General features: G+C 62.2%; 57 protein-coding genes, 3 tRNA genes and 1 pseudogene (1 of these 61 cut by a window edge). 32 read left to right on the plus strand and 29 right to left on the minus strand.

All coding sequences use genetic code 11. The annotated features are described in order from the left end of the window. Nucleotides 1-77 (minus strand): annotated as a pseudogene (locus AC0L2P_RS21950) (GTP-binding protein); the annotation flags it as partial. Nucleotides 78-348: 271 nt separating this feature from the next. Between AC0L2P_RS21950 and AC0L2P_RS21955 the strand changes: the two are divergent. Both AC0L2P_RS21955 and AC0L2P_RS21960 read left to right on the plus strand, forming a co-directional pair. Next, a complete protein-coding gene (locus AC0L2P_RS21955; RefSeq protein ID WP_473503946.1) occupies nt 349-1,236 on the plus strand; it encodes a DMT family transporter in 888 nt (295 codons plus the stop codon). Between the two features lie 44 nt (nt 1,237-1,280). Continuing rightward, on the plus strand, nt 1,281-1,727 hold the full coding sequence (locus tag AC0L2P_RS21960) for a GFA family protein (protein ID WP_473503948.1): 447 nt from the start codon (nt 1,281-1,283) through the stop codon (nt 1,725-1,727). Nucleotides 1,728-1,867: 140 nt separating this feature from the next. Here the strand turns inward: AC0L2P_RS21960 and AC0L2P_RS21965 are convergent. Both AC0L2P_RS21965 and AC0L2P_RS21970 read right to left on the minus strand, forming a co-directional pair. Next, nucleotides 1,868-1,941: transfer RNA gene (locus AC0L2P_RS21965), tRNA-Gly, on the minus strand. 67 nt (nt 1,942-2,008) lie between these two features. Then, a tRNA-Tyr gene (locus tag AC0L2P_RS21970) sits at nt 2,009-2,093 on the minus strand. Between the two features lie 202 nt (nt 2,094-2,295). Here AC0L2P_RS21970 and AC0L2P_RS21975 point away from each other — a divergent pair. Further along, a complete protein-coding gene (locus AC0L2P_RS21975; protein ID WP_473503950.1) occupies nt 2,296-3,144 on the plus strand; it encodes a TrmH family RNA methyltransferase in 849 nt (282 codons plus the stop codon). A 95-nt stretch (nt 3,145-3,239) separates the two neighbouring features. On the opposite strand, the gene AC0L2P_RS21980 is transcribed toward AC0L2P_RS21975, so the two are convergent. From AC0L2P_RS21980 to gcl, 3 genes are all read right to left on the minus strand, one after another. Further along, nucleotides 3,240-4,127, minus strand: a complete 888-nt coding sequence (locus AC0L2P_RS21980) for a 2-hydroxy-3-oxopropionate reductase (protein ID WP_473503952.1) — start codon at nt 4,125-4,127, stop codon at nt 3,240-3,242. Between the two features lie 224 nt (nt 4,128-4,351). Beyond that, nucleotides 4,352-5,143, minus strand: a complete 792-nt coding sequence (gene hyi / locus AC0L2P_RS21985) for a hydroxypyruvate isomerase (protein ID WP_473503954.1) — start codon at nt 5,141-5,143, stop codon at nt 4,352-4,354. A 23-nt stretch (nt 5,144-5,166) separates the two neighbouring features. Beyond that, the gene (gene gcl / locus AC0L2P_RS21990; RefSeq protein ID WP_473503955.1) at nt 5,167-6,948 is read right to left on the minus strand and encodes a glyoxylate carboligase; all 1,782 of its coding nucleotides are present in this window, start codon (nt 6,946-6,948) and stop codon (nt 5,167-5,169) included. Nucleotides 6,949-7,152: 204 nt separating this feature from the next. Here gcl and bhcR point away from each other — a divergent pair, with 204 nt between their 5' ends. Then, on the plus strand, nt 7,153-8,010 hold the full coding sequence (gene bhcR, locus AC0L2P_RS21995; RefSeq protein ID WP_473503957.1) for an HTH-type transcriptional regulator BhcR: 858 nt from the start codon (nt 7,153-7,155) through the stop codon (nt 8,008-8,010). Nucleotides 8,011-8,050: 40 nt separating this feature from the next. Here the strand turns inward: bhcR and AC0L2P_RS22000 are convergent, their stop codons facing one another. The 3 genes from AC0L2P_RS22000 to AC0L2P_RS22010 form a co-directional block, all read right to left on the minus strand. Beyond that, nucleotides 8,051-8,407: a hypothetical protein gene (locus tag AC0L2P_RS22000; protein ID WP_473503959.1), complete on the minus strand. Its 357-nt coding sequence runs from the start codon at nt 8,405-8,407 to the stop codon at nt 8,051-8,053. Between the two features lie 323 nt (nt 8,408-8,730). Beyond that, entirely contained in the window at nt 8,731-9,024 is a 294-nt protein-coding gene (locus AC0L2P_RS22005) for a BA14K family protein (RefSeq protein ID WP_473503960.1), read from the minus strand. A gap of 185 nt (nt 9,025-9,209) precedes the next feature. Next, a complete protein-coding gene (locus AC0L2P_RS22010; protein ID WP_473503961.1) occupies nt 9,210-9,377 on the minus strand; it encodes a hypothetical protein in 168 nt (55 codons plus the stop codon). Between the two features lie 158 nt (nt 9,378-9,535). On the opposite strand from AC0L2P_RS22010, the gene AC0L2P_RS22015 reads away from it, so the two are divergent. The 4 genes from AC0L2P_RS22015 to AC0L2P_RS22030 all read left to right on the plus strand — a co-directional run bounded on the left by AC0L2P_RS22015 (nt 9,536) and on the right by AC0L2P_RS22030 (nt 11,160). Further along, nucleotides 9,536-9,611, plus strand: a tRNA-Thr gene (locus tag AC0L2P_RS22015). Between the two features lie 581 nt (nt 9,612-10,192). Next, complete coding sequence (locus tag AC0L2P_RS22020; protein ID WP_473503963.1) at nt 10,193-10,390, plus strand: hypothetical protein; 198 nt, start codon at nt 10,193-10,195, stop codon at nt 10,388-10,390. A gap of 132 nt (nt 10,391-10,522) precedes the next feature. After that, nucleotides 10,523-10,888, plus strand: a complete 366-nt coding sequence (locus tag AC0L2P_RS22025; RefSeq protein WP_473503965.1) for a cupin domain-containing protein — start codon at nt 10,523-10,525, stop codon at nt 10,886-10,888. A gap of 5 nt (nt 10,889-10,893) precedes the next feature. After that, the gene (locus AC0L2P_RS22030) at nt 10,894-11,160 is read left to right on the plus strand and encodes a hypothetical protein (RefSeq protein WP_473503967.1); all 267 of its coding nucleotides are present in this window, start codon (nt 10,894-10,896) and stop codon (nt 11,158-11,160) included. A gap of 64 nt (nt 11,161-11,224) precedes the next feature. On the opposite strand, the gene AC0L2P_RS22035 is transcribed toward AC0L2P_RS22030, so the two are convergent. After that, nucleotides 11,225-11,791, minus strand: coding sequence for a DUF2569 family protein (locus tag AC0L2P_RS22035; RefSeq protein WP_473503969.1), 567 nt, complete (start codon nt 11,789-11,791; stop codon nt 11,225-11,227). Between the two features lie 141 nt (nt 11,792-11,932). On the opposite strand from AC0L2P_RS22035, the gene AC0L2P_RS22040 reads away from it, so the two are divergent. Then, on the plus strand, nt 11,933-12,133 hold the full coding sequence (locus AC0L2P_RS22040) for a DUF2905 domain-containing protein (RefSeq protein ID WP_473503971.1): 201 nt from the start codon (nt 11,933-11,935) through the stop codon (nt 12,131-12,133). Nucleotides 12,134-12,188: 55 nt separating this feature from the next. Here the strand turns inward: AC0L2P_RS22040 and AC0L2P_RS22045 are convergent, their stop codons facing one another. After that, nucleotides 12,189-12,803 (minus strand): TetR/AcrR family transcriptional regulator, encoded by a 615-nt coding sequence (locus AC0L2P_RS22045; RefSeq protein WP_473503973.1) that lies wholly within the window; start codon nt 12,801-12,803, stop codon nt 12,189-12,191. Between the two features lie 91 nt (nt 12,804-12,894). Between AC0L2P_RS22045 and AC0L2P_RS22050 the strand changes: the two genes are divergently transcribed. From AC0L2P_RS22050 to AC0L2P_RS22070, 5 genes are read left to right on the plus strand one after another with little or no spacing between them, the layout of a single operon-like run. Then, nucleotides 12,895-14,001 carry a polyamine ABC transporter substrate-binding protein gene (locus AC0L2P_RS22050; RefSeq protein ID WP_473503975.1) on the plus strand — a complete coding sequence of 369 codons (1,107 nt, stop codon included), beginning with the start codon at nt 12,895-12,897 and terminating at the stop codon, nt 13,999-14,001. A 13-nt stretch (nt 14,002-14,014) separates the two neighbouring features. Continuing rightward, nucleotides 14,015-14,857, plus strand: a complete 843-nt coding sequence (locus AC0L2P_RS22055; protein WP_473503977.1) for an ABC transporter permease — start codon at nt 14,015-14,017, stop codon at nt 14,855-14,857. A gap of 1 nt (nt 14,858) precedes the next feature. After that, nucleotides 14,859-15,641 carry an ABC transporter permease gene (locus AC0L2P_RS22060; protein ID WP_473503979.1) on the plus strand — a complete coding sequence of 261 codons (783 nt, stop codon included), beginning with the start codon at nt 14,859-14,861 and terminating at the stop codon, nt 15,639-15,641. Then, nucleotides 15,638-16,702 carry an ABC transporter ATP-binding protein gene (locus AC0L2P_RS22065; protein WP_473503981.1) on the plus strand — a complete coding sequence of 355 codons (1,065 nt, stop codon included), beginning with the start codon at nt 15,638-15,640 and terminating at the stop codon, nt 16,700-16,702. The genes AC0L2P_RS22060 and AC0L2P_RS22065 overlap by 4 nt, the downstream gene beginning before the upstream one ends. A 2-nt stretch (nt 16,703-16,704) precedes the next feature. After that, nucleotides 16,705-17,463 (plus strand): MBL fold metallo-hydrolase, encoded by a 759-nt coding sequence (locus tag AC0L2P_RS22070; RefSeq protein ID WP_473503983.1) that lies wholly within the window; start codon nt 16,705-16,707, stop codon nt 17,461-17,463. 18 nt (nt 17,464-17,481) lie between these two features. Here AC0L2P_RS22070 and AC0L2P_RS22075 read toward each other — a convergent pair whose 3' ends face one another. Continuing rightward, nucleotides 17,482-17,646 carry a hypothetical protein gene (locus AC0L2P_RS22075; RefSeq protein WP_473503985.1) on the minus strand — a complete coding sequence of 55 codons (165 nt, stop codon included), beginning with the start codon at nt 17,644-17,646 and terminating at the stop codon, nt 17,482-17,484. Between the two features lie 268 nt (nt 17,647-17,914). On the opposite strand from AC0L2P_RS22075, the gene AC0L2P_RS22080 reads away from it, so the two are divergent. Further along, nucleotides 17,915-18,688, plus strand: a complete 774-nt coding sequence (locus AC0L2P_RS22080) for an NAD kinase (protein ID WP_473503987.1) — start codon at nt 17,915-17,917, stop codon at nt 18,686-18,688. A gap of 189 nt (nt 18,689-18,877) precedes the next feature. Beyond that, entirely contained in the window at nt 18,878-20,455 is a 1,578-nt protein-coding gene (locus tag AC0L2P_RS22085) for a DEAD/DEAH box helicase (RefSeq protein WP_473503989.1), read from the plus strand. Between the two features lie 41 nt (nt 20,456-20,496). Here the strand turns inward: AC0L2P_RS22085 and AC0L2P_RS22090 are convergent, their stop codons facing one another. Then, nucleotides 20,497-22,509, minus strand: coding sequence for a BTAD domain-containing putative transcriptional regulator (locus AC0L2P_RS22090; protein ID WP_473503991.1), 2,013 nt, complete (start codon nt 22,507-22,509; stop codon nt 20,497-20,499). Between the two features lie 175 nt (nt 22,510-22,684). Here AC0L2P_RS22090 and AC0L2P_RS22095 point away from each other — a divergent pair, with 175 nt between their 5' ends. Continuing rightward, a complete protein-coding gene (locus tag AC0L2P_RS22095) occupies nt 22,685-22,927 on the plus strand; it encodes a YjiS-like domain-containing protein (protein ID WP_473503993.1) in 243 nt (80 codons plus the stop codon). 26 nt (nt 22,928-22,953) lie between these two features. On the opposite strand, the gene AC0L2P_RS22100 is transcribed toward AC0L2P_RS22095, so the two are convergent. After that, nucleotides 22,954-23,847 (minus strand): LysR family transcriptional regulator, encoded by an 894-nt coding sequence (locus AC0L2P_RS22100; protein WP_473503995.1) that lies wholly within the window; start codon nt 23,845-23,847, stop codon nt 22,954-22,956. Nucleotides 23,848-23,967: 120 nt separating this feature from the next. On the opposite strand from AC0L2P_RS22100, the gene AC0L2P_RS22105 reads away from it, so the two are divergent. Together AC0L2P_RS22105 and AC0L2P_RS22110 are read left to right on the plus strand one after the other, a co-directional pair. Beyond that, on the plus strand, nt 23,968-24,846 hold the full coding sequence (locus AC0L2P_RS22105; protein WP_473503997.1) for an NmrA family NAD(P)-binding protein: 879 nt from the start codon (nt 23,968-23,970) through the stop codon (nt 24,844-24,846). Between the two features lie 48 nt (nt 24,847-24,894). Continuing rightward, complete coding sequence (locus tag AC0L2P_RS22110) at nt 24,895-25,167, plus strand: DUF2798 domain-containing protein (protein ID WP_473503999.1); 273 nt, start codon at nt 24,895-24,897, stop codon at nt 25,165-25,167. A gap of 90 nt (nt 25,168-25,257) precedes the next feature. Here AC0L2P_RS22110 and AC0L2P_RS22115 read toward each other — a convergent pair whose 3' ends face one another. The 6 genes from AC0L2P_RS22115 to AC0L2P_RS22140 form a co-directional block, all read right to left on the minus strand. Further along, nucleotides 25,258-25,905, minus strand: coding sequence for a YiaD family glycine zipper/OmpA-like lipoprotein (locus tag AC0L2P_RS22115; RefSeq protein ID WP_023679922.1), 648 nt, complete (start codon nt 25,903-25,905; stop codon nt 25,258-25,260). A gap of 174 nt (nt 25,906-26,079) precedes the next feature. After that, on the minus strand, nt 26,080-26,448 hold the full coding sequence (locus tag AC0L2P_RS22120) for a GFA family protein (RefSeq protein ID WP_473504001.1): 369 nt from the start codon (nt 26,446-26,448) through the stop codon (nt 26,080-26,082). A gap of 195 nt (nt 26,449-26,643) precedes the next feature. Further along, nucleotides 26,644-27,030, minus strand: coding sequence for a hypothetical protein (locus AC0L2P_RS22125; protein ID WP_473504003.1), 387 nt, complete (start codon nt 27,028-27,030; stop codon nt 26,644-26,646). Between the two features lie 470 nt (nt 27,031-27,500). Further along, nucleotides 27,501-28,632, minus strand: a protein-coding gene (gene prfB, locus AC0L2P_RS22130) for a peptide chain release factor 2 (RefSeq protein ID WP_473504004.1) whose coding sequence is annotated in 2 segments (ribosomal slippage) — nt 27,501-28,565 and nt 28,567-28,632 — 1,131 coding nt in all. Because the reading frame shifts where the segments join, the coding sequence is not laid out codon by codon here. 166 nt (nt 28,633-28,798) lie between these two features. After that, nucleotides 28,799-31,255, minus strand: a complete 2,457-nt coding sequence (locus tag AC0L2P_RS22135; RefSeq protein ID WP_473504006.1) for a penicillin-binding protein 1A — start codon at nt 31,253-31,255, stop codon at nt 28,799-28,801. 214 nt (nt 31,256-31,469) lie between these two features. Next, complete coding sequence (locus AC0L2P_RS22140; RefSeq protein WP_473504008.1) at nt 31,470-32,732, minus strand: N-acetylmuramoyl-L-alanine amidase; 1,263 nt, start codon at nt 32,730-32,732, stop codon at nt 31,470-31,472. A gap of 668 nt (nt 32,733-33,400) precedes the next feature. On the opposite strand from AC0L2P_RS22140, the gene AC0L2P_RS22145 reads away from it, so the two are divergent. Continuing rightward, on the plus strand, nt 33,401-36,391 hold the full coding sequence (locus AC0L2P_RS22145; protein WP_473504009.1) for an Rne/Rng family ribonuclease: 2,991 nt from the start codon (nt 33,401-33,403) through the stop codon (nt 36,389-36,391). Between the two features lie 97 nt (nt 36,392-36,488). Here the strand turns inward: AC0L2P_RS22145 and AC0L2P_RS22150 are convergent, their stop codons facing one another. Both AC0L2P_RS22150 and AC0L2P_RS22155 read right to left on the minus strand, forming a co-directional pair. Then, complete coding sequence (locus AC0L2P_RS22150; protein ID WP_473504011.1) at nt 36,489-37,454, minus strand: glutaminase; 966 nt, start codon at nt 37,452-37,454, stop codon at nt 36,489-36,491. An 11-nt stretch (nt 37,455-37,465) separates the two neighbouring features. Next, nucleotides 37,466-38,614, minus strand: coding sequence for a pyridoxal phosphate-dependent aminotransferase (locus AC0L2P_RS22155; RefSeq protein WP_473504013.1), 1,149 nt, complete (start codon nt 38,612-38,614; stop codon nt 37,466-37,468). Nucleotides 38,615-38,759: 145 nt separating this feature from the next. Here AC0L2P_RS22155 and AC0L2P_RS22160 point away from each other — a divergent pair, with 145 nt between their 5' ends. The 6 genes from AC0L2P_RS22160 (at nt 38,760) to aat (ending at nt 44,106) form a co-directional block, all read left to right on the plus strand. Next, nucleotides 38,760-40,154 carry a M48 family metalloprotease gene (locus AC0L2P_RS22160; RefSeq protein WP_473504015.1) on the plus strand — a complete coding sequence of 465 codons (1,395 nt, stop codon included), beginning with the start codon at nt 38,760-38,762 and terminating at the stop codon, nt 40,152-40,154. A gap of 70 nt (nt 40,155-40,224) precedes the next feature. Next, on the plus strand, nt 40,225-41,028 hold the full coding sequence (locus tag AC0L2P_RS22165) for a DsbA family protein (protein ID WP_473504017.1): 804 nt from the start codon (nt 40,225-40,227) through the stop codon (nt 41,026-41,028). Nucleotides 41,029-41,190: 162 nt separating this feature from the next. Beyond that, the gene (gene aroQ / locus AC0L2P_RS22170) at nt 41,191-41,625 is read left to right on the plus strand and encodes a type II 3-dehydroquinate dehydratase (protein ID WP_031211260.1); all 435 of its coding nucleotides are present in this window, start codon (nt 41,191-41,193) and stop codon (nt 41,623-41,625) included. Nucleotides 41,626-41,651: 26 nt separating this feature from the next. After that, complete coding sequence (gene accB / locus AC0L2P_RS22175; RefSeq protein ID WP_473504019.1) at nt 41,652-42,110, plus strand: acetyl-CoA carboxylase biotin carboxyl carrier protein; 459 nt, start codon at nt 41,652-41,654, stop codon at nt 42,108-42,110. A gap of 19 nt (nt 42,111-42,129) precedes the next feature. Further along, nucleotides 42,130-43,473 (plus strand): acetyl-CoA carboxylase biotin carboxylase subunit, encoded by a 1,344-nt coding sequence (gene accC / locus AC0L2P_RS22180; RefSeq protein ID WP_473504021.1) that lies wholly within the window; start codon nt 42,130-42,132, stop codon nt 43,471-43,473. Between the two features lie 15 nt (nt 43,474-43,488). Continuing rightward, nucleotides 43,489-44,106 carry a leucyl/phenylalanyl-tRNA--protein transferase gene (aat, locus tag AC0L2P_RS22185; protein ID WP_292662502.1) on the plus strand — a complete coding sequence of 206 codons (618 nt, stop codon included), beginning with the start codon at nt 43,489-43,491 and terminating at the stop codon, nt 44,104-44,106. An 83-nt stretch (nt 44,107-44,189) separates the two neighbouring features. Here aat and AC0L2P_RS22190 read toward each other — a convergent pair whose 3' ends face one another. The 3 genes from AC0L2P_RS22190 to AC0L2P_RS22200 form a co-directional block, all read right to left on the minus strand. Next, nucleotides 44,190-44,558 carry a hypothetical protein gene (locus AC0L2P_RS22190; RefSeq protein ID WP_473504182.1) on the minus strand — a complete coding sequence of 123 codons (369 nt, stop codon included), beginning with the start codon at nt 44,556-44,558 and terminating at the stop codon, nt 44,190-44,192. Nucleotides 44,559-44,647: 89 nt separating this feature from the next. Continuing rightward, on the minus strand, nt 44,648-45,130 hold the full coding sequence (locus tag AC0L2P_RS22195; protein ID WP_473504023.1) for a DUF2155 domain-containing protein: 483 nt from the start codon (nt 45,128-45,130) through the stop codon (nt 44,648-44,650). Between the two features lie 153 nt (nt 45,131-45,283). After that, a complete protein-coding gene (locus AC0L2P_RS22200) occupies nt 45,284-45,682 on the minus strand; it encodes an NADH:ubiquinone oxidoreductase subunit NDUFA12 (RefSeq protein ID WP_023674818.1) in 399 nt (132 codons plus the stop codon). Between the two features lie 257 nt (nt 45,683-45,939). Between AC0L2P_RS22200 and AC0L2P_RS22205 the strand changes: the two genes are divergently transcribed. The 4 genes from AC0L2P_RS22205 to AC0L2P_RS22220 all read left to right on the plus strand — a co-directional run bounded on the left by AC0L2P_RS22205 (nt 45,940) and on the right by AC0L2P_RS22220 (nt 49,554). Next, the gene (locus tag AC0L2P_RS22205; protein WP_473504025.1) at nt 45,940-47,100 is read left to right on the plus strand and encodes a helix-turn-helix transcriptional regulator; all 1,161 of its coding nucleotides are present in this window, start codon (nt 45,940-45,942) and stop codon (nt 47,098-47,100) included. A 206-nt stretch (nt 47,101-47,306) separates the two neighbouring features. Beyond that, nucleotides 47,307-48,707 (plus strand): ArnT family glycosyltransferase, encoded by a 1,401-nt coding sequence (locus AC0L2P_RS22210; RefSeq protein ID WP_473504027.1) that lies wholly within the window; start codon nt 47,307-47,309, stop codon nt 48,705-48,707. A 94-nt stretch (nt 48,708-48,801) separates the two neighbouring features. After that, the gene (locus tag AC0L2P_RS22215; protein ID WP_473504029.1) at nt 48,802-49,101 is read left to right on the plus strand and encodes a hypothetical protein; all 300 of its coding nucleotides are present in this window, start codon (nt 48,802-48,804) and stop codon (nt 49,099-49,101) included. Nucleotides 49,102-49,380: 279 nt separating this feature from the next. Beyond that, a complete protein-coding gene (locus AC0L2P_RS22220; RefSeq protein ID WP_473504031.1) occupies nt 49,381-49,554 on the plus strand; it encodes a hypothetical protein in 174 nt (57 codons plus the stop codon). A gap of 16 nt (nt 49,555-49,570) precedes the next feature. Here AC0L2P_RS22220 and AC0L2P_RS22225 read toward each other — a convergent pair whose 3' ends face one another. From AC0L2P_RS22225 to AC0L2P_RS22240, 4 genes are all read right to left on the minus strand, one after another. Further along, a complete protein-coding gene (locus AC0L2P_RS22225) occupies nt 49,571-50,059 on the minus strand; it encodes a GNAT family N-acetyltransferase (RefSeq protein WP_473504033.1) in 489 nt (162 codons plus the stop codon). A 1-nt stretch (nt 50,060) separates the two neighbouring features. Then, nucleotides 50,061-51,560: an Asp-tRNA(Asn)/Glu-tRNA(Gln) amidotransferase subunit GatB gene (gene gatB, locus AC0L2P_RS22230; protein ID WP_473504035.1), complete on the minus strand. Its 1,500-nt coding sequence runs from the start codon at nt 51,558-51,560 to the stop codon at nt 50,061-50,063. Between the two features lie 191 nt (nt 51,561-51,751). Continuing rightward, nucleotides 51,752-52,183, minus strand: a complete 432-nt coding sequence (locus tag AC0L2P_RS22235) for a CBS domain-containing protein (RefSeq protein WP_023717464.1) — start codon at nt 52,181-52,183, stop codon at nt 51,752-51,754. 100 nt (nt 52,184-52,283) lie between these two features. Further along, nucleotides 52,284-53,066, minus strand: coding sequence for a rhomboid family intramembrane serine protease (locus tag AC0L2P_RS22240; RefSeq protein WP_473504037.1), 783 nt, complete (start codon nt 53,064-53,066; stop codon nt 52,284-52,286). Nucleotides 53,067-53,458: 392 nt separating this feature from the next. Between AC0L2P_RS22240 and AC0L2P_RS22245 the strand changes: the two genes are divergently transcribed. Both AC0L2P_RS22245 and AC0L2P_RS22250 read left to right on the plus strand, forming a co-directional pair. Further along, complete coding sequence (locus tag AC0L2P_RS22245) at nt 53,459-54,097, plus strand: PAS domain-containing protein (RefSeq protein WP_473504039.1); 639 nt, start codon at nt 53,459-53,461, stop codon at nt 54,095-54,097. Nucleotides 54,098-54,214: 117 nt separating this feature from the next. Next, nucleotides 54,215-54,475, plus strand: the 5' end (the start) of a protein-coding gene (locus tag AC0L2P_RS22250; RefSeq protein WP_473504041.1) for a PilZ domain-containing protein. It continues 357 nt past the right edge of the window; only the first 261 of its 618 coding nucleotides appear in the window; the start codon lies at nt 54,215-54,217; the stop codon falls past the right edge of the window.

Consider the following 54,475-nt stretch of genomic DNA (forward strand, 5'->3'; position numbering starts at 1 on the left):
GTCTTGCCATGGTCAACGTGACCAATCGTGCCAATGTTCACATGAGGCTTAGTGCGCTCGAATTTACCTTTTGCCATAGTCTCTTTCCTTGGACGGCCTGGGGACGGCCTGGACCTTCAGTTCAGTCGAATGCGGGGCGATTAGCGACTAAGGCCGAAAAACACAAGTGCCTTGTCGCCGAGCGCGCCCGCCCGCCCGAACGCGTGATCCGGTTTCGGAGAATGTGGCGCGGATATAGGAACGAACAAGGGCAAATGAAATGGCTACGGCAGCGGTTGACGGCTTTGACGGATTTACAGCCGGATCTGGCCCATTGCCGCTCTGGCGCCGGTCTGATTTCGTGGGCCGATGCATCTCGTCCCGACTGCCATACGAGGCCCGCTGTTCATGGTCATTTCGACCGGGTCCTACATCGTCAACGATACGATGATGAAGCTCGCAACCGCGGGACTGCCACCCTATGAGGTGCTGTTCCTGCGTGGTGCTGCCGCAACATTGTGGGGCATTCCGCTGCTGTTCATGCTGGGCTATGGCAAGCAGATCCCGCTGATCCTGGACGCCAAGGTTTTGCGCAGGAACATGCTCGAACTGGGTGCGATCCTTTGCTACGTCGTGGCGCTCGCCAACATGCAGATCGCCGATTCGACCGCGCTCGGCCAGATCACGCCCTTGCTGATGCTGGTCGGCTCCTCGATGCTGTTCGGCGAACGGATCGGCGGGGTGCGCCTGGCGCTGATCGGGCTCGGCTTTGTCGGCGCGGTGATGGTGGCACAACCGACAATGCAGGGGATTTCGGTCTACGCCCTGCTGGCGCTAGGCAATGCCGCTCTGTCCGCGGCGCGCGATCTGGCCGGACGCAAGGTCTCCGCCGACGTGCCGGGGATGGTTGTTGCCATTTCCGCAGTGATTGTGGTGCTCGCCGGCGCCGGCGTTGCGCATCTGGTTTTCGAGCAGTGGGTGGTGCCTGAAACCCGACACCTGCTGCTGATGGGCGGCGCCGGACTGTTCCTGATCTTCGGCCATTTCTTCATTTTCATGGCCTATCGCGTCGGGCCGACCAGCGTGGTGGCGCCGTTCTACTATTGCTTTACCGTCTGGGCGGTGATTTCAGGCCTGGTGGTATTCCGGCAGCTCCCGAATGCGCTGGCGATCTGCGGCATCCTGCTGGTGGTGGCCAGCGGGTTGACCATCGTCTCGCTCGACGAGCGCAAGCGCCGGTTGACCGTCGTCGCCTAGAGCGGAAGAACGGCCCAGGGACAAGCGACTGAGCGGAGAAGTGCATGGCAAGCCCGGACAACGAAAGCAACCAGCATACAAGCAACCGCACGCTCACCGGAAAGTGCCTGTGCGGCGCCGTTCAGTACGCGGTGGCGGACGCGTTCGTCTATGCCGCGAACTGCCACTGCTCGAACTGCCGGCGCACCACCGGCTCAGCTTTCAAGCCATTCGCCGGCATCGAGCGCGACAGGCTGAGCCTGGCAAGCGGCGAGGACAATCTCACGATCTTTGGCGACGAAACCGGCCATGACGCGCACTGCAAGACTTGCGGCTCGTTGCTCTATTCAGTGGTCCGCGACGGCGCCTTCGTGCATGTCGCCATGGGAACCCTCGTCGACGAACCGACCATCCGCCCGACGCAGCACATCTTCGTCGGCTCCAAGGCGAAGTGGTTCACGATCACCGACGATCTGCCGCAATATCAGGAGCATGTGATCGCAGAGGGCTGATGACCGGCCGCCCCGCCCCCGCGATCTCGGAAACAACCGCAAGGTTGCAGAGACGCCGGCCAACCTGAGGCAGTGACACGCTTCGTGACACGGCGCGTTTCCAAGAAAGCGATTTTTACCAATGATCCGGGGGTGATGCTTGGAGCGGGTAGCGGGAATCGAACCCGCATATTCAGCTTGGAAGGCTGCTGCTCTACCACTGAGCTATACCCGCGCCTTTCAGTCAAGCATCGGATCCGCTCCGACGCTCGCTCTGCGTTTCAGGGCTTCCGGGCCGGCAGTGGTGGAGAGGGTTGGATTTGAACCAACGTAGGCATAGCCAACGGATTTACAGTCCGTCCCCTTTAACCACTCGGGCACCTCTCCAGTCTGCCGCCGGAGCCATGCAACGAGGCATCGACGCGTCGCGGCCGCCAAAGCAGCCCTTCCGCGAAGCGCCTTATGGCGGCAGCGCCCAAAACTGTCAACCGCAACAGCCCGGCAAAAAGCGCTGAATTTCGCACCTCGCCTGACAAGCAGCTTGCGCAGCTGTATCCATGGCCGGACGACACGGCTATAGAAGCCGGCCATGAGCAACGAGAACAAATCCAAGACCCCGAAAGACACCCACTACGCCAAGCTGCGCCGCGCGCATCGCGACGAGAAGAGCGGCGGCGCGCCGGCGTTCAGGCCGCGCCAGCCGGTGCCGCCCGGCGAGAACCCGGCGGACGGGCTGGTGCGGCTCTACGGGCTGCACACGGTGCGGGCAGCACTCGATAATCCGCGCCGCAAGATCAATAAAATGCTGGTGACGCGCAACGCTGCCGAGCGGCTGGCAATCGCCGATCTCGGCGCTTTGCCGTTCAAGGCGGAACTGGTCGAACCCAGGGACATCGACAAGGTCACCGGCTCGGATGCCGTGCACCAGGGTGTGCTGATCGAGGCCGAGCCGCTCAAACCGAAGCGGCTCGATGCGCTTGGCGATGCCAGGCTGGTGCTGGTGCTCGACCAGATCACCGACCCGCACAATGTCGGCGCGATCCTGCGCTCGGCGGTGGCCTTCGGCGCCGGCGCACTGATCACCACGGCGCGTCACAGCCCGCAGGAATCAGGCGTGCTGGCGAAATCGGCCTCCGGCGCGCTGGAGCATATCGACCAGATCGAGGTGAAGAACCTCGCCGATGCGCTGGGCCAGTTGCACGAGGCCGGATTCCAGACGATAGGGCTGGATTCGGACGGCCCGGCGGAACTCGAAAGCAGCTTTGCCGGCGACAAGATCGCTCTGGTGCTCGGCGCCGAAGGCAAAGGCCTGCGCCAGAAGACACGCGAGACGGTGACGACGCTCGCCCGCCTCGACATGCCCGGCGCCATCCGCTCCCTCAATGTGTCGAACGCGGCGGCTGTGAGCCTCTATGCAGCGAGGAAGTTTTTGGGTTAGGGGAGTAGGGGAGTAGGGGAGTAGGGGAGTAGGGACGAACAAGTTATCGGATGCCGTGAACAATGCCTGCCCTACTGCCCTACTGCCCTACTGCCCTACTCCCCTATTCCATGTCCCGCCATCCGCTCCAGCGCTCGAACGAGCGCCGAGTGATCTTCCTTAGCCCCGCCGTTGGCGGCGCAGGAGTTGAACAGCTGCTGCGTCGTGGAGGTGTTGGGCAGGGCGACACCGAGGGCTTTCGCGCCTTCCAGCGCCAGATTGAGATCCTTCTGGTGCAGTTCGATGCGGAAACCGGGCGCGAAACTGCGCTTGATCATGCGCTCGCCGTGCACTTCGAGAATGCGCGAGGCGGCGAGCCCGCCCATCAGCGCTTGCCTGACCTTGGCCGGGTCGGCGCCGGCTTTTGAAGCAAAGACAAGCGCTTCGGCGACGGCCTCGATGGTCAGCGCGACGACGATCTGATTGGCGACCTTGGTGATCTGGCCGACACCGTTGGGGCCGACCAAAGTGATGTTCTTGCCCATCTTCTCGAAGATAGGCCTGGCACGTTCGAAGGCTGTTTCCTCGCCGCCGACCATGATGGTCAGCGATGCCGCCTTGGCGCCGACCTCGCCGCCCGACACCGGCGCATCGAGATAGTCGCAGCCGAGATCGGTGATCCTTCTAGCGAATTCCTTGGTCTCGATCGGCGAGATCGAGCTCATGTCGATGACCAGCTTGCCTGCTGTCAGGCCGGACGCGACGCCGTTCTCGCCGAACAGCACATCGGCCACCTGCGGCGTGTCGGGAACCATGGTGATGATAATGTCGGCCGTTTTCGCGACGGCGCTGTGGCCGGAGACGATCTTCAGACCCGTGTCGACGAGATCGGCCGGAGGTTTTGAGCGGTGGTCGCTGGCGAAGACCTGATAGCCGGCATCAAGCAGATGCCCCGCCATCGGCGCGCCCATGATGCCGAGGCCGATGAAGCCGATGGTTTCCATTTTGGCTCTCCGTTTCTTGTTAAGGCGGCGTTCCTCCGCGCCCCCCTCTGGCCTGCCGGCCATCTCCCCCACGAGTGGGAGATCGGATGTCGTCTCGGCTTTCGCCAACCTCCAACGTCGCAGGAAAAAGCGAGGCGCCGAAGCCGCCAATCTCCCCACTCGTGGGGGAGATGGCCGGCAGATCAGAGGGGGGCGCGAAGGAACGCGACTTGCGATACCAGCGTCTACGCCGCCGCCTGCCCGGCCACATCCCGAAACCACCCCAGCCCGGCTTCCGTTCCGCCCTTCGGCTTGTATTCCGCGCCGATCCAGCCGGAATAGCCGATGCGGTCGATGTAGTTGTACAAAAAGGGAAAATTGATCTCGCCCGTCCCCGGCTCATGACGGCCGGGATTGTCCGCAAGTTGGATATGCGCGATGCGGTTGAGGTTTGCCTCAATGGTACGGGCGAGATCCCCCTCCATGACCTGCATGTGATAGATATCGTATTGCAGGAACAGGTTCTTCGAGCCGACGCGGTCGATCAGCACCAGGGCCTGGTCGGAGTAATTCAGGAAAAAGCCCGGAATGTCGCGGGTGTTGATCGGTTCGATCAGCAGCCTGATGCCGGCCTGCTTCAGCTTTTCCGCCGCGAAAGCCAGGTTTTCGGCGAACACGTCTTCCAGCACCGAGCGATCGACGCCTTGCGGCGCGATGCCGGCGAGGCAGTTGACCTGCTCACAGCCCAGCGCGTGGGCATAGGTGACGACCTTGGCAATGCCTTGCCGGAACTCCGGGATGCGGTCCGGCAGGATGGCGATGCCGCGCTCGCCCTTGGCCCAGTCACCGGCAGGCAGGTTGAACAGGACCTGCGTCAACCCGTTCTTCTTCAACCTGGCCGCGACGAGATCCGGCGAATGGTCATAGGGGCCGATATACTCGACGCCCTTGAAGCCGGCGCGGGCAGCGGCGTCGAAGCGGTTGAGGAAGTCATGCTCGCCAAAGAGCATCGAAAGATTGGCTGAAAACCGTGGCATGGCAGTAGTTCCTCATAAACAGCTTAGTCGAGCATGACGATCGCGGTGGGGGCATCTTCGTGATGTTCGGCAAGCTCCTCGAATTCGGTGATCTTGTCGATTTCGGTACCCATCGAAACATTGGTGACGCGCTCGAGGATGAATTCGAGCACGACCGGAACCTGATGCTCGTTCATCAGCCGCTGCGCCTCTTCGAAGGCACCGGCGAATTCCTCCGGCCGGCGCACCCGGACCGCCTTGCAGCCCATCGCCTCGGCAACGGCGACGTGGTCGACGCCGTAGCCCGCCTCAGGCTCGTCCATTCGATTGACGTTCTCGAAGGCCAGGCTGACTTCGAAATCCATCGAAAAGCCGCGCTGCGCCTGGCGGATCAGGCCGAGATAGGCGTTGTTCACGACGACATGGATGTAGGGCAATCTGTGCTGCGCGCCGACTGCCAGTTCCTCGATCATGAACTGGAAATCATAGTCGCCAGACAGCGCCACGATGGTGCGGCCCGGATCGGCGGCGCGAACGCCGAGTGCTGCCGGCAATGTCCAGCCGAGCGGCCCGGCCTGGCCGCAATTGATCCAGTTGCGCGGCTTGTAGACATGCAGGAACTGCGCACCGGCGATCTGCGACAGACCGATCGTGGTGACGTAGGTGGTGTCCCGGCCGAACGCCTTGTTCATCTCTTCATAGACGCGCTGCGGCTTCAGCGGCACCTGGTCGAAATGGGTCTTGCGCCTCATCGTCTTCTTGCGCTGCTTGCATTCGCCGGCCCAGCCCGACCAGTCGCGCAATTTCCCGGCCGTCCTCCATTCGGTGGCTACGTCGAGCAGCATTTTAAGCGCCGCACCGGCGTCCGAGACGACGCCAAGGTCCGGCGCGAAGACGCGGCCGATCTGCGTCGGCTCAATGTCGACGTAGATGAATTTCTTGCCCTTGGTGTAAACGTCGACCGAACCGGTGTGGCGGTTGGCCCAGCGGTTGCCGATGCCGAAAACGAAATCGGCCTCGAGCATCGTCGCATTGCCGTAGCGGTGCGAGGTCTGCAGTCCGCACATGCCGGCCATCAGGCGGTGGTCGTCCGGGATCGCGCCCCAGCCCATCAGTGTCGGGATAACAGGCACGCCGGTGACCTCGGCGAATTCGATCAGCAGATCGGACGCGTCGGCATTGATGATGCCGCCGCCGGCGACGATGACAGGCTTGTCGGCCGCGTTGAGCATTTTCAGCGCCTTCTCCGCCTGAGCGCGCGACATTGCCGGTTTGAACGGCACCAGCGGCTCGTAGGCATCGATGTCGAACTCGATCTCCGCCAGTTGCACATCGACCGGCAAGTCGACCAGCACCGGCCCCGGCCGCGACGAGCGCATCAGATGGAACGCTTTCTGTAGCGCCATCGGCACCAGATAGGGTTCCATGACGGTAACAGCCCATTTGGCGACGGGTGCGGCGATGGCGGCGATGTCGACGGCCTGAAAATCCTCCTTGTTGAGACGTGCGCGCGGCGCCTGCCCGGTGATGCAGAGGATCGGAATTGAATCGGCAGCGGCCGAATAGAGGCCGGTGATCATGTCGGTACCGGCAGGACCCGAAGTGCCGATGCACAGACCGATATTGCCCGATCTGGCGCGGGTAAACCCTTCGGCCATATGCGAGGCCGCCTCGACGTGACGTGCAAGGATGTGGCGGATACTGCCCCTCGCCTTCAGCGCCGAATAGAGCGGATTGATCGCAGCACCTGGCACGCCGAAGGCACAGGAGATGCCTTCCTTTTCGAGAACGAGAACCGCTGCGTCGACTGCGCGCAACTTGGCCATGTCAGCCTCCTCGGAATTGTTGAGTAGCCGATGATGCCAGCGCACCAATGATTTTACAATTTTTTCAGAATATTTTTCCATTTCCAGAAAACGGCTCTTGTATATTGATTTAGCTGGCCTTTTCCTTTTTCAAGAATTCGCTTCGCAAACCGGTGAAAAACTTTTTCATTGCGTGTTTGGGCGAACAGAGCGAAAAATGGCGCGATGGAAACCACTGAAAAACGCCAGCGCGGCCGGCCGCGCGCTTTCAACGGGCCGGCCGAGGCCGCGTCGGTGCAGTCGCTGGACCGGGCACTGCGCATCCTCGCAATCGTCGCCGATGGCAGCGGCCTGTCGCTGAGCGAGATCGCCGTCAGTTCCGGCTTGCCGGCATCCACCGCCTACCGCATGCTGACGACGCTGGAGAACCATGGCATGGTCGAGTTCGACGGCACCGACCAGCTGTGGTCGATCGGCATCGAGACCTATCGCATGGGCGCGGCGTTCCTGCGTCGCCGCAAGCTGGTCGACCGCGCCCGTATCGTCATGCAGGAATTGATGGAGAAGACCGGCGAGACCGCCAATCTCGGCGTCGCCGAGGACGATTGCGTCGTCTTCGTCAGCCAGGTCGAGACGCACCAGGCGATCCGCGCCTTCTTCCGGCCGGGCACGCGCAGTTCCTTCCATGCCTCGGGCATCGGCAAAGCGGTGCTGGCGCATCTCGAGCCGGAACGCGTCGCCACCATACTGCGCCGGGCCGGGCTGGAGCGCTTCACCGAAAATACGCTGTCCGATATCTCGGCGCTCGCCCGCGACCTGGTGACGATCAAGCTGCGCGGCTGGTCGGTCGACGACGAGGAGCGGCATCCGGGCATGCGCTGTGTTGCCGCCGCCATCTTCAATGAATTCGGCGAACCGATCGGCGGCGTTTCGGTCTCCGGGCCGACGGTGCGGGTCACGCCGGAACGGCTGGCCGAGATCGGGCCGCTGGTGCATGAAGCCGCAGCCGACATCACCAGCATGATCGGCGGCTGCCCGACCCCTCGCGGCCTTGGTAGCGAACCGAGCGCATTGCGGCGCTGACCAGCGCCGATTGGTGCGACATCTGCCAGGATGGCCAGGGCTAGCCCCCAGGTACCGCGCTCTTTGTTGATAGATCGTAGAAATCAAGCAGCATCGCCAGCCCAACTCCGCAGGCGGTGAAGATGAGGCCGGCAATGAAGATACGGTTGGCGCGTTCATAAACGCGCCGTTGTAGAGACGTTGTGTCGAGCAGCAACCGCAGCGCTCGTATCTGCAGGGCAATGCCGATCAAAATCGGCACGACGGCGGCCAGGTGATAGATTTCCCAAGGCATCGGGTTGGCGGCCCAATGCGTGATGAAGCCCAGCGAGAACGCCAGCAGGATGCCGACGGTGGTGATTGTGCCGTTGCGGAAATCCGTCTCGATCGGCTCGTCGTTCGGATCGTGCTCGCCCAAGCGCCCTGTCCCTGTTGTCGGCTCGGCAGTAGATTAGGCTGTCGGGAAATCCCTGTACATCCGGCAAGAGTGTTGGCGAATGCTAAAGCGGCATCCGATCTCGCCTTAAGTGGGCGATGTTCGACAGGACGGAGGCTGACGGAGCGCGGGCTCGTTCCAGCTTGGGTTCCTCGCCCCACGAAAGTGGGGAGAGGAACCCAGGTCCTAAGAGGTCGGAGGAACAATCTTGGCCCTGCCGCTTGACACAGAAAAAGGGGCAGTGGGGCGCCCCTCCTTCCGGTTGCCTGAAACGGTCACCTCCTCTCAAGCCGGCATTGTGGCTCTCAAAGATGGCAGCGATGGCGATAACCGTCGTAGCCGACATAGGTGTCCGAGTACGGGTCGTAGCTCTGGTAGCGGTCGAGGCAGCGCCGGACGTGCCAGGAGCCGCCGTCTTCCTCGATATAGACGGTGCGCGGCTGGGCCAGCGCTCTGCCGAGCAGGAAGCCGCCGACACCTGCGGCGATGCCGATGCCGAGGTGCTTGTGATGGGCGGCCGAAGGCTGAACCGTGCCGACCAGCATGGCGGCGGCGACAGTGGTGGCGACGAGGCCGGAAACGATGGTGCGCTTGAACATGACGATCTCCTTGTTGTGGGAGGCGATCCAACCGCCTCTTGACCGTCAGTCGTCGCGACAAGGAAAAAGGTTCGAAGATCTTTGGATTTTTTCTCGAAGGGGGAAATCGCCCGGTCCGGTGCCGTCAGCCGCGCGACCACGAACGGTCGCGCCGTTCGATAGTTCACCGGAACAATCGGCAGGCCTCAGCCCATGCCGGTGATATGGCGAAGCCAGAAGGCGAGCGCGATGAAGCCGATGATGGTGGTAACGCCGGTCCAGTCGATATTGGCGCGCTTCAGGTCCTTGATGAGCTTCACCAGGAGAAGCCATGCCACGACGACGAGCGGGAGAATGATGACAAGCCTGATCATGCGACAGCCTCGCTGATGCGATTGCACCTTCGATCAATATAGGGAGCGAATTGGCCGTTTTCAGGACGCCCCGGCGGCAGAACCGGCGCGTTCGCCGGGAACCGAAAAACGGAGTTTTGTCTTTACTGGCGCAGCAAATATGCTAACCGGAGCGCCGTGCCCTTGTAGCTCAGCTGGTAGAGCAGCGGTTTTGTAAACCGAAGGTCGGCGGTTCGATCCCGTCCGGGGGCACCAATACGGGCTTCCTGAGACCTCCGGAGCGCTTGATATCTGCTCATCCCCGATATCCACAGGCCGGGGCCGTCAGGATCGGTGGCACATCAGCTTCAACGCATATATTCCCTGGCGGAAACCATAGTTCCCTAGCGGAAAAACCCCCGGGGGAAGCCATAGGAGTCTTCGTTGGAGCAGAGACGCACGACCGCCCCCTTCATCAGCGGCATGTTTGGTGGCGTTGTCGTCCTCGCCTTCGCGTTCGGCTTCCGTTTCGTGATAAGTCCCGATCCTGATCCAGCATCAAGAGCAACGACAAGCCTTTCCGTACTGGCCTTCGCCATTTGCTTCGGCGCCGCCTTTTTCCGAGAGCACCGGCGCCAGATTGCCGCCGCTAGAGCATATCTAAGCCGCCCAAGGACCTATTAGGCCCGCACGTTCCGTTTCATGTCTTGCCCTTACAGGCCATCATTTCGGCCTCTTTCCGGGCTCCGGGCCATTTAACAGCATTCGATTAAATTGCTCCTGTGTATATTAGCATTCGCTCAATTAAGCGCGCCGACAATGGCCATGCGGCGGGCCAAAAACCAAAGGGTGTTGTCATGCGAAGTGATTTCGCCGCGGCGCGCGAGCTTTTGGAGTGCGCACAAAACCGCCTCTGCGGCGTGGATGAAACGAGCCGACAGGTCAACGAGGCCCTCGACGCGCTGATTGAAGAAATAGCCATCGCGGAATTCCGCAAGGCGCCACTCACGGTCGTGCCGTTTCCGCGAGCGCGGCCGCCTAAACATGTCCGGTAGAGCGCCGGTCGCGCCCGTGTCAACGGAGCCGGCGCAGGAGTTTCACAATCGCCCGTTCGAGCGGTCGTTGAACCGCCAACCGTTTAACCGTAAGCTTACCGGCAGCGGTGCTCCGAAATTGCGAGCTGATCCATGTCACGCTGTGGAGATGTCTACGAGAACAAGGTGACCGGCGAATATGCTATCATCCTGCGTGGCACAGAAGACCGCGGCCAGGGACCTGGCATCGCCCATCTGACCGCTCGGCCGGGAGCCGCAGTGGTGGGCGAGCACTTCCACCCGAACCTGACAGAACGGTTTACCGTCCTCGGTGGCAGGCTCGATGCTTGCATCGCCGGGAAGACTTTGTCCCTGGGGCCCGGCCAATCCGCCACGGTCGAAGCGGCGTCGCACATGATTGGTGGAACAGCAGCAAAACTGAAGAAGCGCATGTTCTGGTCGAAGTCGACCGGGCGCCAGGTGCGGACGATATCGACCCGAACCGTTTCGAGCTGCTGATCGGCATGCTCTTCGGCCTGGCCAATGCCGGCAAGGTGGACAAGAAAGGCAGGCCTTCGCCGCTTCAGGCGGCGGTCATCGCCAAGGAATTTGCCGACGTGATCGTCTTCACGCACCCGCCACCTGCGATTCAACGAGTGGCGCTGGGGATCCTGGCGCCACTCGGCCATCTGCTCGGCTATCGAGCGATCGACCCCGGCTACTGCAAGCCGCACGGGCATGTCGCGCCGGCTCCTGAAATCCTCGCTCGAGCAGGCCTAGTGGCCGGGTGATCCGGGTCGATACTGGGCGCCCGGCATTTTTGTCGGCAGCCATACATAGGACTCGCCGCAAGTTCTATGAAGCACTCGCGATCTGACCGGATATCGCGGCCCTGTCGAACGTGTTTCTCACCCTGACCGACTTGTAGACGTAGGCGACCCAAATCCCGGTCAGGACAAAAGAAACTGCGGGCATTACCAGCGCATCCCCTGCAAGCACCAAGCTCACAGGAGCGCTCATAACCGCTGAGATCCACATCCCGTCCAGAATAAACACGATTGGTATTGCAAACCATTGATACAGGAATAGCTGCTTGAAGCGGGAACTCCGCCGAAGCATTGCAACGAACACAATCACCTGAAGCACTAGAAACGCCAGCAAGAGGGCAACCTCGCCGTAGACCGCCAAGGTGCCATTGGGGAGCGTCATGAGCTGTTGATAGCCCTCGCTCGAAGAGAACAGCTCAGCCAGCGTGCGGAAAGGTGCCAAGCACTGTCCAATCGCCAGCAGCATAAACCAGCCTCCGAAACCTACGAGAGCCGAAGTATCCTGTAATGGCTTTGCGGCTGACCGAACGGCAAAGAAAACAGGCACGCCGATCAGCAGCAGCAGTATAGCCCAATGCCAGATGGAAATCTGCATCCAATCCCTCCCTTGATGCCCTTTTAGGTTGTAACAGATTTAAACCTCAACTCAAGAGGCAAACATCAAGAGGAAGCGCTGCTTGCAAGACCCGTCAACACTATATTTCTGGCACGATGCTATTTCCGGCAGGATAATGCCATGTCGCGAACTCTGATCGTCGTTGGTCTCAGCATAGTTGCCATAGGCCTGCTGTGGCCTTGGTTGACCCGGACCGGCCTTGGCAGGTTGCCCGGCGATATCGTGATCGAGCGCGAGAACTTCAGGCTTTATGTCCCTATCACCACGGGGATACTGGTCAGCATCGTGCTCTCGGCCATTCTATGGCTGATCAACCGTTAGGCGATGCTCCGGCTGCGGCGATTTGTGTTGCAGGCCCTTCTCGCCCTTGATCTTCTTACACCCCTATCGCCGCCACCAATATCCGGTTCTGCCTCCGTATCGCCATGCGTAGTTCGGCAATCCTCGCCTCCTCGCGCTTCACGAACTCGATAAACATCATGTTCATGTTGTTGAAGATGAGTTCGCCGAGCGCCGGCCCGTCGATGTCGCGGCGCACCAGGCCGAGCGCCTGCAGGCGGGCGATCAGCGCGCGGATCTGTTCGGTCAGTGCGCGGTCGAGCGCGGTATAGGCCTGGCCGAACGGGCTGTCCGGCAGTTGCGTCGAGATCGCCATCGCCTGCCGCCACATCTCCTTGCTGAGATAATGCAGCGAGTGCTCGATATAGATGCCGAGCAGCGTATCGAGAGCGTCGCCGACATTGGCCGGCGGGTTGGTGACGACGCCGCGCCCGGCATTCAGCACCTCGTTGACCTCCATCGAAACGATGGCGCCAAGGATGTCGCCCTTGTTCTGGTAGTAGTTGTAGATCGTGCCGACCGAGACTTCGGCCTGCGCGGCGATGGTCTCGATCTTGGCGCCTTCATAACCGGCATCGCGGAAAAGCGCCGCCGCCGCCTCGATGATGCGGCGGTGCCGATCCGCCTTCTGTCTTGCCCGCAATCCGCTCATATCGGCTGTTTGGCACAAAAACAGAATTGACTCAATTTTAGAATTGGTTCAATTTTTTGTCACAAGCCAAAAAGGCAAGGGAGAACACTCGATGTCCGTCAATCCACAGACCCCCAATCCAACCGTCAGGAATCCGCTTTCCATTCTGAAGAGCCATCTCCAAGGCGCGTGTGCCGCGGCAGCACTGCTCCTGGCGACGGGCAGCCTCGCTCAGGCGCAGGACCTCAACGCGCTGATCTGGTGCGATCACGCCGATCCGGCGCTGCTGCAGCCGTTCGAGGAGGCGAACGGCATCAAGGTCAATGTCAAGGAGTTCGAAGGCACCGGCGCCGGCCTGGCGATCGTCGACCAATCACAGCCCGGCGATTGGGACGTGATGGTGATCGACAGCATCGACGTGCCGCGAGGTGTCGAAAAGGGCCTGTTCGAACCGCTGCCGGAAGACAAGCTGCCGCTGTCCGACCTCTTCCCGCTGGTGAAGATGGATAGTTCCACCGTGGTCGACGGCAAGCGCTACGGCATCACCGAAAAGTTCGGCTACAACACGATCGGCTACAACAAGACCAAGGTCGACCCGGCCGACATGCAGTCGATGGCCGCGCTGACCGGCGACAAATACAAGGGGAAGATCGCCATCTACGACTATTATTTGCCGGTCATCGGCATGGCCGCACTGGCGATCGGCAAGAAGACGGCGGAACTGACCGAAGCCGACCTTCCCGCCATCAAGGAGGAGCTGCTCAAAATGAAGGCCAACGCCAAGCTGGTCGGCGAAGTGACCGCCAGCCAGACGGCGCTGGCAACCGGCGAGGTCGACATACTGGTCGGCGGCGGCGAATGGGTGACGGCGGGGCTAGCCAAGGAAAACCCGGCGCTGGACTTCTCGATCCCGAAAGAAGGCGCCGTGCTGTGGTCGCAGTCGCTGGCAATGTTCAAGGATTCCAAGAACAAGGAGCTGGCGCTTAAATTCATCCAATACATTATGAGCCCCGAAGGCCAGGCGCGGCTCGCCACCTCATCCTGCTATTGGGGCATGCCGGCCAACAGCAAGGCGGCGTTGAGCGACGAGCAGAAGAAGATCCTGCGTTTCGACGAGCAGCCGGAGTTCCTCGCCCGCGCCCAGTCCTATCCGGCGCCGAACGCCGATCTCGACAAGAAGATGCAGGACGTCTGGACCGAAATGCTGCAGGCGCAATGACCGGCTGCCGGTCGTGAACGTCGTCAACAGCGGGCGTGCCCTGCCCTGGGCGCTGGTCACGCCGGGGCTCGGCTGGACGCTGCTGTTCTTCGTGCTGCCCTTCGTCTCCATGGCGGTATCCAGCCTGACGGCGCATGAAGGCGGCGGCTTCACTCTGTCCAACTACAGCCAGTTCTTTGCCAATCCATCTTACTGGCAGGCGTTGGTGAACTCGCTGCAGGTCACCGCCATCGTCACTGTGATTTCGGTGCTGCTCGCCTATCCCTTCGCGTGGATCCTGGCCGAGCAGGTGCCGGAGCGCTGGCAGCGGCTGGCGCTGATGCTGGCCGTGCTGCCGTTCTGGACCTCCTATGTCGTGCGCTCCTATTCGTGGCTGCTGGTGCTGGCGCAGAACGGCGTCGTCAACCGCGCACTGACAGGCTCCGGCCTGTTCAGCGAACCGCTGCAGCTCGCCAATACGCGGCTGGCGACCGTCACCGGCTTCGTGCATTTCTTCGTCATGCTGCTGACGCTGACGATCTTTGCCAATCTGAAGCAGCTCAGTCCCAGCTACCGCAAGGCCGCCGCCGATCTCGGCGCCGGGCCGGTTCGGACTTTCCTGCATGTCGTTCTGCCGCTGACGCTGCCCGGCATAATGGTCGGCGCGTTCCTCACCTTCGTGCTCTGCATCGGCGACTACATCACGCCGCAGATCCTCGGCGGCAACAACGAGCTGTTGATGCCGCAACTCGTCATGATGCAGATCGGCCGGCGCGGCGACTTTCCGCTCGCTTCGGCGCTGTCGATCATCCTGATGGCGGTGGTCACCATCGCCTATCTCGCCTGCGCCCGCTGGCTGAAGATCGAGCGGGCCTGAAATGCGCGCTCTCATCCGCCTCGTCTCCGGCCTTTACGCCATCGCCATCTACGGCTTCATCTTCTTACCGGTCGTCGTTCTGGTGCTGTTTTCGCTGCAGACAACGTCGTTTCCGATCCCGCCCTTCACCGGGCCGTCGCTGCGCTGGTACGAGGCCGTGCTCGCCGACACGCGGCTGACTTCGGCGCTGGTCAATTCGCTGCTGGTGGCGGTCGTCTCCTCGGCTGTCGCGGTCACGCTCGGCTTTCTCTCCGCCTGGGGTTTTGCGCGCTTCGCCTTGCCGGGCTCGGGCCTGATGCGCGGGCTGATCACCTTGCCCTTGACCGTTAGCTATCTCATCATCGGCATGGGGCTGCTGGTGCTGTTCAATTGGGCCGGCGTGCCGAAGTCGCTCACCGCCGCCGGCATCGGCCATGTCGTGATAAACCTGCCGCTCTGCTTTGCCATCGTCTACAGCCAGATGGGCGACCACCAGATCAATATCGAGCGCGCGGCGCGCGACCTCGGCGCGCCGGAATGGAAGGTGCTGCTTTTGATCACCGTGCCTGTCATGGCGCCGGCCATCTTCGCCGGTTTTTTCCTGTCGATGACCTTCTCCTGGGACGAATTCGTCATCTCGTTCCTGCTGACGCGCTTCGACACGACGCTGCCGGTCGAAATCTGGAACCTGCTGCGCTCCGGCCTCAATCCCAAGACCAACGCCGTCGGCTCACTGGTGTTCGCCGTCTCCATCGTGCTGGTGGTATTGTTCGAGCTGATGCTGTTGCGGAGGAAGCCGGCTTGAGTGCGCCACTGGTCGATATAAGCTCTGTCTCGCATCGCTTCGGCCAGAACACGGTGCTGAAGAACGTCTCGCTGACGATCGAGCCTGGCAGCTACACGATCCTGCTCGGGCCGTCCGGCTCCGGCAAGACGACGCTCCTGTCCATCCTCGGCGGCTTCGTCACGCCGAGCGAAGGCAAGGTGCTGATCCGCGGCGAGGACTGTACCACCGTGGCGCCGGCGAAGCGGCCGACGACGACCGTCTTCCAGGACTATGCGCTGTTCCCGCATATGAGCGTCGGCAGCAATGTCGGCTTCGGCCTGCGCATGCAGGGCGTCGATGGCGCAACACGGGCTGCAAGGGCACGCGAGGCGCTGACGCTGGTTGGGCTGGCCACCGCCTTCGACAAGAAGCCGCACCAGCTTTCCGGCGGTCAGCGGCAGCGCGTCGCACTGGCGCGCGCGCTGGTAGTCGAGCCGGCGGTGCTGTTGCTCGACGAGCCGCTCGGCGCGCTCGACCTGAAATTGCGCCGGCAGATGCAGGACGAGTTGAAGGCGATCCAGAAACGCGTCGGCACCGCTTTCATCCACGTCACCCACGACCAGGAAGAAGCGATGGCATTGGCCGATCATTGCGTGGTGATGAATGACGGCCGCATCGAGGACGAAGGCCCGCCCGAGCGCGTCTATGCACGGCCGGCGACGCGCTTTTCCGCGACTTTCATGGGCGAAAGCACGCTTTTGTCGGGAACGGTGACGGAGGCGAAGAGCGGCAAGATCAACGTCAGCACGAAGCTTGTGTCGCTCTCCCTGCCCGGCACATTGCCGGCTGGCGCAACCGTTGCGCTGGCCGTCCGGCCGGAGCATCTTGTCCTCGGCGCGGCCGGCGGCGCCGTGGCGCTTGGCAAGGTCGAGGTGAGCGACGTCGTCTTCCAGGGCAGCTTCAAGCGTGTGCTGGGGACCTCCACCGCCGACCCGGCGCTGCACTTTGTCGCCAAGGTCCCCGCCGCATCGACCGTCCAGCCGGGCGACGTGGTCGCCGTATCGTGCGATGCTGGCGACATCATCTTGCTGGCGGACTGAACATGAGCACGCCTCCAACCATCGACGCTCCTAACTGGTACGAAACCATCCGCATGGGCGATGGCGTGACGCTGATCCACGAGCCGTGGATCAAGCCGTTCTTCCGCTGCAACATCTGGCATGTGCGCGGCCGCGACCGCGATCTTCTGTTCGACACCGGACTCGGCCATTTCAGCCTGCGCCGCCACGTGCCGCTGGTGACGGAGCGCAAGCTCACCTGCGTGGCCAGCCACACGCATTTCGACCATATCGGCTGCCATCACGAATTTCCCGACCGCTGCGTGCACCCGGCCGAGGCCGAGATCCTCGCCGATCCGCGCAACGAATGGACCGTTGCCGACCGCTATGCCACCGACGAGATGTTCGACGGCATGCCGCAAGGCTGGGACACGGAGCGCTACCGGATCCTGCCGGCGCCGGCCGGCCGGCTGCTCGAGCAAGGCGATATCGTCGATCTCGGCGACCGTGCCTTCGAGGTGATCCACACGCCCGGCCATTCACCCGGCGGCATTGCGCTCTACGAAAACAGAACAGGCATCCTGTTTTCCGGCGACATCGTCTATGACGGACCGCTGATCGACGACGTCTATCACTCCGATATCGACGACTATGTCGAAACGCTTGTGCGCATGCGCGATCTCGATGTCTCGGTCGTCCATGGCGGCCACTTCCCGAGCTTCGGCAAAGTGCGTTACGGTCAACTCATCGACGAGTATCTCGCGCAAAAGCGCCAGGCCGGCTGCCACCTGCTCGCCCGATAAGGACTAGGCGTTATTGCGTCAAAGCGCCCTTTGCGGACAGGGTGTCCCCGCCGCGTCGCCGCAGCGTGAGGCGATGGGCTCGGGTCTGAAACTCTTTTCCTCCGACTGGCGCACCAGTTCCGCGAAAGCCAGGGCAAAACTTGCCAGCATCAGGAAGACGATAATCAAACGTGCCAGCGGCAATGGATCGGCCTCGACTGGTTAGCCCCCACGCCGCCCATTCACTGCCGGCTAACATGATCGATCCGGCTTTACGAGGGTTTAAGGCGGGCCTTAACCATGACATCATTTTGTCCCGCGACATGATGCGCGAGTCCGCCTTGGTTGGCCGCCATCGCAAGACACCTCCCTCCCTTTGCAGAAATGCCCACCCATGCTAACCCGGCGCCGGCGCGGCCCAGCAACCGGTCGCCGCCAATCGGTCGCTGCCAATCGGTTGTCGTTGAGAACCATGAGCAAAACCGCCAACCGTTTCGCCTTCGTCTCATCCGGTACAGCCGACGCCAATGCGGCGCTTGAAAGCCTCTCGGCACGTTACGGCCAGGCATCCGTCGAAGAGGCTGGGATCGTCGTGGCGCTCGGCGGCGACGGCTTTCTGCTGCAGACCCTGCGCGAGACGATGAGCACGGGAAAGAAGGTCTACGGCATGAACCGCGGCACCATCGGCTTCCTGATGAACGAATACCGCGCCAGCGGTTTGACAGGGCGCATTGCTGCGGCCGTTGCCGAAACGATCCGTCCGCTTGAGATGCAGGCGGTGACAGCGGAGGGCGAGACGATTTCGGCGCTCGCGATCAACGAGGTCGCGCTTTGGCGCCAGTCCTACCAGACCGCCAAGATCCGCATCACCGTGGATGGGCAAGAGCGGCTGGAGGAATTGCACTGCGATGGGGTGATGATTGCGACGCCGGCCGGCTCGACCGCGTATAATCTGTCGGCGCACGGGCCGATCCTGCCGCTCGACGCTCCGTTGCTGGCGCTGACCCCGGTCAGCCCGTTTCGTCCGCGCCGCTGGCGCGGCGCGCTGCTCTCCAACAACGCGGTCGTGCGTTTAGACATTCTGGAGCCGGAAAAGCGGCCGGTGAACGCCGCCGCCGACCACACCGAGGTCAAGGCGGTGACGACGGTCACGGTGAGGGAATCGCCAACGGCAACGGCGACGCTGCTGTTCGATCCCAACCATTCGTGGAACGAGCGCATTCTCGCCGAACAGTTCAGGTATTGAGCCGGCGCAGTAGCCACTGCGCAAATTAGCATCGCGATTAAGCTTACGACTTCACAATCGCGCCAATGCCGCCCGTTTGTGTTGACAAATCGTAGGCTTGCGCCTACCTGCAATACCAATCTTGCAGGCGCGCGGCGCTTGCCGCGACTGCTTATGTTGCGCCCCCGAACCAGCCAAAGACAGCCAAACTTGTCCTCAGACACCCAGATCGCTCAAGAAGCGTTGACCTTCGCAGACCTCGGCCTGTCGCCGAAGGTCCTTTCCGCAGTTACCGATGCCGGCTACACCGAGCCGACGCCGATCCAGGCTGGTGCCATCCCGCACGCCTTGCTCGGCAAGGACGTGCTGGGCATCGCCCAGACCGGCACCGGCAAGACGGCGTCGTTCGTCCTGCCGATGCTTACCCGGCTGGAAAAGGGCCGCGCCCGCGCCCGTATGCCGCGCACGCTGATCCTCGAGCCAACGCGCGAGCTCGCCGCGCAGGTCGAGGAAAACTTCGTCAAATACGGCAAGAACCACAAGCTCAACATTGCGCTGCTGATCGGCGGCGTGTCCTTCGACGAGCAGGACAAGAAGCTCGAGCGCGGTGCCGACGTGCTGATTGCGACCCCCGGCCGCCTGCTCGACCATCGCGAGCGCGGCAAGCTCCTGCTCAATGGCGTCGAGATCCTCGTCATCGACGAGGCCGACCGCATGCTGGACATGGGCTTCATCCCCGACATCGAGCGCATCTGCGAGATGATCCCGTTCACCAGGCAGACCCTGTTCTTCTCGGCGACGATGCCGCCGGAGATCACCAAGCTCACCGAGAAATTCCTGCACGCGCCGGTGCGCGTCGAAGTGTCGAAGGCAGCGTCGGCCGCCATCAACATCATCCAGCGGCTGGTGAAATCCGGCCCGAAACCCTGGGACAAGCGCGAGACGCTGCGCAATCTGATGAAGGCCGAGGATGCCGACCTTAAGAACGCCATCATCTTCTGCAACCGCAAGATCGAAGTATCGGAGCTGTTCCGCTCGCTGCTGAAATATGATTTCGACGCCGGCGCTCTGCACGGCGACATGGACCAGCGCGCGCGCATGCAGATGCTGGCCAATTTCCGAGACGGCAAGCTGCGCTACCTCGTTGCTTCGGACGTCGCGGCGCGCGGCCTCGACATTCCCGATGTCAGCCATGTCTTCAATTACGACGTGCCGATCCACGCCGAGGATTACGTCCACCGCATTGGCCGTACCGGCCGCGCTGGACGCTCGGGCAAATCCTTCACCATCGCGACCAAGTCGGACACCAAATACATCGACGCAATCGAACGGCTGATCGGCACCAAGATCGAGTGGCATGACGGCGACCTGTCGACGGTCGTCGCCAGCGAGGGCGGCGAGGATGAGGCCCCGCGCCGTGGCCGCGGTGCGCCACGCCGCGCCGGCCGCAAGGACGACGCCAAGGACAGGGGCGAGCGCAAACCGCGTGAACGCCACGCCAAGCGTGGCGAGGAAGCGACGCCGGAAGCGGTCAGCGAGGACCAGCCGGTCGTGGCCGAAGCCGCCGTCGCCGAGATCGGCGAGCGGCGTACCCGCAAGGAGGCGATCCGCTCCGAAAACAGCGAACGCAAAGCTTCGCCCGATCGCAACGAACGGCGCGCGCCGGAACGCGGCGACACCAGGCCGCAGCGCGAGCGCCCTGCCCGCCAGCGCCAGGAAGACAATGACGCGACCGTCGGCTTCGGCGACGACATGCCGGCCTTCATGCGGATCGTCGCCAAGGTCTGATACTGCACGCCCGCGCGTCCCACGCGAAGCATTGCCGCGAGTCAGTCCGGCAGGCCCGCCTTGCGAAGACCTTCGATATATCTGCTGCGATCGTCCGGTCGATAAAACGGCGGCAGCACCTCGGCGAGATTCGAAAGCCGCAGCGAGGGATCGACCTCGCAGACCCGGGCCATCATCTGCTGCGCTTCCGACAGGCGCCCCGCAAGGGCATGAGTCGCCGCCACTACACGCATCGCGCTCACGTAGTTTGGTTGGTACCGCAGCGACTTTCCCGCCCAAGCGACGGCGTCATCGTAGTGGCCGGCACAAAAATGAGCGAGCCCGGTGTTGAATTGCCAGGCGAACAGGCGTGGATCCAATGGGCTGAGGCGCATGGCAAGCGCGGCGTGCTCGACGGCCTTGCCCGGTTCACCAAAGCAAGCCCTGACCCAGCTGCTTAGGCCCCACGCGGCCGCTAAATTCGGGTTGAGAACGAGCGCGCGATCGATGCAAGCCGCACTGTCGTCAAGGTCGCCACCGACGTAGCCGAGCACGTATCCACCGAAGGAAAGCGCAATCGCATCGTCCCTTCCGAGTTCGACCGCCCTCCTGGCCAGTCGAGTAGCCTCGGCATTCTCTTTTGCGCGGTCGACCATCCAGCCGTTGCTTTTTCGGGTAGCGTAGCACCGCGCCGCCCGCGCATAGGCTGCAGCAAACTCCGGGTCACGGTCGATCGCCTTCCTGAAGAGGCGCAAGGCATCGTCAATGGCCGATCTACTAGTGATCGTCCGGTCAAAGGCCGCCAGCCCGCGGAGATAGTAGTCATAAGCGTCGAGGCTTTCTGTCGGCTTGCGTTTGGCACGCTCGATCTCAGCCTCCTCCATTTTCGGTGTGATTGCGCCGACAATGCTCGAGGCGACCTGATCCTGCAGATCGAACACTTCGGCGAGCGCTCCGTCAAAACGGTCGGCCCAGAGATAGGCCCCCGTCGAGGTGTCGATGAGCTGCCCGGCGATGCGCAGGCGGTCGCCCGCCCGGCGAACACTTCCCTCGACCACATAGCGCACGCCCAGCTCACGTCCGACCTGCTTTATGTCTACGGACCGTCCCCTGTAGGTGAAGCTCGAATTCCGTGCGACTACGAACAGGTGACGAAAGTGAGCCAAGGCGGTGACAATGTCTTCCACCATGCCGTCGGCAAAATATTCCTGCTCGACATCACCGCTTAGATTCTGAAACGGCAGCACCGCAATCGATGGCTGGTCGTCGCGCCTCGTCGGAACTGCCAGAACCTGCGCCAGGGATGCGGCGCCAGAGCTTGGCTCCGGCCGCTGATGTTCGGTTCGTTCCCGGGACTGCAGAGAAGCCGCCAATGAGCTTGTCTGCTCCTCAGGCTCGGCATTAAGATGTTTTTTTAAAGCTGCCCGGCACAGCTCGAACTGGCGCAAGGCCGCGTTTTCGTGGCCTCGATGAGCGTGGATCCGGATCAGCGCCCGATGGGCTGCCTCCGCCGTCGGATCCGAGGCGAGCATTCTCTCCGCGAGCCCTTCGCAGGCCGTCTCTTCCACTGAGCCGGGTGCGGGCAGCGCCAGGCTCAGTCGATCGACCAATTGCAGCGCCTTGCGCTGATACTTGCTCAGATACGGTCCAAACCACTCGTCCAGTTCGTCAGGGATGGCTTGCCCGGCAAGCAACTCACCGCGGTAGAGATCGGCGGCGAAGGCGAGATCGGCGGTTCGGCCCTGCTCCAATTTCCGGTCGAAGATCGAGATGTCCGCCTCATCCGGACCGGCAATAAGCGCGACCGTTTCCTGATCCCCATCGATGTAGACGGTTGCCTCCGGGCTGGCCGGGAACGAGCGCCTGATGTCGACCAGCGCCTGCCGCAGACTATTGCGGGCCTGCCCATTGCTTCGCCCCGGCCAAAAGGCTTCGGAAAGCTGCTCGCGACGATGGCCGCGGCGGCCTGCGAGAACCAGAGCAGCAAAAAGAAGCGAAGTCTTGCGCGTGGCGAACCGGACGGGCCGGTGCTCCGGGGAAGTAACCTCCAGGCCACCAAGCAACCGGATGCGCACAAATCGTCTCCAGACTTTGACCGTAGCGACAGAATAGCATCTCGGCGGATCGATTTAACACCGATTTAACGGCGGATCGCCGGACTGCTCCCAGTTGTTCACGCAAAGCCGAACAGCCCGAAAACGCCTGCGTGGCACGCTCCCATCCGCAAACTCGAAATGGGAGACCAGAACAATGGCTCACACGGAAACTCGCGCCGCCCGCAGCATGTCCAAACGCTTGCTTGGGTCTAGCCTGAAAGGTGCAGCAATGATGATCGCCGCCTTCACGGGATGGCGGCGGACCGTCGAGAGACGCAGGGCACTGGCAGATTTGACGACCGATCAGCTGAAGGACATTGGTCATTCGGAGGCCCATCAGCCTGCACTCGACGCCGCCGAGGCGGTTCTGATCACGAACTTGATGTCGATGAGGTAAGATCGGCGTTCAGTTTGGTCTAGGCCCTAAAGGTTCTTGAGTTCCAGGCGGGATGCCAGCAGGTCCAGAAAAGCGCGGACTTTGGCCGAGGATGATCTGCCTTCCGGCCACACGGCGTGTATCGGCACCGGCACTGGCTCGAATTCGGTTAGAACGAGTTCCAGGCGACCATCGTCCACCAGGTGTTTTACCTGCCAAAGCGGCGAGTAGCCCAAACCCAATCCGTGAACCGCGGCTGCATAGATCGATATCATCAAATTCGACCGGAAGGTGCCCGTAACCTTCACCGGTCTGGGCTTGCCTTCAATCTGAAACACCCATTTGCCTGGGCGGCCGTCAACGGTTCGTACGATGCATTCATGCTCACGCAATTCAAGCGGATGGGCCGGTCGGCCGTGTTGCTGGAAGTAGGCAGGTGCGCCGAACATCACGCGCCGCAGCGCCCCCAGGCGCTTCGCACGTAAATTGGAATCCGGCAAATTGCCGATCCTTACCGCCAGATCGAGACCCTCGGTATCAAGGTCGACAAATTCATCGGAAAGCTGGAGGTCAACCTCGACCTGGGGATATGTCCGCATATAGTCGGCGATAACTGGCACGAGGAAGTCGGGGCCGAACAGAACCGGGGCACTCACGCGCAGGATGCCCGATGGCTCCGACCGTCGATTGGCCGCTTGAAGCCTGGCTTCGTTAATTTCCTCGACGGCCGGTTTGATGCGCTGGAAAAAGGCCGCTCCGGCTTCGCTCGGCGTCGAGCGGCGTGTCGTCCTGTGCAGAAGCTCGACCCCGATTGATTCCTCCAATGTCGCCAGGGACCGACTGACCGACTGCAGCGAGCGGTTCAGCCGGCGTGCGGCAGCCGTCAGGCTGCCATGCTCGACAATGGCAATGAAGGCTTCGAAATCATCTATCCGGCTCATCGCTTATTTCTCCCGAAAATCGGGATAAACTATCGCAAAATGGATGAATTGTAACGCAGTTCGCCAGATTTTATCTTCCCTGCAGAGGCCGAAAGGCAGACTCGAGGGAAGGAGATCGTCATGCGAAGTCCAACCGTGCTGGTCGTAGGCGCCGCAGCCCGAGTTGCCGGTTTGGTGGTGCCTGAACTCGTCCGCCGAAATGCCAAGGTTCGGGCGCTTGTTCGTGACGCCGCGAGTGCCGAAAAAGCCCGGAAAGCCGGCGCATCCGAGATCGCGATCGGAGATCTGCGCAACCATCAGAGCCTTGAACAGGCCGTCGAAGGCGTCGACGGTGTCTTCCACATCGGACCGGCCTTTGCTCCCGACGAAGCCGCCATGGGGGTTGCCATGGTTGAGGCGGCGGCGCGAGCAGACGTTCGAAAGTTCGTCTTTTCGTCGGTGATCCAGCCCACCAATACGAGACTGGAAAACCATGCAAGCAAGGTGCCCGTCGAAGCTGCCCTCTACTCGACGAATATGGAATACACCATTCTGCACCCGGCCAATTTCATGCAAAATATCGCGGCGGCCTGGCCGTCCGTAGTCGAGCACGGCGTTTTCGCCGAGCCGTTTCCAAGGACGGCGAAGCTCGCCCGCGTCGACTACCGCGATGTGGCTGAAGTGGCGGCGATCGCACTGACCGAAGCGCGTTTGTCCTATGCGACCCTCGAGCTGTGCGCCGACGGTATGCACAACCGCGAAGAGGTCGTTGCTATGATGAGCGAAGCGCTTGGCCGGCCCATTTCAGCCGGCGAGCCGACATTTCAGGACTGGGCGGCGAAGGCCCGCCTTCCCTATACCGACCGCCAGCTGCAGATGCTGGCCAAGGTACACAGCCACTACGCCAAATACGGCCTCGGCGGGAACAGCCTGGCGTTGCGTGCCGCGCTTGGCCGAGAGCCGCGTTCGCTGCGAAGTTTCATTCGGGAATTGGCGCTGCAGACGGCATATGCCGCCTGATCGTCCTCACAACAGTATGTACGCACATTTTCTGATTGGGAGATTTCGATGCAAGCATCACCGGACCGAGCTTTCAAATTGAGAAAGCTGCCGCCCTCCTACGGCGCGGTGGTGACGCCGTTGGTTCTTTCGATTCTGATGTCCTCGATTGTCTCGGCGGTTTCGACGGCAATCGGCGCAGGCTGGACGAACGGGTTTATAGCGGCCTGGAGCTATGCGTGGGGCGCTTCATGGCTTGTCGCGTTTCCCAGTCTGCTGATTGTGCTTCCGATCGTCCGCCGGATCGTTGCCGCGATCGTCGATCAGCCGGCCCGGTCCTGACATCACGGACGAAGGGCGCCGGCGGCCGGCAGTCCGACATAACCATCAGACCGGCCCCTTGCGGGGCCGCCCCCGGTTCGTGCGCTTGCCTCAGGTGAGCGGCGACAGCTGGATCTCGACGCGGCGGTTCTGAGCCCGGCCGGCAGCGGTCGCGTTGGAGGCGATCGGACGCGTCTTGCCGAAGCCGGTGACGGCGAAGCGGCGGGAATCGACGCCCTGTCCGGACAGATAGTTGGCGACCGCCAAGGCGCGGCGCTGCGACAGGTCGAAATTGTGCTCGTCGCCGCCGGTCGAGTCGGTGTGGCCGAACACGTCGACGGTGGTCTGCCGGAACTTTTTCAGTACAAGGGCCACCGAATTCAGCACCGGATAGAAACCGGCCTTCACCGCATCCTGGTCGACGTTGAAGGTGATGTCGGACGGCATGTTGAGAATGATCTGGTCGCCGGTGCGGGTAACGCTGACGCCGGTGCCCTGAAGCTGCCGGCGCAGTTCGGCCTCGTTCTGGTCCATGGTGGCACCGATGGCGCCGCCGGCAAGCGCGCCGATGCCCGCGCCGATCAGCGCGTTGCGGCGGTCGTTGCCACCGGCAAGCATGCCGAGCCCGGCACCTGCCAAAGCACCGAGACCGGCGCCGGCAGCGGTGTTGGAAACCTTCTGTTCCCCGGTGTAGGGGTCGGTGGTGCATGCGCTCACGAGCACGGCCGTCGCCACGACGGCGAGCACAATCTTTTTCATATGGTGGTCCCTCTCCATTCCACGGCCGCGCAACGGCGCACCGCATCAGCCCTTCCAGCGACTTGTAACATGAAATGCGGCGAAAAGCGGACCAGCAAAACCCCTTGCCGCGGCTTTCCCCGGCTCAATTCCACACGGCTGCAGCGGCTCGCGCGACCGCCGCAATTCGACCGGCTACCAGAGATTCTTGCCGTCGATGACCACCACTTCGACCTTGTCGAGATCGAAATCGTCGAACAGCCGCGAGTTCACGCTGATCTTCGGATTGTCGAAATTCGGCTCGCCTGTCGACCAGTCCGGCGTCTCGGTGAAGGTGCCGCAGCCGCAGGTGGCGCAAAAACCGTGTTTTATGGTTTTCGATCCCCACTGGTAGAACGAAACATTCTCCGGCGGGCTGGTGAGTCTGAATTGCGATGGGGTGTAATAGGCCCATAACGAACCGCGCTTCGAACAGAAGGAACAGGTGCATAGCGTCACTGTCTGCGGTGCTTGCGAAACCTCGAATGTCGTCGCCCTGCAGTGGCAGCTTGCCTTGATTGTCATAGATTGGTCCCTCACAATGCCGCCGCCCGGTACGGCAAAGGCAGCATAAAGAAACGCTCCTGACAACTACCTGTCAGCGATCTGTGAGCCTGCGATGCACAGGTAAAAGTGCTGGAGTGCCTATCGAAGGCGAATCGATCCAAAACCGCTGCCCCCTCGGTGTCACCCCGAGGGCAAGCTTTTGGGCGTCATGCGCTAAAAGGACGATGGGGGCACGAACAGGCAGATGGTCTTTCCATCGTTAGCACCGGCAACGGAGCACCAATGATATTCGCCGTCGGGCGAATTCTTGATCCGCTTGTCGCTATAGGCCACCACTTCCCCGGTTCCTTTGATGACATAGCCCTCGGGACGTTCACTGATCGATGTCTGAGAGACCTCGCGGCAATCATAGCCTGAGCAGCAGGAGAAGGGATAACTCCAGCCTTGCGGCATGGCCGCGGTCGGCTTGGCATCATGCGCCAGAGCAGACGCTGCAAATGGAATGGCGGCAGCTATCAAAACCACTGCCGCGACAAGTGAATTCAGGAGTCGGCGCGCCGTGCGGGCGACTGGGGCCGGTCTGGTTGTGAGAGCAGGCATGAGCGCAGTTCCTATCAACGGTTGTCAAGCATCTCGCTTGCCCGTCTCGGAACGTGTCTTCCCAGTGGCCGGATCGTCAGGTCGCAGATACGCCGCGTCCGGCCATAAATGCTTTTTTCCTCCCCAGCGCATGAATGCTGGGCTGATTCCTTGGTTGGCGCAAGGAATTGCTGTCGCAACCGAACGCCGACCTCTGCAGTCGGAACCAACCTGCCGCCCTGATTGACGAACCCTGGTCAACCCCGGCAGCGGGATCGCCAATAACGGGCTTTGGCTCGCGCTGGTTCCAGGCCTGGCACCGGCAGGCCCGAGGCAGCCACATCAGAAGCGGAAATCGATTTTGAAAAATTAGATGAAAAACAAAGTTGTAGAACGACAGGTAAGTGCACATTGAGAGCTCGTCACTCTCGCGCGATGGCCGTAACTCTCGCGTGATGAATCGATCCCTGCCGGATTAGCGTCCGGCGGCCTCAGTCGATGTCGGCCACCGTTTCTCCGGCGCCACCCTCGATCCGCTGCGACAGCGAGGCTTCCATGAAATCATCGAGGTCGCCGTCGAGCACGCTCGACGGGCTGGTGCTCTCGACGCCGGTGCGCAGATCTTTCACCAGCTGATAGGGCTGCAGCACGTAGGACCGTATCTGGTGGCCCCAGCCGATATCGCTCTTCGACGCTTCCGTGGCGTTCGCCACCGCTTCGCGCTTCTTCAGCTCTTCCTCATAAAGCCGCGAGCGCAACATTTCCCAGGCCTTGGCCTTGTTCTTGTGCTGGGAGCGCTCCGCCTGGCAGGCGACCGCGATGCCGGTGGCGAGATGGGTGATGCGGACCGCCGAATCGGTGGTGTTGACGTGCTGGCCGCCTGATCCCGAGGAGCGGTACGTGTCGATACGGACGTCGGATTCGGAAACGTCGATGTCGATCGTATCGTCGATGACGGGATAGACCCAGACGCTGGCGAAGGAGGTGTGGCGGCGCGCATTGCTGTCATAGGGCGAAATCCGCACGAGACGATGCACGCCGGATTCCGTCTTCAGCCAGCCATAGGCGTTGTGGCCCTTGATCAGCAGCGTGGCGGACTTGATGCCGGCCTCTTCGCCGTCATGCACTTCCAGCACCTCGACCTTGAAGCGCCGGCGCTCGGCCCAGCGCGTATACATGCGCAGAAGCATCGAGGCCCAATCCTGGCTTTCGGTGCCCCCGGCACCGGCATGGATTTCCAGATAGGTATCGTTGGCGTCCGCCTCGCCCGACAGCAGCGTTTCGATCTGGCGCGCCTTGGCCTCGCCGCGCATCGAGCGGATCGCCGCCTCGGCTTCCGCGATGACGCCCTCGTCGCCCTCTTCCTCACCAAGCTCGATCAGGCCGATATTGTCTTCCAGCGCCTGGGTGAGGCCTTTGACCGCGGCAATGCCTTCCTCAAGGCCTTGACGCTCGCGCATCAGCTTTTGCGCTTCCAGCGGCTCGTTCCAGAGGCTTGAATCCTCGGCACGCACATTCAGGTACTCAAGCCGTTTTATGGCTTGGTCCCAGTCAAAGATGCCTCCTCAGCAGGGTGATCGCCTGCCTGATCTCGTCGACAGTATTTTGCGTTTCCGCGCGCATGGCTGACTGTTCTGTCCTGTTGCTGGATGACGGTTTGGTGGCGCGATACATAGGGACGGCACCGTCTCCTGTAAAGCGCCCGCCCCTGTAAAGCACCGGCCGCTACAAAGCGGGATGGGCCGGCTCGACGATGATCGTCAAGCCGGCCCGACCGATGTAACGATTGTCAGTAGAGCCCGCCGCCGCCCGACTGAATGGCCTGATCAGCCTGCGGCGACAGTGCCCCGCCGGTGGCGTTGGAGCCGTCCGCACCCATGCCGATCACCCAATAGCTATCGGCGGGACCGGTACCGGGCTTGAAGGCTTCGATGATGGTCCCGGCATCACCCTCATTGGCCCGCATGCCGGTCTTGCGGTTGATCGCAATCAGCTTCATGCCTTCCGGAACCTTGAAGTCGACATTGGGCGTGCCATCCAGCGCCACGCGCATGAAATCCTTGAAGATCGGCGCGGCAAGGCCGCCGCCGGTCGCGCCCTTGCCGAGACCTTTCGGCTGATCGTAGCCCATATAGAGGCCGACAACCAAGTTCGGAGTAAAGCCGATGAACCAGGCATCCTTTTCGTCGTTGGTCGTTCCGGTCTTGCCGGCGATGTGACGGCCGAGTTCGTTGATGGTGGCGCCGGTACCGCGTTGCACGACGCCCTCCATCATCGATGTGATCTGGTAGGCCGTCATCGGATCGAGCACCTGCTCGGAGTTGTCGACCAGCTCCGGCTCGGGCTGGTTCTGCCATTCTGCGGCGTTGCAGTTCGAGCAGCCGCGTTCGTCCTGCCTAAAGACGGTCTTGCCGTAGCGGTCCTGGATGCGGTCGATCAGCGACGGCTTGATCGACTTGCCGCCATTGGCCATGATCGAATAGGCCGACACCATGCGCATCACCGTCGTCTCGCCGGATCCCAGCGCCATCGGCAGATACGGCGCCAGATGGTCGTAGACGCCGAAACGCTCGGCATATTCCACGACCAGCTTCATGCCCATGTCGTTGGCAAGCCGCACCGTCATCAAATTGCGCGATTTCTCGATGCCGGAGCGCAACGTCGCCGGGCCGGCCACCGTTCCGTCGTAATTCTTGGGTGTCCAGGTCGTGTTGCCGCTCTGGATGGTGATCGGCCCGTCCATGATCACGGAGGCGGGCGTATAGCCATTGTCGAGAGCGGCCGAATAGACGATCGGCTTGAACGACGAGCCCGGCTGGCGCATGGCCTGCGTCGCCCGGTTGAACTCCGACTGCGCGTAGGAGAAACCGCCGACCATGGCCAGGACGCGTCCGGTATGCGGATCCATGGCGATCAGGCCGCCCTCCACTTCGGGAACCTGGCGCAAGCTGTAGCTGGTATCCGAGCCTTCGTTCTTCTGCACGAAAATCACGTCGCCCGGCTTCAGCACGTCGGCGGGCGACTTCGCCTTGACCGTCCTGCCGTCGACCACGTGGCGCATGGCGAAGCTCATGTCTTCCTTGCTGACAGTGCCTTCGACGCGGTCCTTGACGATTTCGCCGGAGATCTGGCGCGTCGGCTGAAGGCCGATGGACAGGCCGGTGGCCGAGCTGTCGAGCACGACGGCGAGCGACCATTCCGGCACGTCTTCCAATCGCTTGACGTTACCCAGCGGCACGCCCCAGTCGCCGGAAATGTCGATGCTCGTGGCCGGCCCGCGATAGCCGCGCAGCGTGTCGAATTTCATGAGGCCGTTCTGCATGACCTTGCGGGCAATCAGCTGCATCTTTGGATCGAGCGTCGTGCGGACGGAAAGGCCGCCCTCGTAGAGGGCGTTCTCACCATAGCGCGCGATGATCTGGCGACGCACTTCCTCGGTGAAATACTCCCCGGCGAAGAGATAGTTGCCGGTGCGGCGTGGTGTGACGCCGAGCGGCTCGGCCTTGGCCTTCTCGCCTTCTTCATGTGTGACGTAACCGTTCTCGACCATCTGGTCGATGACCCAGTTGCGGCGCTCCAAGGCGCGATCGGTATGCTTGAAGGGATGATAGTTGTTCGGCCCCTTTGGCAGAGAGGCGAGATAGGCGGCTTCGGCCACGGTGAGCTCGTTCACCGATTTGTCGAAATAAGTGAGCGCAGCACCGGCAACGCCATAGGCGCCGAAGCCGAAGAAAATCTCGTTGAGATAGAGCTCGAGAATGCGATCCTTCGAGTAGGCCTGCTCGATGCGGAAGGCGAGGATCATCTCCTTGATCTTGCGCTCGTAGGTCTGGTCCGAAGACAACAGGAAGTTCTTCGCCACCTGCTGGGTAATCGTCGAGGCGCCGACCTGGCGCTTGCCCGAGCCAACATTCTGCAGGTTGACGACAATGGCGCGGCCAAGACCGGTCACGTCGATACCGGGGTGGTTGTAGAAATTCTTGTCCTCGGCCGACAGGAAGGCCGCCTTGACTCGATCCGGGATTGCCTGAATCGGCAGATAAAGCCGCCGCTCACGCGCATATTCGGCCATCAGCGCGCCATCCGACGCGTGGATGCGGGTCGTCACCGGCGGCTCGTATTTGGCCAGCACCTCGTAGTCGGGCAGGTCCTTCGACAAATGGCCGATATAGATCGCCACGCCCGCCGCGACCAAAAGGGCCAGCGTCGTGCCGATGCCGAAGAAATAGCCAATGAGACGAATCATACCCGCTCCAGTCCTTGGTTCGGGAATTTCCTAATCGAAGCCGCCCTTCGCGCAAGCTTTCGGGACGATCCCAAACCGTAATCGCAAAACCCATCTCGCGACCATGTGGGCAAAATACGGCAGCGTGGAATTTCGGTTTCGAATGCCGGAAATAAAAGCACACGGTGTTGTCGCCGTGCAACGCCGCTTCAGGTTGTGGACGCCGGCGGGCATTTCAGCCTCCAGCCCCCGTTCCGCTCCTGGCCGAAGCAAACAATGCAACGGCGTTGGTTATGCTCTGGGTCGCCTTGTTGCGCCAATCGGCGCTGAGCAACTGCGCTTCGTCCTTGGCGTTCGACAGATAGCCGAGTTCGACCAGCACGGATGGAACGTCCGGCGCCTTCAGAACCTTGAAGCCGGCAGAACGCTGCGGGTTGTTGATCAGACCGACGCTGGTGGAAAGCTGGCCGACGAGAGTATGGGCGAAGCTCATCGAAAAATTGTGCGTCTCGCGGCGGATCAGGTCGACCAGGATATCGGTCACTTCCTTGCTGTCGTCCTTGATCTCCATGGCGGCGAACTGGTCGGAAAGATTTTCACGGTCGGCAAGCGCCTGCGCCTCGGGATCGGAAGCCTTGTCGGACACGGTGTAGACGGTTGCGCCGCGAATGCCCTTGAGGCTGATCGTGTCGGCATGGATAGAGATGAGCAGGTCGGCCTCATGCTGACGGGCAATGCGTACGCGTTCGTCGAGCCGCAGGAACACGTCCGTCTCACGCGTCAGGAACACATCGTATTTGCCGCCGGTGGCGAGCTTGTCGCGCAGTTCCATGGCGAAGGCGAGCGTCACGTTTTTTTCGACCGTACCGTTCAGGCCCTCGGCGCCGCCGTCGATGCCGCCATGGCCCGGATCGATGACGACGGTGAAACGATGGCCCGGATTGGAGACCGGCCCGGTACCGACCCTGCCGGCCTTGTCGCCGGAGACCGTCGAGCCGGTGGTCAGCGCCTGATTGGCGAGAGCGGCATCGAATTCCCGCTGCGACGCCGCCGATATATCGATGGCGATGCGGTAGCCGTTGCCGTCATCGTTCTTGAGCACGTCGAGATTGTCGACGGCGAACGGTCCCTTGCCGGTGAGAATCAGCCGCGATTTCCCCTCGCCGAGCTCGCCGTAACGCACAGCGCGGACAAGGCCGCGCGGCTTCACATCCCTGGCATTGAGGGCGAATCTCGTGGCCGGCAGATCGACGACCAGACGATTGGGGCCGCGCAGCAGGAACCATTTGATGTCGGGCTCGCGGTCGAAATTGATGACGATGCGCATCTTAGTGGCATCGCCGGCCATCTTGTAGCTTGTGGCACCAAGCGGTGCGTCGGCAGCACGCAAAAGCGGCGAAAAAAGCAGGCAAGCCAGGATCAGCGGCAGCAGGCAGGCGGTGCGGAAGAACCGGCCTCCATGCTGACGGCCCTTGTCTGCGAAGCCTGCCAGTCCCATCTTTCTACCAGTCGCTCCCGTTTGGCGTCATGCCCGATCGCTTGTCGAAATGGCCCCATTGCTTGTCAAAGTGCCGGCAGGCCGCGAACTCGATTAACGATTGGTATCCAGAGAAGGTTAACCAAGCCTTTTCATGGAAGGCTTGGGACCGGGGCTTCCGCTGCGGAACGGCTTTTTGCCGGCATCGGGAATCGGGGTTGCCTTCCAACCCGCCAAATCATAAAAGCGATGGTGGATCACTGCAATCCTGGAACCGTCCTCCTCCGCAGCTTCCTGCTACAGGTCAGACGCAAGACGGCTCCTTTCGCTTCAGGCGAAGAAGGCATCGGTGATCGCGACGATTTTCGCTGGCGTGCTCCCGTGGCGGGGGAATCGCCTGCGTGAGCAAAACGGCCGGGATTGTCCCGTGCCGGCTCTGTATGAGCAAACAAGCTGGTCCGGTTTTTCCCGGGCTTTGGTTCAAAAGGTTCTGCTGGTGACGATGGCTTCAAGCGCAATCATGGAAAGGTCCGCAACAAACCGCGCCACTACGGCTGCGGGCGGCACCGCCATGGCGCTCAGGCAGCGGCCGGCGGACGTACAATTATCCGGCACCCATGTTCCAGGTCCACGGCAGCGGGCATTGCCCCGCAAGCTGCGGCCGACGGCTGCCGGGGGGAAACGAAATAATGCCCAACAAAATGCTGATAGACGCCTCCCACCCGGAGGAAACACGCGTTGTCGTCGTTCGCGGTAACCGTATTGAAGAATTCGACTTTGAATCCCAGGACAAGAAGCAGCTCAAAGGAAACATCTATCTCGCCCGCGTAACGCGCGTCGAACCTTCCCTTCAGGCAGCCTTTGTCGAATATGGCGGCAACCGTCACGGTTTCCTCGCCTTCAGTGAAATACATCCCGACTACTACCAGATTCCGGTCGCCGACCGTCAGGCGCTGCTGCGTGCGGAAGCACAGGAAGCCCAGGACGAAGAGGACGAGGAAGCCGCCGAAGGCGAGGACCGCCAGAGCCGCGATCGTGCCAAGCGCGGACGCCGGCGCGGCGGCAAGAGCCGCGACCGCGGCGAGCACAGGCGCGAAGCAGGAGCGGCCGACGCCGAGAATGGCGAGAACGGCGAAGATGCCGTCGCAGAAAATCTGGATACTGCTGCCGACAACGGCGAAACCATGCCCGACATTGCTGGGTCCGATGTTGCTGGACAGAGCGAGGGTGTCGCCGGACAGAGCGATGAAGTCGCCGATCGCGGCGAGACCGAGCCGTCCGAAAGCGGTTCCGGTTCCATCGCTGCCAGCGTCGATGCCGACGTAGTCTCGGAAGCCGTCCCGCAAGTCGAGATAAGTGGGGCCGAAACCAGCGGCGAGGCAACCTCCGAAGACAATGACCGCGGCATGCTGGAAGAGGTGCAATCCTCGCATCCGGACGATCACGATGTCGAATCGGTCGGCGCCGAGGACGCGCTGGAAGAAGTGCGCAACCGCCGCAAGCCGGTGCGCCGCCAGTACAAGATCCAGGAAGTGATCAAGCGCCGGCAGATCCTGCTGGTGCAGGTCGTCAAGGAAGAGCGCGGCAACAAGGGTGCGGCGCTGACCACCTATCTGTCGCTGGCCGGCCGCTATTCGGTGCTGATGCCGAATACGGCGCGCGGCGGCGGCATTTCGCGCAAGATCACCAACGCGCAGGACCGCAAGCGGCTGAAGGAAGTGGTCGCCGATCTCGAAGTGCCGCAAGGCATGGGTGTCATCCTGCGCACGGCCGGCGAGAGCCGCACCAAGGCAGAGATCAAGCGCGATTACGAATATTTGATGCGGCTTTGGGAAAACGTCCGCAATCTGACGCTCCAATCCACGGCCCCTGCCCTGGTTTACGAGGAAGGCAGCCTGATCAAGCGCTCGGTGCGCGACCTCTACAACAAGGATATCGACGAGATCCTGGTTTCCGGCGAAGAAGGCTACCGCGAGGCCAAGGACTTCATGCGCATGCTGATGCCGAGCCACGCCAAGGTGGTTCAGCCGTTCCGCGACACGACGCCGATCTTTGTGCGCAACGGCATCGAAGCGCAGCTCGACCGCATGCTGCAGCCGCAGGTGACGCTCAAGAGCGGCGGCTACATCATCATCAACCAGACGGAAGCGCTGGTCGCCATCGACGTCAATTCGGGCCGGTCCACCAAGGAGCACTCGATCGAGGACACCGCACTTCACACCAATCTGGAAGCCGCCGAGGAAGTCGCCCGGCAATTGAGGCTGCGCGATCTCGCCGGCCTGATCGTCATCGACTTCATCGACATGGAGGAGAACCGCAACAACCGCTCCGTCGAGAAGCGGCTGAAGGATCACCTCAAGAACGACCGCGCCCGTATCCAGGTCGGCCGCATCTCGCATTTCGGCCTGATGGAGATGTCGCGCCAGCGCATCCGTGCCAGCGTGCTGGAATCGACGATGAAGCCTTGCCCGCATTGCGGCGGCACCGGCCATGTGCGCTCCGATTCATCGGTCGCGCTGATGGTGGTGCGGGCGATCGAGGAATTCCTGCTCAAGGATTCGCGCAGCCACATCACGGTGCGGACGCCGGCGGCGACCGCGCTCTATGTGCTCAATCACAAGCGCGGCACGCTGGTGGAATTCGAGCACCGCTTCGGCGTGACCATCACCATCGAAGCCGATGACGCGGTCGGTGCACAACACTATGCCATCTTCCGCGGTGCGCTGGCCGAAAAGCCGGAAGGCTTTGTCGAAGCGCGCACGTTCCCGGCCTATGTCGAGCCGGAAGAACCCGAGGACGAGATCGTCGTCGAGGAGGAAGACGAGGCACCGGTGCAAGCCGAGCAGCCACGCCCTGCCCAGCAGCCGCAGCAGCCAAGGTCCGGCGAGGAAGGCGAAGGCCGCGACCGCAAGCGCCGCAAGCGCCGCAGACGGCGCGGCGGCAAGGATCGTGAACATGGGGATCGTGAACATGGGGATCGTGAACACGGGGATCGCGAGCATGGCGCTGCCGTGGAAGGTGCTTCCGTTTCGGTGCCGACAGACGATGCCTTGGTAGCCGCGGGCGGCCAAGCCGCCGAAGCGGAACGTGAAGCGCCGGCCGGTGTTGCCGAAACGGCGGAAGCGGCGGACGACGGTCACGGCAAGAAGCGCCGGCGCGGCAAGCGCGGCGGCAAGCGCAATCGCCGTGAAGACGGCGAGGATAGTGTCGAAGCCAACGCCGGCGAGCCAGCCGGCGTGACTGAAGGTGCCGTGTCGGAAGCAGAGCCCGTGACCAGCGAGCCGGAAGGTGCGCCGCCGGCCGAAGAGCTTGCGGTGCTTGCTCCGGCGAACGACGACATGCCGAGCGCCGAAAAGCCGAAGAAGCCGCGCCGTGCTGCCAAGCCGAAGAAGGTTGCCGCGGAAGCAGTTGCCGAGATTGCGGGCGCCGAGACATCGGCTGCCGAGGCGGCATCGGTGGCGTCCGGCGAGACCGCTGCGCCGGTTTCGCAGGAGACTGAAGTGGCGGCTGTCGAGGAACCGCCGAAAGTCCGGCCGTCGCGGCGCAAGCCCGTACCGGTGGATGCTCCGGTCGTGCCGGTAGTCTCCTCGATCGTCCCCGACGAGGCAAAGACCGAGGAAGCAAAGGCCGAGGACAAGCCAAAGCGTGCCGGCTGGTGGCAACGGAAGGGCTTTTTCTAAGCCTTTCCGTGCATTAGCCAGACTTTCTGATTAAAGAAAATCCCGCGCAGCCGATCGGCAGCGCGGGATTCTTTTGTCCCAATTCAGGCGACAGGCGCTATGGCGCGAAGATCGACCAGTTCATCATCTTCGCCAGTTTTTCCAGCGCGATCGAGCCCAGCCTGGAATTGCCGTTGGCATTAAGGCCAGGCGACCACACGGCAAGCGAGGCGACGCCCGGCACGATGCCCAATATGCCGCCGCCGACGCCGCTCTTACCGGGAATGCCGACGCGGAAAGCGAAGTCGCCCGACCCGTCATAGTGGCCGCAGGTCAGCATCATCGCACCGATGCGGCGGGCGCGCTCGGCCGAGACGACGGAATGCCCGGTTGCCGGGTTCTTGCCGCCATTGGCGAGGAAGCGGCCGGCCAGGGCCAGTTGCCGGCAGCTCATGGCGATAGCGCAATGATGGAAATAAACGCCCAGCGCCAGCTCCGGCGCATGGTGGAGATTGCCGAACGACTTCATGTAATTGGCAAGCGCGAAATTGCGAAAGCCGGTGGCACGTTCGGACGCCGCGACCTCGCGGTCGATGATGATCGTGTCGTCATCGGCCAGGAACTGGATGAAGCGCAGGATCTCGCCGATCGCCTCGCGCGGCTGATGGCCGGCGAGCAGGATGTCGGAAACGACGATGGCGCCGGCATTGATGAACGGATTGCGCGGAATGCCGTTCTCATGTTCGAGCTGGACGATCGAGTTGAACGGGTTGCCCGACGGCTCGCGCCCGACCCGCTGCCATAGCGCATCGCCGACATTGCCGAGCGCCAGCGTCAGCGTGAACACCTTTGAGATGCTCTGGATCGAAAACGCCTCGTCGGCATCGCCCGCGGTCAGCACGCGGCCGTCATTGGTCACCGCGGCAATGCCGAATTTTTTCGGATCGATCTTGCCGAGTTGGGGAATATAGCTGGCGACGTCGCCACGATCGGTACGCTCCGCCATTTCGGCAGCGACCTCGCGCAACGCATGTTCGAGTTGGGGCGCCTGTTCAAGTTGAGGCGCCTGTTCAAGCTCTGGCATCGTCAGCCCCGCTACTTCAGCCAGCGTTCGATGCGCGCCATCGCCTCGACCATGTCGTCGTGGCTGCCGGCATACGAAAAGCGCATCGTGCGATGGCCTTGCAGCGGATCGAAATCGCGGCCCGGCGTTGCCGCCACATGCGCCTCGGCCAGCATCCGGCGCGCAAACGCCATGCTGTCATTGCTGTGCTTGGTGACGTCGCAGAAAGCGTAGAACGCGCCGTCCATGGGCGCGGCCAAAGCAAAGCCGAGCTCCGGCAGGCGTTGCATCAGGAGCTCGCGGTTCCAGGCATAACGCGCCTTCACCGCTTCCAGCTCTGCCGTCGCCTTGAACGCCTCGATCGCGGCAATCTGGGATAGTTCGGGCGGCGAGATGTAGAGGCTCTGCGCTATGCGCTCGACTGGCCGCACCAGTTCCTGCGGCAGCACCATCCAGCCGATGCGCCAGCCGGTCATGCAATAATATTTCGAGAAGGAATTGATCGCCGTCACATCCGCGCCGAAAGAAAGCGCGGTCGTGTCGGGCGCCGCATAGGCCAGCCGGTGGTAGATTTCGTCCGAGATCACGGCGATGCCGAGCTCTTGCGCCGTCTCGACCAGCGCCTCGAGATCGCCGGCGGGAATGACCGCGCCGGTCGGGTTGGCCGGGCTGGCGAACAGCACGCCCTTCAGCGGTTTTTCGCGGTGCGCGGCTTGCAGGTGTTCGGCATGGAGATAGGCGGAGCCGTCGAGCTCGATCTCGGCGATCTCGATGCCGAGCGCGGCCATGATGTTGCGATAGGCAGGATAGCCGGGCGCAGCGATGGCGACGCGGTCGCCCGGATCGAACATTGCCAGGAAAGCGAGATTGAACGCAGCCGACGATCCGGTGGTGACGGCTATCCGCTCGGACGAAACGTCAAGCCCGTAATGCTCGCCATAATGCGCTGCGATCGCCTTGCGCAGATCGGCGAGGCCCAGCGCGTCGGTATAGCCGATGCGGCCTGCTTTCAGGGCATTGGCCGCCGCTTCGCGAACCCCGGCCGGCGCCGGATCGGAAGGCTGGCCGACGGCCATGGAAATGACCGCCAGACCCTTGGCCTTCAACCGATTCGCCTCGGCCAGGATGTCCATGGCGTGGAACGGTTCGACCGCGCCGCGGCGCGAAAGCGAAACAACCATTTCTTAATCCACCACACTTGTCCGCATGTGCCGGCCATGCTGGCCGCGCCGCACAAATGCCCGATTGGTGTGGGGATCACAAGTTCGGTAAGTTTAGGCTGCCGACTTTTCATCCTTCGCCCACTCGTCTACCAGTGGACCTGCCATGTTGAGCCGACCCAAATCGACGATCGCCAGGACAGCGCGCGCCCTCGCGACGCTCTCGCTTGCCGCGGTGGTCGCCATCGCCGGCTCGGTCAGCGCGTTTGCGCAGAATGTGCCGGTGGTGCGCGATGCCGAGATCGAGGCGCTGGTGCGCGATTACGCGCGGCCGATCTTCAAGGCGGCCGGCCTATCGGGCGACGCCATCAACATCGTGCTGGTCAATGACCAGAGCTTCAACGCCTTTGTTGCCGGCCGTCGCCTGTTCATCAACACCGGCGCGCTGATGACGGCCGAAACGCCCAACGAGATCATCGGGGTCATCGCCCACGAGGCCGGCCATATCGCCGGCGGACACCAGCAAAAGTTGCGCGAACAGCTCGAGCGCGCCAAGACAATGGCAATCCTGGCGACACTGCTTGGCGCCGGCGCCATGGTGGCCGGCGCCACCAGCAATACCCGCGGCCTTGCCGGGGCCGGCATGGGCGTGATGGCCGGCGGCGGCGAGATGGCGCAACGCAGCATCCTCGCCTATCAGCGCACCGAAGAGATGACCGCCGACCGCTCGGCGATCACCTATCTCAACGCCACGGGCCAATCCGGCATGGGCATGCTGAAGACATTCAACCGTTTCCAAAACGCATTATCGCTCTCGGGCGCCCAAGTCGATCCCTACAGGATCAGCCATCCGATGCCGCAGGAGCGTATCGCCAATCTCGAAGTGCTGGTGAAGCAGAGCCCTTCCGTCGACAAGCTCGACCCACCGGCACTGCAGCAGCGCCACGACATGATGCGCATCAAGATCGCCGCCTACATGCAAGGCCAGGCGGCGGCGTCGCGATTGATGCGCAAGAACCCTGGCAGCCTCGCCTCGCGCTATGGCGACGCGCAGATGACCTATCTTTTCGGCAATCTGGCGTCGGCGCTCACCAAGACCAACGCGCTGATCAAGGAACAGCCGAAAAACCCCTATTTCCAGGAATTGCGCGGCGATATCCTGATGAAGGCGAACAGGCCGAAGGATGCTGCGGACGCCTATGCCAAGGCGGTCAGCCTCGATCCTGCGCGATCCGGGCTGCTGCCGGTCTCTTATGGCCAGGCGCTGATGGCCATCGGCACGCCGGATTCGCTGAAGAAGGCGGTGGCGCAGATCAACACTGGCTTGGGACGGGACCGCGAAAACGCCGCCGGATACCGCTATCTGGCACAGGCCTATGGGGAACTCGGCAACATCCCGGCGGCCGAGCTTGCGACGGCCGAAGGGCATTTCTATTCCGGCGACTACAAGAATGCGAAAATCTTCGCCATGCGCGCGCAGCAGAGTATGAAGCGGGGTGAGCCGGGGTGGCTTCGCGCGCAGGACATAATAAACTACGCACCATCAGGTAAGAAGAAGTGAACCTTTCGGACGCAGGCTGCGACACAGCCAAACCGAGCGGACCCGAACACAGGCAAGAGGATCGAGGAACATGACCAAGGCAATTCTGCTGGGCACTACCGGAGTGGCAGCGGCTCTCGCCATGCTGGCGTTCGGCTTCGTCGCCGGAAATCCGCAGACGGCAAAGGCCGGCACCGCGCAGCTTGCCCAGACGGCGTCCTCGGGTACCAAGCTCGACCGCACCGAAGTCGAAGGCATCGTCCGCGACTATCTCCTGAAGAACCCAGAAGTGCTTCTGGAGGCCCAGCAGGCACTCGAGGCCAAGCAGAAGGAAGAACAGCGCGTCGCCAGTCTCGGCGTCATCAAAGACGCCAAGGAGCAGATCTTCAATTCCTCCTTTGACGGTGTTGTCGGTAACCCGAACGGCAAAATTACCATCGTCGAGTTCTACGATTACAATTGCGGCTACTGCAAACGTGCCATCGATGACATGCGCGCGCTGACCAAGGCCGATCCAGACCTGCGTTTCGTGCTCAAGGAGTTCCCGATCCTCGGCCCGGATTCGCAGAAGGCGAGCGTCGTCTCGATGGCCTTCCATTTGATGAAGCCGGAGAAATACGGCGAATTCCACAATGCGCTGCTCGGCGGCCAGGGGCGCGCCACCGAGGCGGCGGCAATCAAGGTGGCGCTGTCGCTCGGCGCCGACGAGGCGGCGTTGCGCGAAAAGATGAAGGACCCGAGCATCACCGAGGCCTTCTCCAAGACCTATGACCTCGCCACCAAGCTCGCCATCACCGGAACGCCGTCCTATGTCGTCGGCAACGAGGTGGTGTTCGGCGCGCTTGGCCAGGAAGTGCTGGCCGAAAAGATCGAGGCGGCGAAGGCCGCGCTCTGATCAGCGTTCGGGTTCGATTAGGCTGCGGGTTTCCGGCACGGGCCGTTTTCCGGCTGTTGTGGACGGCGAAAGAACGCACTTGCGCTCTTTTCGCCAGCGTCTATGCCCATTATAGAGGGTCCGGCGCGCCGGCTTAGCCGCGCCGGGAAAGGTCGGCATTTTTTGAAAACGGTTTTCGTCCTGAACGGCCCCAATCTAAACGCGCTCGGCAAGCGCGAGCCGGGCATCTATGGCGGCAAGACGCTTGCCGCGATCGCCGACGACTGCAAGCAGGCGGGTGCCGCACTTGGGCTTGAGATCGATTTCCGCCAGTCGAACCATGAGGGCGACCTCGTCGACTGGATCCAGGAGGCCGCCGACAAGGCCGCCGCGATCGTCATCAATCCGGGCGCCTACGGCCATACCTCGATCGCCATTCACGATGCCATCCGCGCTGTCGCGCCGCTGCCGGTCGCTGAGGTGCATCTCTCCAACATCCACGCGCGGGAGCCATTCCGCCACGTCTCCATGGTCGCGCCGGTCGCCGTCGGCATGATCTGCGGGTTCGGGCCGCTCGGCTACACGCTGGCGCTGCAGGCGCTGGCTGCACGCCTATGACCGGCCAACAAACAGAAGGCTCGAAGATGTCGATAAAGAAGAACGGTGTTGACCAGCAGCTGATCCGCGATCTGGCTGGCATACTGAACGACACCAACCTGACCGAGATCGAGGTCGAGCTGGGCGATCTGAAGGTGCGCGTCTCGCGGCAGGCGCCGGCCGTCCAAGCGGTCGCCGCAGCTCAGCCGGCCTATGCGCCGGCAGCCGCGCAGCCCGCGGCAGCGGCCGCGCCGGCGACGCCCGACGTGTCGAAGAACGCCGTCGCCTCGCCGATGGTCGGCACCGCCTATCTGGCGCCGTCGCCCGACGCCAGGCCGTTCATCGAAATCGGCCAGAAGGTCAAGGAAGGCCAGACGCTGCTGATCATCGAAGCAATGAAGACGATGAACCAGATCCCCTCGCCGCGCGCCGGCACGGTGACGGCGATCCTGTTTGAAGATGCGCAGCCGGTCGAATATGGCATGCCGCTCGTTGTGATCGAGTAGAGCCGGGAACAGGCGAAAGATGTTCCAGAAAATTCTCATCGCCAATCGCGGCGAAATTGCCCTCAGGGTGCTACGCGCCTGCAAGGAGCTCGGCATCCAGACGGTGGTGGTGCATTCGACCGCCGACGCCGACGCCATGCATGTGCGTCTCGCCGACGAGAGCGTCTGCATCGGCCCGCCGCCGTCGCGCGACAGCTATCTCAACATCCACCAGATCGTTGCCGCCTGCGAGATCACCGGCGCCGACGCGGTGCATCCCGGCTACGGTTTTCTGTCGGAGAACGCCAAGTTCGCCGACATCCTCGCCGCGCACAACATCACCTTCATCGGCCCGACCGGCGACCATATTCGCATCATGGGCGACAAGATCGAGGCCAAGCGCACCGCAAAACGCCTCGGTATTCCCGTGGTGCCCGGCTCCGACGGCGCGGTCACCGAGGACAAGGAAGCCAAGCGCATTGCCGCCGCGATCGGCTACCCCGTGATCATCAAGGCGTCGGCCGGCGGCGGCGGGCGCGGCATGAAAGTGGCGCGTAGCGAGGCAGACCTCGAGGTGGCGCTGCAGACGGCACGCTCGGAGGCGGGTGCAGCCTTCGGCGACGACGCCGTCTATATCGAGAAATATCTGCAGAAGCCGCGCCATATCGAAGTGCAGGTGTTCGGCGACGGCGCTGGGCGCGGCGTGCATTTCGGCGAACGCGACTGCTCGCTGCAGCGCCGCCACCAGAAGGTCTGGGAAGAAGCGCCCTCGCCGGCTCTCAATGCCGAGGAGCGCGCCCATATTGGCGGCGTTTGCGCTAGGGCGATCGCCGATCTCGGCTATTCCGGCGCCGGCACCATCGAATTCCTCTATGAGGACGGCGGGTTCTATTTCATCGAGATGAACACGCGCCTGCAGGTCGAGCATCCGGTGACCGAAGCCATCACCGGCATCGACCTCGTGCACGAGCAGATCCGCGTCGCCTCGGGCGGCGGGCTTTCGGTGCGCCAGGAAGATATCCGCTTCCAAGGTCATGCCATCGAATGCCGTATCAATGCCGAGGATCCGCGCACCTTCACCCCCTCGCCGGGCACCATCACCCACTTCCACACGCCGGGCGGCCTCGGCATCCGCGTCGATTCCGGCGTCTATTCCGGCTACAAGATCCCGCCCTACTACGACAGCCTGATCGGCAAGCTGATCGTGCACGGCCGCAACCGCGTCGAGTGCATGATGCGGCTGCGGCGCGCGCTCGACGAATTCGTCGTCGACGGCATCAAGACGACGCTGCCACTGTTTCGCGACCTCGTTGGCAACGCCGACATCGCCAATGGCGACTACGACATCCATTGGCTGGAAAAATACCTGGCCGAAGGCGAGTGATACAGGGGCGAAGCGATGACCCGTCCCTACGCACCCGGTTATCGCATCCCGACCGACCTTTTGCTCAAAGCCTATGCCTCCGGCGTCTTCCCGATGGCCGAAAGCGCCAATGACCCCGAAGTGTTCTGGGTCCGGCCGGAGACGCGCGGCATCATTCCGCTCGACGGGTTTCACATCCCGAAAAGCCTGAGAAAGACGATCCGCAAGAACCTGTTCGAGTTCCGCATCGATTTCGATTTCGAGGCGACGATCGAGGCCTGCGCCGAAAGGCGCGAGGAACGGCGATCGACCTGGATCAACGCGCCGATCCGCGAAGCCTATATCGAGCTGCATCGGATGGGCCATTGCCATTCGGTCGAAGCCTGGCACGACGACCGGTTGGTCGGCGGGCTCTACGGCGTATCGCTCGGCCGCGTGTTCTTCGGCGAGAGCATGTTCGCCAGGGAGACCGACGCGTCAAAGGCCTGCCTGGTTCACCTCGTCGAACGGCTGAAGGCGCGCGGCTTTGCGCTGCTCGATACGCAGTTCACCACCGAGCATCTCAAACGCTTCGGCGCAATCGACGTGCCGCGCGGCAAGTACGAGAAGATGCTGGCCGAGGCGCTGAAGGGCGAGGCCGTGTTTTTTCCATAACCTGGAATGGTTCATCGTTTTACAGAAACGCAATTCCGGACGGAAACCGTTTACACTCTTCCTGGAATTGCTCTAGCGGCCGGTCAGCCTTTTGCTGCCGTCGCCAGCGGCGTCTGTGCGTGGAACATCATTTTCCAGCCATTGACGCGATGGACATAGCCAGTGCTGACCAGTGCCGCATAGGCTTCGCCATTTTGCCGGGTCGCACGCGCCTCGTAGGTCAGCATGACAATGTCGCTGCCCGGCTCGATGATGCCCTTGAGGTCGATGTCGAGATCGCGCCAGCGGTTCGGGTCCGTGGCAGTTGCGGCGAGATCGGTGTTGTTCATCACCCGTGCCATCTGGGGGAAGGCCACCAGGCATTCGGTATCGGCATTGGCCTTGAAATAATCGGCGTCGCCGCTCCAGAATCCCCTTTCGATGTCGAGAAGTTCGTTCTTGTTGGCCATCATCATGGCAACCTCCTCCGTAGAGAGGCACCAACGCTCGGGCAACACGGCGGTTCCGCAAGACGCAGAATCCGCCGCCGCACAGACAGATTCTAGTTGGTTTTAGGGGCAGCCGGTGCCGGCACGTCGGACTTCTGCTTGCACCCCTTCAGCCAGATATCATAGACGGCATGCTCGACGGCGTTGATCCCGGGGCTTTCGGCAAACATCCAGCCGGTGAAGATACGGCGTATTTTCCGGTCGAGCGTGATCTCGTCGACCTCGACGAACGAATCCGTCTTCGGCTCTTCGTTTTCCGGTCGCGAATAGCAGATGCGCGGCGTCACCTGCAAAGCGCCGAACTGCACCGTCTCGTCGATATAAACATCGAAGGTGATGATACGGCCGGTGATCTTGTCGATGCCGGCGAATTCAGCCACGGGATTGGTGATGCGCTCGGATACTGCGGGTGCTGCAGGCGCCACCGACGCGTCCGGTTCAGGCGGTGCCAATTCCTGCGCAGCAGCAAGCGGCACAATAGAAGCGAGAACGACCGCGGTTAATCCGCCCGTCAAAATTCGGCTGAACATGCTCATGCGAGGTCCGGTGGTTTGCGCCCGGGTGATTCTCTTAACGCCAAGGCTAGTTGCTGCTGTCGGATCGGCAAACAGCTAAACAGCAATTGTGGCGACAAAGGACCGCCCCACTGGGAACCGCCTTGGGGACCGCGCGCGTGTCGCGGCGATCGATCACGAACCAGGCGTCCAGGCGTCGTAATCCCCCGTCACCTGCGGGCGATGCTGGTTGGTCAGCACCGAGCCCTTCGGGCGATAGGCTGCGGGGCTGCCGGTGAGGTTCGGCACATGCGGCTTTTGCCAGTCGCGTGGCTTGTAGTCTTCGCTTGGCGGCGCAACGTCGACACGGTGATGGATCCAGCCATGCCAGCCGGGCGGAATCGCCGAGGCTTCCGAATAGTCACGGTAGATGACCCAGCGGCGGGTGCGGCCTTCCGAATCGACGCCGCCCTCATAGTAGACGTTGCCGACCTCGTCCTGCCCGACCTTCTTGCCATGCCGCCAGGTATGGAAGCGCGTTCCCAATGTCTGGCTGTTCCACCAGGTGAAAAACTGCAGAAGGAAAGTTTTCATCCAAATCCTCGTGGCAAGTCCTTGTGGAAAGTCCTCGCGGCGGCTGCGGCGGCGCCTGTTCCTGCTTATGGCGTCACGGCATTGCGAAGGCAAGGGTCTTGCCGCAACCGGCAAGCAAATGGCTGGCGGCAAGCGATACATTCATGCGATTTTCGCGGTCGTCCGAAGCAGATGAAATGGGTTGTTGGCGACCTTACGCAGCGTTATTCTAGCAGTTGATGCTTCGTTGCCTCGAGGAAGGCAAATGAGAGGGGCTCATGTCATCGCTGGCGGGCACGGCCGGTCGCGCATTGCCGCAGGTCGTTGAGGCGATCTACGATTCGATTGCCGACGTCGACCGCTGGCAGGCGACACTCGAGGCCATCTGCAACCTGGCGGAAGGCCAGCTTGCCATGCTCGCCGTCATCGACACGATCAGCAGTTCCGCGCGGTTTTCGGTGTCCTGCGGCGATCCCGCAGTTCTTGAGCCGTTGAAGCATGACTACGGCTCGCAAGTGCCGTTCTATGCGGCGGTTCCCAAGATGGAGATCGACGTGCCGTTCACCGTCGATTCGATCTACGCCCTGCAAGGCCCGGATACGCGACAGAGATGGCTCGAAAGCCGCATCGTGCGCGAATGGGTGCAACCCAACCGACTGGACGATTTCTTCTGGGTGACGTTGATGAAGCGGCCGACCCGGATCGGCACACTGATGGTGGTGACCGACAAGGACAGGCGCCAGATTTCCCGCGAGGATCTCGAGCTTGTCTGTTTGCTGGCGCCGCATGGGCGGCGCGCGGTGACCATCGGCGACCTGTTCGAAGCCGTGCGGCGCAAAGCCGAAATCTTCCGCTCCATCATCGAAAGCCTCGATCATCCGGTGCTGATCGTCGCCGAAGACATGACCATCATCTTCGCCAATCCGTCAGCCGAAGCGCTGCTTGCCGAAAACATTTCGGTTGCTTGCGTGCGCGGCCAGCTTTCCTTCACCTATGCCAACGCCAATGCTGCGATCGGCCGTGCCGTCCAGCTCGGCATGCGCGACGAATTCGCGCTCGGACCTTGCGGCATCAACATTCCCCTGGCCAGAGCGGCCGTTCCGGCGGTGGCCCATGTGATGCCGCTGGCGCGGCGTGAAATCTCGGCGCGCATCTCGCAGCGCGCCGCCGCAGCGATCTTCATCGCCGCGGCCGGTTCGGCACCAATCCCGGCGCTGGACGCCATTGCAGCGCTGTTCGGACTGACCGCGGCAGAAAGGCGAGGCGCCGGTCACGTAGCCGCCGGCCTGACGCGAAAGGAAATCGCCGCGGCCGGCGGCGTCTCGGACGGCACCGTCAAGTCGCAGCTGGCGACGATCTTCGACAAGACCGGTACCGGCGATCAGCGCGAGCTCGAACTGTTGATGCGCGAATTGTCGCCGCCGTTACGCTCCAGCTGATTTGCGCTGGGTTCCCCTGACCGGCAGCGGCCCAAAGGCCCGGCCCGTAAGTTTTCCAAGCCTTTAGAAACATCCTCCGCAAAATCTGCGAAACGAAACCGGCATCGTTGCAATTCGGCCAAAATCATGGTGCGGTCGTTAGCGGTCCAGAAACGCGGCACTATGCTCGGCTGGAAGAAAATGGTTTCTGGCGCGGATCTCGATCTTTGACACCGACATCTACCGAGCGGCTGCTCCCCTACCTTTTTTTGCTTGGGCTGATTGCAATTGCGGTCGCTTTCCGGCCCCTGCTGCCCGTCGACGAAACGCGATATCTCAGCGTCACCTGGGAAATGTATCTGAGCGGACAGATCTTTGTCCCGACGATGAATTTCGCGCCCTATCTGCAGAAGCCGCCACTGCTGTTTTGGCTTATCGACCTTGTCTGGAATATTTTCGGCGCCAGCCGGCCGGCGGCGATGCTGGTCATCTTCGCCGCCTCCTCGCTCGTCATCTGGCTGACGACGGCGTTGGCAAAGACCCTGTTTCCGGGCCGCGATGACATCGCGCGGCGCATCCCCTGGCTGGTCGCCGGAAGCAGCGTGTTCGTCATCTATTCGACGCTCATCCTGTTCGACCTGTTGCTGACGGTTTTTGTGCTCGCGGCGCTGTTGTCGTTGATTGCCTTTGCCCGCAGCGGCAACCGCTGGCAGGCCGTTCTGGCCGGGCTGTTCATCGGCATGGGCGTGCTGACGAAAGGGCCGGTGGTGCTGATCCATATCGGCGCGCCAATCCTGTTCTACCCGTCCTGGCGCGACCGACGGGCGGGACTGACGACGCCGAACTTCTTCGCCGGAGTGGGCGTGGCAGTGCTCGCCGCGCTAATTCCGGTGGCGATCTGGCTGATGCCGGCCACCATCCTGACAAAGGGCAATTTCGTCTACGATCTCGTCTGGAATCAGTCGGCGGGGCGCGTCACCGGGAATTTGCGCAATTCGCACGGCCGGCCGTTCTATTTCTATCTGCTGCTGCTGCCAGTCATGTTCATACCGTGGATCTTCATACCCGAGGTGTGGCGGTTGAAGCTGCGCACGCGGATACGCAGCCTGATCGAGACGAAGTCGCCGGATCTGCGCGCCTTGCGCCTGCTGTCGTTCTCGTTCGTTGCCGTGTTTCTGGTGTTCAGCGCGATATCCGGCAAGCAGCCCCACTATGTCGTGCCGATGTTGCCGTTCATAGTCATCCTGTTCGGCTATTTCATGGCGGAGATCCCGCTCGCCAGGCTGAAAAGCTCGGCCGTCGTCATGCTTGTCATTTTCGGCATCGGCCACGCGGCTGCATCGGCAACCGCGTTCAAACGCTATGACCTGACGCCGCTCGCCAACTTCATCGAGGAGCGAAAGGATGCGGACTGGGCCGTGGCTTTCGACTATCAAGGCGAAGTCGGCTTCCTGGCCCGGTTGCAAAAGCCATTCGAAAGCACCGACAACCCGGAAGAATGGCTTGGCTCGCATCCCAGCGGCTATGTCGTCGACAAAGTTTCCAAAGATCCGGGCACCGCAGGGCAAATCGCGTTCCGGCTTCGCGTCGAACGCGGTTATCTCGTCGTGCTGAAGGGACAGCATTGACGATCGTCACCGGTATGCGAGTTCATCTCCCGCGCGGGAGATGAAGGCGTTTCTGCTTGCTGGTTCAATCGGTCGATAGAACCGGGAGGTATTCATGCGCAAGCTTATCTCGACGACGCTTTTTGTCTTATCGCTCGCGGTGGCCGGCCTTGCCGCCGATCCGGCATGGAGCTTCAAATGTCAGTCCGGAGCGATTGGGCAAGGCAGTTGCTCCTGCTCAGGGACCGCCGACTGCACCGACATGCGGCATTCCAAAATGTGTAAGGACGACCTGAACTGCGGTTCGGGCAAATGCTCCTGCACGGCCGCCCTGATAGTCGATCCAGGCCCGAAAACCCCCAAGCCCAAGGTCATCGCGCCGAAAGCGACAACCAAAGGCGTGGTGAAGCAGTAGCCATCCAATCAGAAAGGACGGCGGCTCGACGCCGCTGGGCCCGCCCGATGTTTTCGCGGTTCATTCCCCGTGCGGGCGATGAACCGCCATCGGACAAATGCTGCTGTCTAGCCGGAGGGTGGTTTCCAGCGAACTCGGCGTGTTCCTGATCACCAACACAGTCCGCAACCTGGCGCAAGCCAAGGCCGTCGCCGGTCACGAGCCCGACGAACGCACTGCCGGTCAGCCAATCCTGCCGGATCACCACCTATTACAAGACGGCGGCGAAGGCGACGGAGGTTGGCGTGCGCTCGACCTGCCAGGGCGTCAAACAAATGGGGCGTCACCTCGAAATATTACGAGGTCGAAAAGATCGAAGCCGCCACGCCCTCGCACACGTCGGGCGGCGGCGGCAGCCTGCCGTGCGAGCTTCTCGCTGCCGGCTGCTCAAACCTGCCGGAGAAACGCAACTAAGCGCCAAGCGAACGAGCTAGCCGATCGCCTTCTCCAAAACCAGCGCCGGCAATCCTGAGGCGCCGCCGCAATCAGCCGTGTTGCCGGCGGGCAAGAACCCTCTCGCGCGATAAAAGGCGATGGCCGGAGCATTTGCTTCCTCGACCTCGACGCGCAACGTCCGGGCCTCCGGAAAGCTGGCCTCGATCTCGTCCAGCAGCGCTTGGCCGATGCCTTGCCTCTGCCAGGCCGGATGCACGTAAAGCTGGTTCAGCATGACGATCCCAGCATCCGTGGTGGCGGCGGCGAAAGCCATGCCGCCGATGCTTTTGCCGTCGTCGGCGAGCAGGAACTCCGAGTTCGGCCGCGTCAGCCGTGCTTTGAGCGCGGCGATCGAATGCCATTCATCGGTGATTTCGGTGACCCGCGCCGCGCCGTAGATGGCGTCATAGGTGGCATGCCATGTCTCGATCAGCAGGGCGCGCACTGCCGCCAGATCGCGCTCGCCGGTGGTGCGGACGAACATCCTACTCGATTCCCAGCCTGGCCTTGACCAGCTCGTTGACCGCCTGCGGATTGGCCTTGCCGCCGGTCGCCTTCATCACCTGGCCGACGAACCAGCCGGCCATGGTCGGCTTGGCGCGCGCCTGTTCGACCTTATCCGGGTTGGCTGCGATCACCTCGTCCACCGCCTTTTCGATGGCGCCGGTATCGGTGACCTGCTTCATGCCGCGGCTTTCGACCAGCTGGCGTGGATCGCCGCCCTCGTTCCAGACGATCTCGAACAGATCCTTGGCGATCTTGCCGGAGATGGTGCCTTCCTTGATCAGGTCGATGACCGCGCCGAGCTGGTCGGGCGAAACAGGAGCGTTTTCAATACCCTTGCCGGCCTTGTTCAAGGCCCCCAGGAGGTCGTTGATGACCCAGTTGGCGGCGAGCTTGCCGTCGCGCCCGGCCGCTACCTTCTCGAAATAATCGGCAATCGCCTTTTCCGAAACCAGGATTGAGGCATCGTAGGTCGACAGGCCAAGCGAGGTGATCAGCCGCGCTTTCTTGGTGTCGGGAAGTTCCGGCAGGTCCTTTGCCAGCGCGTCGACATAGGCCTGGTCGAATTCCAGCGGCAGGAGGTCGGGATCGGGGAAATAGCGGTAGTCGTGCGCTTCTTCCTTGGAGCGCATCGAGCGTGTCTCGCCCTTGTTAGGGTCGAACAGCCGCGTTTCCTGTTCGATCCTGCCGCCGTCCTCGAGGATGGCAATCTGGCGGCGCGCCTCATAGTCGATGGCCTGGCCGATGAAACGGATCGAGTTGACGTTCTTGATCTCGCAGCGCGTGCCGAATTCGCCGCCGGGCCGGCGCACCGAGACGTTGACGTCGGCGCGCAGCGAGCCTTCGTCCATATTGCCGTCGCACGTGCCGAGATAGCGCACGATGGTGCGCAGCTTGGTGACATAGGCCTTGGCTTCATCGGCGGAGCGCATATCCGGCTTGGAGACGATCTCCATCAGCGCCACGCCGGAGCGGTTGAGATCAACGTAGGACATCGTCGCATGCTGGTCGTGCATCGACTTGCCGGCATCCTGCTCGAGGTGCAAGCGCTCGATGCCGACCTCGATGTCCTCGAATTCGCCCTGCCGGTCCGGGCCGACCGACACGATCACCTTGCCCTCGCCGACGATCGGCTGCTTGAACTGCGAGATCTGGTAGCCCTGCGGCAGGTCGGGATAGAAATAGTTTTTCCTGTCGAAAACCGATTTGTGGTTGATCTCAGCCTTCAGGCCCAGCCCGGTACGGATCGCCTGCTTGACACATTCCTCGTTGATGACCGGCAGCATGCCGGGCATCGCCGCGTCGACCAGGCTGACATTGGCATTGGGTACGGCGCCGAAAATGGTCGAGGCGCCGGAAAACAGCTTTGCCTGCGAGGTCACCTGCGCATGGACCTCGAGGCCGATGATGATCTCCCAGTCACCGGTGGCGCCGGGAACCAGGCGCTTGGCGTCGGGCGTGCGGGTGTCGATAATGCTCATAAGGGCCTGCATATTGAAATTGCGGATATGCGAGAACGCATATTTTGATGTGCAACTTCGCTAGTGCAAACCGCCAAAAGAGACAAGCGCAAAGCCGCAGGCGCCGACGCGGCACAGGCCCGCACCTGCCGCGATGGACTGCTATAGCAGCTTGAAAAAATTCAATGGCCGGCAACCCGGCGGCCGTCGCCTCATGCCGTGGCGATGTAGGCCCTGATCTCCTCGGCCTCGCGCTCGACATCCTCGATGCGCCGCTTGACCACGTCGCCGATCGACACGATGCCGTCGAGCAGTCCGTTCTTTTCCACCGGCAGATGGCGGAAGCGGCCCTTGGTCATGATCTCCATGACCTCGTTGACGGTGTGGTTCTCATTGCAGATCTTCACCTTGGGCGTCATCGCCGAGCGGATGGCGAGGTCGAGCGCCGCGGCCCCCTCCTTAGCGAGAACCCGCACCACATCGCGCTCGGAAAGAATGCCGACGATCTTGTGATCGCCGTTGGTAATGACCAGCGCGCCGATCCTGTGTTCGGAAAGCATGCGGATGGCTTCGCTGAGCTTTTCGTTCGGCCCGAGCGTCACCACGTCGTGGCCTTTTGCCTCGAGAATTGCCTTAACAGTCATGGCGTCCTCCTCTGCATTTCCTGCCGGCTCCTGTCCTGGCCGGCTTTCCCTGGGATGAACATGGTGCGCCGCGATCGGCTGCATTTCAAGTGCGGAGGTCTCAGGTCTCCGGCTCGTCCGCCTGCCGGGGCGTCTGCTCGTGCTCCTGCTTTGGGGGATCAAAAAACCGCAGGCCGAAGAAGCCGGCAAGAAAGCCGCCAATATGGGCTTCCCAGGCGATCTGGCCGTCAATGCCGGGCGCCAGGCCGAAGAGGCCGGTCGCGAGGTTGATCACCATCCACATGGCGAGAAAGCTGACGACGCCGCGCGAGTGCAGCACCGCCGCCATCGGCAAAGGCTGGCCGGCGAAGGCGGCCTTGCCCGACGAGCGATCGATACGGAAGCCGTAGCGCGCCGCCGCGCCCATCATGCCGGAAATCGCGCCGGAGGCGCCGACCAGCGGCGTCTCGCCAAGCGGATGCATGGCCCAGAACAGCGCCACCGCCGCCAGTCCGGTCGCAGCGAAAAACAGGCTGAAGCGCAGCGCGCCGAAGCGGTTGGCCAGCGGTGAGCCGAAGGCCGCGAGCCACACCATGTTGATGCCAAGATGGGCAAAGCCGCCATGCAGGAAGGCATAAGTGAAAGGGCTCAAAAACGCGAAGAAATCCAGGTCGAAGCGGCCGGAATACCGGATCGGCACAAAGGCAGCCCGAACAAGCAGTTCGAAATCCTGGTCGTCGGTCAGCCAATAGACCCGGATCAGATGGACCGCGACGCAGATGCCGATCATCGCCAGCACCACGGACGGCAGATTGAACACCGGCTCGCGGCGCTGCTCCGGTTCGCGGGCGACAGGCCCATCGTCGCCCTGCTCGATCTCCGGTGGGCTTTCTGGGTCGTTCATATGGCTTGCACTCAGTCGCTAGGTTGGACTTCGCGAGCATGTAGATCACGGCCAACCGAATCACAAACGGCGAATCAGCAGCGCCGAATCAAGAAAGAAGCCGTCCAAGGTTTCCCTTGAACGGCTGGTCGAGCCCCCTTGCTCCCCCTGAACTCTTGACTGAAGTGCTGCCGATCGTCGCAAAACGACCGCTTCTGGAGTGGTTTTGGTGTGCCACAGGGCTGGCAGGCAGGCAACGTAAACCAGTTGTTAACCTTAACCGCCCCGACCCGTGAACAAGTATGAACGATACTGGCACGCATCCTGCTCCGCAACGCATGTAGGTCTTCGGAGGGCGTCCTTCTGTTCACCGATGGGACATCAGAAGACAGAATGCGCGGAGCAGCATTAGCATGAACCAGACCGGATCGATCACGCTGTTCCATTATTGGAACCGGTTGCGTGACGGACGCCCTGCCCCGAAACGCTCGGAAGTCGAACCGGCCGACATCAAGTCGCTGCTGGCCGACACGTTCATCCTGGAAAAGGACACGCGCGGCGAAGCTGTGTTCCGGCTCGCCGGCACCAGGCTCTGCGCGGTTTATGGCCGGGAACTCAAGGGGTTTTCATTCCCTTCGCTGTGGCGCGAGAAGGACCAGCGGCTGATTTCGAAGCTGACCGACGGCGTCTTCGACCTGAAATCGGTGATGCTCATGACCTATGAGGGTTTCAGCCGCAATGGTCGCTCCAACAGGTTCGAACTGCTCGCGCTGCCGCTCGACGGCGGGGCCGAGAGCCCGCGCTGCCTCGGCGTGATAACCGCGGTCGAAAAGCCCTTCTGGCTGGGCGCCGACCCGGTTCTCGACGCGTTGATCGATTCGATCCGTGTCGTCGATCCCGACAAGGAGCCGATGTTCCTGAAGAACCGGCCGGCGATAGAGGTTCCCTCGCTCGCCCCGTCGGAATTCGACCCGCCCGAAACGATTTCGGCGCTCGGCCAGGCCCGCCGCATCCGTCACCTGGTCGTCTTCGACGGCGGACGCGAGGAATGATGGCAAAAGCTTAAAGCAACAGCGCCGGCCTTTCCCCTTTGTTAACCTGCTTTGTTGTAGTTTTCCGCTGAAATTCCCCGCATCCATGCGCGGAATGCCGAACGGGGTATGGCAGTCATGAGGTCAGCGGCGGTCGACCATGCGCCGTCCCAAGCTGAAAGGCGTAACTTTCAGCGCGTCCGCGTGAAAATTTACGGACGCTTCATGCTGGAAGACCGCACCGAACATCCCTGCCAGGTGGTCGACATGTCGCCCGGCAACGTTTCGCTGCGCACCGAGCGCGCCGGCCTGGCTGGCGAAAAGGTCATTGCCTATATCGATCATATCGGCCGCATCGAAGGCGTCATCACGCGCACCCTGCAGGATGGCTTTGCGATG

It is taken from the genome of Mesorhizobium sp. WSM4836 (assembly GCF_055811815.1).

Bases quoted from the DNA above. Each gene is read 5' to 3' on its own strand.
- AC0L2P_RS22140 (WP_473504008.1), bottom strand. From the start codon at position 32,732: ATGGGACTGGCAGGCTTCGCAGACAAGGGCCGTCAGCATGGAGGCCGG.
- AC0L2P_RS22190 (WP_473504182.1), bottom strand. From the start codon at position 44,558: ATGATGGCCAACAAGAACGAACTTCTCGACATCGAAAGGGGATTCTGG.
- AC0L2P_RS22045 (WP_473503973.1), bottom strand. From the start codon at position 12,803: ATGAGCGGATTGCGGGCAAGACAGAAGGCGGATCGGCACCGCCGCATC.
- AC0L2P_RS22125 (WP_473504003.1), bottom strand. From the start codon at position 27,030: ATGCCTGCTCTCACAACCAGACCGGCCCCAGTCGCCCGCACGGCGCGC.
- AC0L2P_RS22195 (WP_473504023.1), bottom strand. From the start codon at position 45,130: ATGAGCATGTTCAGCCGAATTTTGACGGGCGGATTAACCGCGGTCGTT.
- AC0L2P_RS22005 (WP_473503960.1), bottom strand. From the start codon at position 9,024: ATGTTCAAGCGCACCATCGTTTCCGGCCTCGTCGCCACCACTGTCGCC.
- accB (WP_473504019.1), top strand. From the start codon at position 41,652: ATGTCGATAAAGAAGAACGGTGTTGACCAGCAGCTGATCCGCGATCTG.
- AC0L2P_RS22135 (WP_473504006.1), bottom strand. From the start codon at position 31,255: ATGATTCGTCTCATTGGCTATTTCTTCGGCATCGGCACGACGCTGGCC.
- AC0L2P_RS22215 (WP_473504029.1), top strand. From the start codon at position 48,802: ATGCGCAAGCTTATCTCGACGACGCTTTTTGTCTTATCGCTCGCGGTG.
- AC0L2P_RS22100 (WP_473503995.1), bottom strand. From the start codon at position 23,847: ATGAGCCGGATAGATGATTTCGAAGCCTTCATTGCCATTGTCGAGCAT.
- AC0L2P_RS22035 (WP_473503969.1), bottom strand. From the start codon at position 11,791: ATGCAGATTTCCATCTGGCATTGGGCTATACTGCTGCTGCTGATCGGC.
- AC0L2P_RS22160 (WP_473504015.1), top strand. From the start codon at position 38,760: ATGTTGAGCCGACCCAAATCGACGATCGCCAGGACAGCGCGCGCCCTC.
- AC0L2P_RS22110 (WP_473503999.1), top strand. From the start codon at position 24,895: ATGCAAGCATCACCGGACCGAGCTTTCAAATTGAGAAAGCTGCCGCCC.
- AC0L2P_RS22155 (WP_473504013.1), bottom strand. From the start codon at position 38,614: ATGGTTGTTTCGCTTTCGCGCCGCGGCGCGGTCGAACCGTTCCACGCC.
- AC0L2P_RS22235 (WP_023717464.1), bottom strand. From the start codon at position 52,183: ATGACTGTTAAGGCAATTCTCGAGGCAAAAGGCCACGACGTGGTGACG.
- gatB (WP_473504035.1), bottom strand. From the start codon at position 51,560: ATGAGCATTATCGACACCCGCACGCCCGACGCCAAGCGCCTGGTTCCC.
- AC0L2P_RS21960 (WP_473503948.1), top strand. From the start codon at position 1,281: ATGGCAAGCCCGGACAACGAAAGCAACCAGCATACAAGCAACCGCACG.
- AC0L2P_RS22010 (WP_473503961.1), bottom strand. From the start codon at position 9,377: ATGATCAGGCTTGTCATCATTCTCCCGCTCGTCGTCGTGGCATGGCTT.
- hyi (WP_473503954.1), bottom strand. From the start codon at position 5,143: ATGCCACGGTTTTCAGCCAATCTTTCGATGCTCTTTGGCGAGCATGAC.
- accC (WP_473504021.1), top strand. From the start codon at position 42,130: ATGTTCCAGAAAATTCTCATCGCCAATCGCGGCGAAATTGCCCTCAGG.
- AC0L2P_RS21980 (WP_473503952.1), bottom strand. From the start codon at position 4,127: ATGGAAACCATCGGCTTCATCGGCCTCGGCATCATGGGCGCGCCGATG.
- AC0L2P_RS22145 (WP_473504009.1), top strand. From the start codon at position 33,401: ATGCCCAACAAAATGCTGATAGACGCCTCCCACCCGGAGGAAACACGC.
- AC0L2P_RS22200 (WP_023674818.1), bottom strand. From the start codon at position 45,682: ATGAAAACTTTCCTTCTGCAGTTTTTCACCTGGTGGAACAGCCAGACA.
- AC0L2P_RS22070 (WP_473503983.1), top strand. From the start codon at position 16,705: ATGAGCACGCCTCCAACCATCGACGCTCCTAACTGGTACGAAACCATC.
- AC0L2P_RS22165 (WP_473504017.1), top strand. From the start codon at position 40,225: ATGACCAAGGCAATTCTGCTGGGCACTACCGGAGTGGCAGCGGCTCTC.
- AC0L2P_RS22245 (WP_473504039.1), top strand. From the start codon at position 53,459: ATGAACCAGACCGGATCGATCACGCTGTTCCATTATTGGAACCGGTTG.
- bhcR (WP_473503957.1), top strand. From the start codon at position 7,153: ATGGAAACCACTGAAAAACGCCAGCGCGGCCGGCCGCGCGCTTTCAAC.
- gcl (WP_473503955.1), bottom strand. From the start codon at position 6,948: ATGGCCAAGTTGCGCGCAGTCGACGCAGCGGTTCTCGTTCTCGAAAAG.
- AC0L2P_RS21975 (WP_473503950.1), top strand. From the start codon at position 2,296: ATGAGCAACGAGAACAAATCCAAGACCCCGAAAGACACCCACTACGCC.
- AC0L2P_RS22115 (WP_023679922.1), bottom strand. From the start codon at position 25,905: ATGAAAAAGATTGTGCTCGCCGTCGTGGCGACGGCCGTGCTCGTGAGC.
- AC0L2P_RS22025 (WP_473503965.1), top strand. From the start codon at position 10,523: ATGTCACGCTGTGGAGATGTCTACGAGAACAAGGTGACCGGCGAATAT.
- AC0L2P_RS22030 (WP_473503967.1), top strand. From the start codon at position 10,894: ATGCTCTTCGGCCTGGCCAATGCCGGCAAGGTGGACAAGAAAGGCAGG.
- AC0L2P_RS22240 (WP_473504037.1), bottom strand. From the start codon at position 53,066: ATGAACGACCCAGAAAGCCCACCGGAGATCGAGCAGGGCGACGATGGG.
- AC0L2P_RS22205 (WP_473504025.1), top strand. From the start codon at position 45,940: ATGTCATCGCTGGCGGGCACGGCCGGTCGCGCATTGCCGCAGGTCGTT.
- AC0L2P_RS22095 (WP_473503993.1), top strand. From the start codon at position 22,685: ATGGCTCACACGGAAACTCGCGCCGCCCGCAGCATGTCCAAACGCTTG.
- aat (WP_292662502.1), top strand. From the start codon at position 43,489: ATGACCCGTCCCTACGCACCCGGTTATCGCATCCCGACCGACCTTTTG.
- AC0L2P_RS22050 (WP_473503975.1), top strand. From the start codon at position 12,895: ATGTCCGTCAATCCACAGACCCCCAATCCAACCGTCAGGAATCCGCTT.
- AC0L2P_RS22150 (WP_473504011.1), bottom strand. From the start codon at position 37,454: ATGCCAGAGCTTGAACAGGCGCCTCAACTTGAACAGGCGCCCCAACTC.
- AC0L2P_RS22120 (WP_473504001.1), bottom strand. From the start codon at position 26,448: ATGACAATCAAGGCAAGCTGCCACTGCAGGGCGACGACATTCGAGGTT.
- AC0L2P_RS22040 (WP_473503971.1), top strand. From the start codon at position 11,933: ATGTCGCGAACTCTGATCGTCGTTGGTCTCAGCATAGTTGCCATAGGC.
- AC0L2P_RS22105 (WP_473503997.1), top strand. From the start codon at position 23,968: ATGCGAAGTCCAACCGTGCTGGTCGTAGGCGCCGCAGCCCGAGTTGCC.
- AC0L2P_RS21955 (WP_473503946.1), top strand. From the start codon at position 349: ATGCATCTCGTCCCGACTGCCATACGAGGCCCGCTGTTCATGGTCATT.
- AC0L2P_RS22225 (WP_473504033.1), bottom strand. From the start codon at position 50,059: ATGTTCGTCCGCACCACCGGCGAGCGCGATCTGGCGGCAGTGCGCGCC.
- AC0L2P_RS22060 (WP_473503979.1), top strand. From the start codon at position 14,859: ATGCGCGCTCTCATCCGCCTCGTCTCCGGCCTTTACGCCATCGCCATC.
- AC0L2P_RS22020 (WP_473503963.1), top strand. From the start codon at position 10,193: ATGCGAAGTGATTTCGCCGCGGCGCGCGAGCTTTTGGAGTGCGCACAA.
- AC0L2P_RS22080 (WP_473503987.1), top strand. From the start codon at position 17,915: ATGAGCAAAACCGCCAACCGTTTCGCCTTCGTCTCATCCGGTACAGCC.